The 56,982-nt window shown below is 46.1% G+C and carries 48 protein-coding genes, 5 tRNA genes and 1 rRNA gene (1 of these 54 only partly in view); 32 read left to right on the top strand and 22 right to left on the bottom strand.

All coding sequences use genetic code 11. The features are described from left to right. The first annotated feature begins 9 nt into the window (after positions 1-9). A 5S ribosomal RNA gene (gene rrf, locus R8O70_RS05035) occupies positions 10-126 on the top strand. Positions 127-216: 90 nt separating this feature from the next. Here rrf and ilvY read toward each other — a convergent pair. After that, entirely contained in the window at positions 217-1,107 is an 891-nt protein-coding gene (gene ilvY / locus R8O70_RS05030) for an HTH-type transcriptional activator IlvY (protein WP_005379097.1), read from the bottom strand. A 143-nt stretch (positions 1,108-1,250) separates the two neighbouring features. Here ilvY and ilvC point away from each other — a divergent pair, with 143 nt between their 5' ends. Continuing rightward, positions 1,251-2,735 (top strand): ketol-acid reductoisomerase, encoded by a 1,485-nt coding sequence (ilvC, locus tag R8O70_RS05025; RefSeq protein ID WP_258625063.1) that lies wholly within the window; start codon positions 1,251-1,253, stop codon positions 2,733-2,735. Positions 2,736-3,001: 266 nt separating this feature from the next. Here ilvC and ubiK read toward each other — a convergent pair whose 3' ends face one another. From ubiK to R8O70_RS05005, 4 genes are all read right to left on the bottom strand, one after another. Then, positions 3,002-3,253: a ubiquinone biosynthesis accessory factor UbiK gene (gene ubiK, locus R8O70_RS05020; protein ID WP_005379099.1), complete on the bottom strand. Its 252-nt coding sequence runs from the start codon at positions 3,251-3,253 to the stop codon at positions 3,002-3,004. 131 nt (positions 3,254-3,384) lie between these two features. Continuing rightward, entirely contained in the window at positions 3,385-6,507 is a 3,123-nt protein-coding gene (gene vmeD / locus R8O70_RS05015) for a multidrug efflux RND transporter permease subunit VmeD (protein ID WP_033907400.1), read from the bottom strand. A 12-nt stretch (positions 6,508-6,519) separates the two neighbouring features. Then, complete coding sequence (locus R8O70_RS05010; protein WP_053349778.1) at positions 6,520-7,623, bottom strand: efflux RND transporter periplasmic adaptor subunit; 1,104 nt, start codon at positions 7,621-7,623, stop codon at positions 6,520-6,522. A gap of 18 nt (positions 7,624-7,641) precedes the next feature. Then, positions 7,642-8,223 (bottom strand): TetR/AcrR family transcriptional regulator, encoded by a 582-nt coding sequence (locus R8O70_RS05005; RefSeq protein ID WP_005384254.1) that lies wholly within the window; start codon positions 8,221-8,223, stop codon positions 7,642-7,644. 170 nt (positions 8,224-8,393) lie between these two features. Between R8O70_RS05005 and rep the strand changes: the two genes are divergently transcribed. Continuing rightward, positions 8,394-10,409, top strand: a complete 2,016-nt coding sequence (gene rep / locus R8O70_RS05000) for a DNA helicase Rep (RefSeq protein ID WP_318184067.1) — start codon at positions 8,394-8,396, stop codon at positions 10,407-10,409. A gap of 73 nt (positions 10,410-10,482) precedes the next feature. Here rep and R8O70_RS04995 read toward each other — a convergent pair whose 3' ends face one another. Continuing rightward, entirely contained in the window at positions 10,483-10,896 is a 414-nt protein-coding gene (locus R8O70_RS04995; RefSeq protein ID WP_005384252.1) for a c-type cytochrome, read from the bottom strand. A gap of 335 nt (positions 10,897-11,231) precedes the next feature. Between R8O70_RS04995 and R8O70_RS04990 the strand changes: the two genes are divergently transcribed. The 5 genes from R8O70_RS04990 (at position 11,232) to R8O70_RS04970 (ending at position 11,828) form a co-directional block, all read left to right on the top strand. Then, a tRNA-Arg gene (locus tag R8O70_RS04990) sits at positions 11,232-11,308 on the top strand. 33 nt (positions 11,309-11,341) lie between these two features. Continuing rightward, positions 11,342-11,417, top strand: a tRNA-His gene (locus tag R8O70_RS04985). A gap of 69 nt (positions 11,418-11,486) precedes the next feature. Continuing rightward, a tRNA-Pro gene (locus tag R8O70_RS04980) sits at positions 11,487-11,563 on the top strand. Positions 11,564-11,611: 48 nt separating this feature from the next. Next, positions 11,612-11,687: transfer RNA gene (locus R8O70_RS04975), tRNA-His, on the top strand. A gap of 64 nt (positions 11,688-11,751) precedes the next feature. Then, positions 11,752-11,828 (top strand) — tRNA-Pro (locus tag R8O70_RS04970). Positions 11,829-12,023: 195 nt separating this feature from the next. Here the strand turns inward: R8O70_RS04970 and R8O70_RS04965 are convergent. Next, positions 12,024-12,749, bottom strand: a complete 726-nt coding sequence (locus tag R8O70_RS04965; protein WP_005379107.1) for an HAD family hydrolase — start codon at positions 12,747-12,749, stop codon at positions 12,024-12,026. 661 nt (positions 12,750-13,410) lie between these two features. On the opposite strand from R8O70_RS04965, the gene R8O70_RS04960 reads away from it, so the two are divergent. The 5 genes from R8O70_RS04960 to R8O70_RS04940 all read left to right on the top strand — a co-directional run bounded on the left by R8O70_RS04960 (position 13,411) and on the right by R8O70_RS04940 (position 20,027). Beyond that, positions 13,411-15,126 carry a dipeptide ABC transporter ATP-binding protein gene (locus tag R8O70_RS04960; RefSeq protein ID WP_005379108.1) on the top strand — a complete coding sequence of 572 codons (1,716 nt, stop codon included), beginning with the start codon at positions 13,411-13,413 and terminating at the stop codon, positions 15,124-15,126. 92 nt (positions 15,127-15,218) lie between these two features. Further along, complete coding sequence (locus tag R8O70_RS04955; RefSeq protein ID WP_005379109.1) at positions 15,219-16,772, top strand: ABC transporter substrate-binding protein; 1,554 nt, start codon at positions 15,219-15,221, stop codon at positions 16,770-16,772. A gap of 147 nt (positions 16,773-16,919) precedes the next feature. After that, the gene (locus R8O70_RS04950) at positions 16,920-17,897 is read left to right on the top strand and encodes an ABC transporter permease (RefSeq protein ID WP_005379110.1); all 978 of its coding nucleotides are present in this window, start codon (positions 16,920-16,922) and stop codon (positions 17,895-17,897) included. Positions 17,898-17,899: 2 nt separating this feature from the next. Next, a complete protein-coding gene (locus R8O70_RS04945) occupies positions 17,900-18,850 on the top strand; it encodes an ABC transporter permease (protein WP_005384239.1) in 951 nt (316 codons plus the stop codon). Between the two features lie 157 nt (positions 18,851-19,007). After that, positions 19,008-20,027, top strand: coding sequence for an SPOR domain-containing protein (locus R8O70_RS04940; protein WP_005379113.1), 1,020 nt, complete (start codon positions 19,008-19,010; stop codon positions 20,025-20,027). Positions 20,028-20,102: 75 nt separating this feature from the next. On the opposite strand, the gene R8O70_RS04935 is transcribed toward R8O70_RS04940, so the two are convergent. From R8O70_RS04935 to R8O70_RS04910, 6 genes are all read right to left on the bottom strand, one after another. After that, complete coding sequence (locus R8O70_RS04935) at positions 20,103-20,246, bottom strand: hypothetical protein (protein ID WP_012841245.1); 144 nt, start codon at positions 20,244-20,246, stop codon at positions 20,103-20,105. After that, on the bottom strand, positions 20,236-22,557 hold the full coding sequence (locus tag R8O70_RS04930; RefSeq protein ID WP_170890710.1) for an acid phosphatase: 2,322 nt from the start codon (positions 22,555-22,557) through the stop codon (positions 20,236-20,238). The genes R8O70_RS04935 and R8O70_RS04930 overlap by 11 nt, the downstream gene beginning before the upstream one ends. Positions 22,558-22,819: 262 nt before the next feature. Continuing rightward, complete coding sequence (locus R8O70_RS04925) at positions 22,820-24,388, bottom strand: hypothetical protein (protein ID WP_042523865.1); 1,569 nt, start codon at positions 24,386-24,388, stop codon at positions 22,820-22,822. Positions 24,389-24,390: 2 nt separating this feature from the next. Beyond that, positions 24,391-24,963: a sigma-70 family RNA polymerase sigma factor gene (locus R8O70_RS04920; RefSeq protein ID WP_005379118.1), complete on the bottom strand. Its 573-nt coding sequence runs from the start codon at positions 24,961-24,963 to the stop codon at positions 24,391-24,393. Between the two features lie 2 nt (positions 24,964-24,965). Next, the gene (locus R8O70_RS04915; protein ID WP_042523863.1) at positions 24,966-26,438 is read right to left on the bottom strand and encodes a hypothetical protein; all 1,473 of its coding nucleotides are present in this window, start codon (positions 26,436-26,438) and stop codon (positions 24,966-24,968) included. A gap of 13 nt (positions 26,439-26,451) precedes the next feature. Beyond that, positions 26,452-27,804, bottom strand: a complete 1,353-nt coding sequence (locus tag R8O70_RS04910; protein ID WP_005384231.1) for a serine/threonine-protein kinase — start codon at positions 27,802-27,804, stop codon at positions 26,452-26,454. Between the two features lie 219 nt (positions 27,805-28,023). Between R8O70_RS04910 and R8O70_RS04905 the strand changes: the two genes are divergently transcribed. The 4 genes from R8O70_RS04905 (at position 28,024) to R8O70_RS04890 (ending at position 31,022) form a co-directional block, all read left to right on the top strand. After that, positions 28,024-29,031: a substrate-binding domain-containing protein gene (locus tag R8O70_RS04905; RefSeq protein WP_005379123.1), complete on the top strand. Its 1,008-nt coding sequence runs from the start codon at positions 28,024-28,026 to the stop codon at positions 29,029-29,031. A 55-nt stretch (positions 29,032-29,086) separates the two neighbouring features. Next, the gene (locus R8O70_RS04900) at positions 29,087-30,022 is read left to right on the top strand and encodes a LysR family transcriptional regulator (protein ID WP_005379132.1); all 936 of its coding nucleotides are present in this window, start codon (positions 29,087-29,089) and stop codon (positions 30,020-30,022) included. 269 nt (positions 30,023-30,291) lie between these two features. Continuing rightward, a complete protein-coding gene (locus tag R8O70_RS04895; protein WP_017821127.1) occupies positions 30,292-30,696 on the top strand; it encodes an SMR family transporter in 405 nt (134 codons plus the stop codon). Continuing rightward, on the top strand, positions 30,693-31,022 hold the full coding sequence (locus tag R8O70_RS04890; RefSeq protein WP_005478614.1) for an SMR family transporter: 330 nt from the start codon (positions 30,693-30,695) through the stop codon (positions 31,020-31,022). The genes R8O70_RS04895 and R8O70_RS04890 overlap by 4 nt, the downstream gene beginning before the upstream one ends. Positions 31,023-32,201: 1,179 nt before the next feature. Here the strand turns inward: R8O70_RS04890 and edd are convergent. Further along, the gene (gene edd / locus R8O70_RS04885; RefSeq protein WP_318184066.1) at positions 32,202-33,998 is read right to left on the bottom strand and encodes a phosphogluconate dehydratase; all 1,797 of its coding nucleotides are present in this window, start codon (positions 33,996-33,998) and stop codon (positions 32,202-32,204) included. Next, positions 33,998-34,522, bottom strand: coding sequence for a gluconokinase (locus R8O70_RS04880; RefSeq protein ID WP_005379140.1), 525 nt, complete (start codon positions 34,520-34,522; stop codon positions 33,998-34,000). Before R8O70_RS04880 ends, edd begins: the two co-directional genes overlap by 1 nt. 153 nt (positions 34,523-34,675) lie before the next feature. Here R8O70_RS04880 and R8O70_RS04875 point away from each other — a divergent pair, with 153 nt between their 5' ends. Together R8O70_RS04875 and R8O70_RS04870 are read left to right on the top strand one after the other, a co-directional pair. Continuing rightward, positions 34,676-36,052, top strand: a complete 1,377-nt coding sequence (locus R8O70_RS04875; RefSeq protein ID WP_012841240.1) for a GntP family permease — start codon at positions 34,676-34,678, stop codon at positions 36,050-36,052. A gap of 9 nt (positions 36,053-36,061) precedes the next feature. Further along, a complete protein-coding gene (locus R8O70_RS04870) occupies positions 36,062-36,673 on the top strand; it encodes a bifunctional 4-hydroxy-2-oxoglutarate aldolase/2-dehydro-3-deoxy-phosphogluconate aldolase (protein WP_005394384.1) in 612 nt (203 codons plus the stop codon). Between the two features lie 103 nt (positions 36,674-36,776). Here the strand turns inward: R8O70_RS04870 and xapA are convergent, their stop codons facing one another. Further along, a complete protein-coding gene (gene xapA / locus R8O70_RS04865; RefSeq protein WP_318184064.1) occupies positions 36,777-37,601 on the bottom strand; it encodes a xanthosine phosphorylase in 825 nt (274 codons plus the stop codon). Positions 37,602-37,722: 121 nt separating this feature from the next. Here xapA and R8O70_RS04860 point away from each other — a divergent pair, with 121 nt between their 5' ends. Next, a complete protein-coding gene (locus R8O70_RS04860) occupies positions 37,723-38,628 on the top strand; it encodes a LysR family transcriptional regulator (RefSeq protein ID WP_162497013.1) in 906 nt (301 codons plus the stop codon). 81 nt (positions 38,629-38,709) lie between these two features. Here the strand turns inward: R8O70_RS04860 and gorA are convergent, their stop codons facing one another. After that, on the bottom strand, positions 38,710-40,065 hold the full coding sequence (gene gorA / locus R8O70_RS04855; protein ID WP_031818769.1) for a glutathione-disulfide reductase: 1,356 nt from the start codon (positions 40,063-40,065) through the stop codon (positions 38,710-38,712). A gap of 259 nt (positions 40,066-40,324) precedes the next feature. Then, positions 40,325-41,164, bottom strand: a complete 840-nt coding sequence (locus tag R8O70_RS04850) for a 23S rRNA (adenine(2030)-N(6))-methyltransferase RlmJ (protein ID WP_005379158.1) — start codon at positions 41,162-41,164, stop codon at positions 40,325-40,327. 424 nt (positions 41,165-41,588) lie between these two features. Between R8O70_RS04850 and prlC the strand changes: the two genes are divergently transcribed. Further along, on the top strand, positions 41,589-43,631 hold the full coding sequence (gene prlC, locus R8O70_RS04845) for an oligopeptidase A (RefSeq protein WP_238974891.1): 2,043 nt from the start codon (positions 41,589-41,591) through the stop codon (positions 43,629-43,631). A 66-nt stretch (positions 43,632-43,697) separates the two neighbouring features. Here the strand turns inward: prlC and asnC are convergent, their stop codons facing one another. Further along, the gene (asnC, locus tag R8O70_RS04840) at positions 43,698-44,162 is read right to left on the bottom strand and encodes a transcriptional regulator AsnC (protein WP_005389595.1); all 465 of its coding nucleotides are present in this window, start codon (positions 44,160-44,162) and stop codon (positions 43,698-43,700) included. A 113-nt stretch (positions 44,163-44,275) separates the two neighbouring features. On the opposite strand from asnC, the gene R8O70_RS04835 reads away from it, so the two are divergent. The 3 genes from R8O70_RS04835 (at position 44,276) to R8O70_RS04825 (ending at position 49,029) form a co-directional block, all read left to right on the top strand. Continuing rightward, positions 44,276-47,401, top strand: coding sequence for an EAL domain-containing protein (locus R8O70_RS04835; protein ID WP_318184063.1), 3,126 nt, complete (start codon positions 44,276-44,278; stop codon positions 47,399-47,401). A gap of 89 nt (positions 47,402-47,490) precedes the next feature. Continuing rightward, positions 47,491-48,270: a class I SAM-dependent methyltransferase gene (locus R8O70_RS04830; RefSeq protein ID WP_053349765.1), complete on the top strand. Its 780-nt coding sequence runs from the start codon at positions 47,491-47,493 to the stop codon at positions 48,268-48,270. Positions 48,271-48,456: 186 nt separating this feature from the next. Continuing rightward, positions 48,457-49,029, top strand: coding sequence for a hypothetical protein (locus tag R8O70_RS04825; protein ID WP_017821113.1), 573 nt, complete (start codon positions 48,457-48,459; stop codon positions 49,027-49,029). A gap of 69 nt (positions 49,030-49,098) precedes the next feature. On the opposite strand, the gene R8O70_RS04820 is transcribed toward R8O70_RS04825, so the two are convergent. Continuing rightward, positions 49,099-49,977 (bottom strand): carboxylate/amino acid/amine transporter, encoded by an 879-nt coding sequence (locus R8O70_RS04820; RefSeq protein ID WP_017635030.1) that lies wholly within the window; start codon positions 49,975-49,977, stop codon positions 49,099-49,101. Between the two features lie 64 nt (positions 49,978-50,041). Next, the gene (uspA, locus tag R8O70_RS04815; protein WP_005379165.1) at positions 50,042-50,467 is read right to left on the bottom strand and encodes a universal stress protein UspA; all 426 of its coding nucleotides are present in this window, start codon (positions 50,465-50,467) and stop codon (positions 50,042-50,044) included. A 282-nt stretch (positions 50,468-50,749) separates the two neighbouring features. Between uspA and ftnA the strand changes: the two genes are divergently transcribed. The 3 genes from ftnA (at position 50,750) to R8O70_RS04800 (ending at position 53,066) form a co-directional block, all read left to right on the top strand. Next, positions 50,750-51,277 carry a non-heme ferritin gene (ftnA, locus tag R8O70_RS04810; RefSeq protein WP_005379167.1) on the top strand — a complete coding sequence of 176 codons (528 nt, stop codon included), beginning with the start codon at positions 50,750-50,752 and terminating at the stop codon, positions 51,275-51,277. Between the two features lie 91 nt (positions 51,278-51,368). Next, on the top strand, positions 51,369-51,692 hold the full coding sequence (gene uspB / locus R8O70_RS04805; RefSeq protein ID WP_005379169.1) for a universal stress protein UspB: 324 nt from the start codon (positions 51,369-51,371) through the stop codon (positions 51,690-51,692). A 180-nt stretch (positions 51,693-51,872) separates the two neighbouring features. Beyond that, positions 51,873-53,066, top strand: a complete 1,194-nt coding sequence (locus tag R8O70_RS04800; RefSeq protein WP_149192280.1) for an NAD(P)/FAD-dependent oxidoreductase — start codon at positions 51,873-51,875, stop codon at positions 53,064-53,066. A gap of 93 nt (positions 53,067-53,159) precedes the next feature. Here the strand turns inward: R8O70_RS04800 and R8O70_RS04795 are convergent, their stop codons facing one another. Then, a complete protein-coding gene (locus R8O70_RS04795; RefSeq protein ID WP_258477647.1) occupies positions 53,160-54,503 on the bottom strand; it encodes a sigma-54 interaction domain-containing protein in 1,344 nt (447 codons plus the stop codon). 436 nt (positions 54,504-54,939) lie between these two features. On the opposite strand from R8O70_RS04795, the gene R8O70_RS04790 reads away from it, so the two are divergent. From R8O70_RS04790 to R8O70_RS04770, 5 genes are all read left to right on the top strand, one after another. Further along, positions 54,940-55,491 (top strand): BON domain-containing protein, encoded by a 552-nt coding sequence (locus R8O70_RS04790; protein WP_005379174.1) that lies wholly within the window; start codon positions 54,940-54,942, stop codon positions 55,489-55,491. A gap of 45 nt (positions 55,492-55,536) precedes the next feature. Next, entirely contained in the window at positions 55,537-55,713 is a 177-nt protein-coding gene (locus R8O70_RS04785; protein WP_005379177.1) for a DUF1328 family protein, read from the top strand. An 8-nt stretch (positions 55,714-55,721) separates the two neighbouring features. Continuing rightward, a complete protein-coding gene (locus R8O70_RS04780) occupies positions 55,722-55,919 on the top strand; it encodes a hypothetical protein (RefSeq protein WP_005379178.1) in 198 nt (65 codons plus the stop codon). Positions 55,920-56,022: 103 nt separating this feature from the next. After that, positions 56,023-56,454, top strand: a complete 432-nt coding sequence (locus tag R8O70_RS04775) for a hemerythrin domain-containing protein (RefSeq protein WP_005379185.1) — start codon at positions 56,023-56,025, stop codon at positions 56,452-56,454. Between the two features lie 144 nt (positions 56,455-56,598). Continuing rightward, a protein-coding gene (locus tag R8O70_RS04770) for a diacylglycerol kinase family protein (protein WP_062730778.1) crosses the window boundary here: on the top strand, positions 56,599-56,982 show its 5' portion. 1,281 nt of this gene lie beyond the right edge of the window; the window shows 384 of its 1,665 coding nt (coding positions 1-384); the start codon lies at positions 56,599-56,601; its stop codon lies beyond the right edge, outside the window.

The following is a 56,982-nucleotide window of genomic DNA, read 5'->3' as shown; positions in this document are numbered from 1 at the left end:
AAGAATTTGCTTGGCGACCATAGCGTTTTGGACCCACCTGATTTCCATGCCGAACTCAGAAGTGAAACGAAATAGCGCCGATGGTAGTGTGGGGCTTCCCCATGTGAGAGTAGGACATCGCCAGGCTTTAGTTTTAAGAAGCCCGCTCGAAAGAGCGGGCTTTTTTGCATCTATAGAGTTTTAAAATTAGCTCACTTTATACCAAAAAGTGTTCATCTAAGGTGCGATATACTTGCTCTCTGCAACCTTCCAAAAGGCTTTAACAAGCGGATTCTCCAGCTGAGTTTTGTTGCAGCAAACACCAAGTTTAAAAGGTTTAATTGGTAAGACTTTTAAACGATTTATCTTTTCTCTTACTGGACTGTTGTTGATTACAACATCAGGTGCGATACCTACTCCACATCCCAATGCAACCATACTTACGATGGCTTCATGTCCGGAGGTTTGTGCGTAGATCTTTGGCTTTATTTTCATTTGTTTGAGCCAAGTATTGGCCCTGTCCCTTGCCGTTCCTGCTTCTGGGAGTATGAATGGAATGACCGACCAGTCTGGTTTTTCTTTTTGTAGCTCTTCAGCAAACGCACTAACCCCAACAGGTACGATGACAGAAAGTGGGATTTCACTGATCGTTTCAAATGCGATTTTATTTGGCATCTGTTCTGACTTGGCTGATATGGCAATATCGGCTTCATCTGCTAGTATTTTGTCGATCGCTTGAGCTGGATCGCCGGTTGATAGTTTGAATTCAATGAAAGGGTTCTGAATACGAAAGTCAGATATTAGCTCCGGAAGATGGCTGTAGCTTGCAGTAACAGAACAAAAGAGACGGATTTCTCCTTTCAATTCATCCTCGGTTCCCTTCAGATGACTCTGATACTGCTGCCATTCGCCAAGAATCTTTAAGGCGACTGGGACTAGCTTTTTACCTTGGATAGTTAAATCAACGCTACGGTTGTCGCGTAAAAACAATTGTTGGCTGGTTTCCTCCTCTAATTTTTGTATCTGTCGGCTTAAGGCTGAAGGGCTAATATGCATTGCCGCTGCGGTCTTGGCGAAACTTTTACTCTCACAGAGATGAATGAAAAGTTGCAGGCTTTTGATATTCATTAAATTTTCATTTCCATGTTGCATAAATTGCAATAACTAATTGTGAATATATCACTTTAAGCAATCTCATGTCTGTTTTAGTATAAAGTTATTCGGTAAGGCAATTACTGACCTCAATGGAAGAATCTCAAAGGAGCACCCAGATGGCTAATTATTTCAATACCCTAAACTTGCGCGAGCAGTTGGACCAATTAGGTCGTTGTCGTTTTATGGACCGCAGTGAGTTCGCTTCAGAAGCGGATTATCTGAAAGGTAAGAAAGTAGTCATTGTAGGTTGTGGTGCTCAAGGTCTTAACCAAGGTCTGAACATGCGCGACTCTGGTCTAGACGTTGCTTATGCGCTTCGCCAAGCCGCGATTGATGAGCAACGCCAGTCATTCAAAAACGCAAAAGAGAACGGTTTTGAGGTAGGTAGCTACGAAACGCTAATTCCACAAGCTGATCTAGTAGTAAACCTTACTCCAGATAAGCAGCACACAAACGTTGTTGAGACGGTAATGCCGTTAATGAAAGAAGGCGCAGCACTAGGTTACTCTCACGGTTTCAACGTTGTTGAAGAAGGCATGCAAATCCGTAAAGACCTAACGGTAGTAATGGTTGCACCTAAATGTCCAGGTACGGAAGTTCGTGAAGAATACAAGCGCGGTTTCGGTGTACCGACTCTTATCGCTGTTCACCCAGAGAACGACCCAAAAGGTGAAGGTTGGGATATCGCGAAAGCTTGGGCTGCAGCAACAGGTGGTCACCGTGCAGGCTGTCTAGAGTCTTCTTTTGTTGCTGAGGTGAAATCTGACCTAATGGGTGAGCAAACTATCCTTTGTGGCATGCTACAGGCTGGCTCTATCGTATGTTACGAGAAGATGATTGCTGATGGTATCGATCCTGGCTACGCTGGTAAGCTTCTTCAATACGGTTGGGAAACCATCACTGAAGCACTGAAGTTTGGTGGTATCACTCACATGATGGATCGCCTAACTAACCCTGCAAAAGTGAAAGCATTTGAGCTTTCTGAAGAGCTAAAAGAACTGATGCGTCCGCTATACAACAAGCACATGGATGACATCATCACCGGTCACTTCTCTAGCACTATGATGGCTGACTGGGCAAACGACGATGCAAATCTACTAGGCTGGCGTGCAGAAACAGGTGAAACTGCTTTCGAAAACTACCCAGAAACTGACGTAGAAATCTCTGAGCAAGAGTACTTCGATAACGGTATCTTGATGGTTGCTATGGTTCGTGCAGGTGTTGAGCTAGCATTCGAAGCGATGACGGCATCTGGCATCATCGATGAGTCTGCTTACTACGAGTCTCTACACGAGCTGCCACTTATCGCAAACACTATCGCACGTAAGCGTTTATACGAGATGAACGTGGTTATCTCAGACACTGCGGAATACGGTAACTACCTGTTCGCTAACGTAGCAACGCCGCTTCTACGTGAGAAGTTTATGCCAGCCGTAAATACTGACGTAATTGGTAAAGGTTTAGGTGAAACGTCTAACCAAGTGGATAACGCGACTCTTATCGCTGTGAATGAAACAATCCGTAACCACCCTGTAGAGTACATCGGTGAAGAGCTGCGTGGTTACATGACTGATATGAAGCGTATCGCGGTGGGCGGCTAAATGACTCCATTTCGGTGTCGAAGGTGCTCGTTTACTATCGTAAAGTCCGCGCCTTCTCCTAGAAATGAAACCTTAATACAGCGTAATTTACTTAGTCTCAAGTAACGCAGTAGATAAACTCCAGGCAGACTGGAGTGATAAATACAAAATAAAACACAACATCTAATCAAAAGGCTTGGTCGCCGTTGACCAAGCCTTTTTGTTTTTAGCCGATTTATCTGCGCGCCGATAAGAAAAACGCTCCTTTGTGAGGAGCGCTTTGATACTTATTTTTCAGCAAGCTTTTCTTCAAGTTGCGCCAACTTCTGTTCCATTTCTGTTAGCTTTTGACGTGTACGTAGTAAAACTTGAGTTTGAACATCAAACTCTTCGCGACTTACAACATCTAGCTTGTTTAGCTGGCCTTGGATTACTTGACGAACTTTCTGATCGACATCAGAGCCCAATTCTTTTACAGGTTGAGGCATTGAGTCGTGAATCTGTTTAGCAATTTGCTCTAATTTCTTTGGGTCAAACATAGTGGCTAAAACTCCTTTTGATTTGTCCTCATTTTAAGTAAATGATACGTGAAAGTCGCCACTTAGATGGCAAAAAAGAGAGCGGCAATAAAAAAGGCCACCGAAGTGACCTTTTTGAATGCCTTAATAGCTTATCTGTTATCCGCTAATTCACGATGAGCTGCTTTCGCTTCGTCAACTCGCGCTAACTTCTCCAAGTCTTTGTCTTCAACAAATACTGGCAGAGGTTTGTGTTTTTCAGCTAGGTAGCTGTAAATCACAGGTAGTACGAATAGTGTGAACAGTGTACCGATTGCAAGGCCAGCAACGATGACGATACCGATACTGAAACGTTGCGCGGCACCTGCACCTGTTGCGTACATCAGTGGGATCAGACCTGCGATCATCGCTGCAGTGGTCATTAGGATAGGGCGAAGACGCACTTTCGCAGCTTCCATCACCGCATCAATACGAGACAGTTTATTATGTAACTGCTCTTCTTTGGCGACTTCACAGATCAAGATACCGTGCTTGGTTATTAGGCCGACCAGCGTGATCAAACCAACCTGCGAGTAGATGTTCATCGAGGCCGTACCCCAGGCCAATGCGATCAAGGCACCACATATTGCCAGAGGTACAGATACCATGATGACAATAGGATCGCGGAGTGATTCAAATTGAATCGCCAGAACGAGGAAGATGATCGCAAGTGCAAGACCGAAGGTTGCATACAAGGCACTACCTTCCGTTACAAACTGACGAGATTCGCCCATGTAATCATGGTTATACCCTGCAGGCAGTTTGGTTTGTGCAATATTTTCAAACCAATTAACTGCATCCCCCATCGAAACGCCAGGGCCTGTAACAGCACCCACAGTTGCTGAGTTTAGCTGGTTGAAGTGTGGCAAAGAGCGAGGCTCAGCCACCACATCAATGGTAATCAGACTACCTAATGGAACCGCTTTACCATCCACAGAGCGTACATAGTAGTTCTTCATCGATTCTGGGTTTAGACGCCATTTACGCTCAACCTGAGGAATTACCTCATAAGAGCGGCCATTTAGGTCGATACGGTTTACATAACCATCTGCCATCATGGTGCTGAGGGTGATACCAATGTCTTGCATAGTCACACCGTAGGCACCTGCTTTGTCTTTATCGATCTTGATCTTCATCGTTGCAGAATCATATTTCAGATCCAGATCGGAATAGACAAACATTGGACTGCTTGCTACTTCCGACAGAATGTCATTTGCAACGGTAAACAAACTTTCAAAGTTGTTTGGCGTTGTAATTACGAACTGTACAGGAAGGCCTGAACCAGCACCTGGTAGCTCCGGCATTTCGTAGGCAGCGATAGACATTCCCGGAATGCTCGAAACAAGCCCACCAACACGCTGTTTGATTTCTGCTTGGCTCGCTTCTCGTTCGCCCCATGGTTTGAGTGTAGCTAAACCAAACGCTTGATTAGAATCCGGTACACCGTTAAATACCTGAGCGTATTCCACTTCTGGTTGATCAGAGAGAATCTTATTCACATCATCCATGGTGTTTTGGATGTAGTCCAAATTCGAATTTGATGGTGCGGTCCCTATGAGTACTACAACACCTTTATCTTCAGATGGAGCTAGCTCGCTAGGAATAAACTTGAATAGGACTGGTAAACTTGCGAATACAATTATCGCAAACACGATCACCACTGGTCGGCTAGCCATTATTGCTTTTAACATGCTTGCGTAGCGATTAGTCATGCCATCAAGTACATGGTGAACTTTTTGCTCAAACTTGCTCGGCTTCTCGTTTGCCTTAAGCATCTTTGAACACATCATTGGTGAGAGTGTTAAAGCGATGATGCCGGATACGAATACTGAACCTGCCAGTGTCAAAGCGAACTCTTTGAACAATGAGCCGGTGATACCACCCATCAATGCGATCGGTGCGTACACTGCACCTAGCGTCAATGTCATCGCGATAACTGGAACCGCAATTTCACGTGTACCAATGATTGCAGCTCGGAATGGTGACTCCCCTTCTTTGATGTGACGGTCAACGTTTTCTAGTACAACGATCGCGTCATCCACCACCAGACCGATTGCAAGCACCATCGCCAGTAGCGTCATCAAGTTCCAAGAGAAACCCATTGCCTGCATCACCATTGCCACACCAATCAATGAAAGTGGAATAGTTACGATAGGAATGATTACCGCACGGAATGAACCTAGGAACAGTGTGATAACCACAAGTACGATTACTGCTGCTTCAAGAATCGTTTTGACTACTTCGTGAATTGACTCGTTGATCGCAATCGTAGAGTCGTACATCACGTTCATTTTGATGTTACTTGGTAGGTTGCGCTCAAGCTGAGGCAACAGTTCAAGTACGTCTGCTGCAATGTTGATTGGGTTAGCGCTTGGTGCCGCGTTGATCGCCGCAACCACAGCTTCTTGACCATTGGCACTTGCGCGGTAAACGTCGTGACTCTTCTCGAGCGTTACTTTAGCGATATCACCTAGGCGGATCACATCCCCTTCACCAGTTTTCACGACCAGTGCTTCAAGTTCAGCAACGTTTGACACCTGAGTATCTGCGCTACCGTTATAAAGCACGAACTCACCTGTCGCTTGACCGGTTGCAGATTGGTAGTTGTTGGCGTTAAGAACGCTCATCACATCGGTTGCGGTCAGCTTCAAAGCGCCCATTTTGGCAGGATCTAACCATACGCGCAGTGCGTACTTCATACCACCATACAGGTCAACTTTGGACACACCGTTTACAGTGAACAACTGCGGGTTGATTACACGCTCGAGGTAGTCTGTGATCTGGCTTGAAGATAACTCGTCACTCGTAAAGCCGATGTACAGTACCGCCGTTGTCGAACCTGTCGACATGGTTACGGTTGGATCTTCGGCTTCTTTTGGAAGCTGAGAACGTACTGAGTTCGTTTTCGCTAAGATATCAGCCAATGCTGCATTCGGGTCAGTATTCAACTTCATGTTGACAGTAATGGTTGATTTACCTAGTACCGATTGCGAAGTCATGTAATCAATATTATCGGCTTGCGCTACCGCTTGCTCCAATGGCTGAGTAATAAAGCCTTGGATCAAGTTGGCACTTGCACCGTAGTAACTGGTTGTCACGGTGACCACCGTATTCGTCATTTCAGGGTACTCACGAACTTGCATTTTGAACACCGCTTGCAAACCAAGCAATGCAATCAAAAAGCTGATCGATACCGCTAAAACTGGACGTTTTATAAAAACATCTGTAAAGCGCATGATGCCTCCAACTTAAAGCATTGGTGTTTCAGCAGGTGGGGTAGTTGCATCGCTTTCGACAATGCTTACTTTCGCATGGTTACTCAAACGGACTTGACCCGATGTCACTACCACATCACCTGGCTTCACGCCTTCTAGAATGTGTGCGATATCTTTAGAGCGTTCGCCAACTTTTACCACATGCTGCTTAACGCGTTTTTCGCCATCTTCTTCTGTTACGATGTAAACATTGTCGCCATATAGCGTAAATGTGATCGCGGTTTGAGGTAGAGTGACCTGATTTTCTAACTTAGGCAGAATGATGTTTGCACGCGCGAACATACCACTACGCAGTTTGCCGTCACTGTTAGGGATATCCGCTTGAACTTGAATCAAACCACTTTGTACGTTTACAGCTGGTTCAATCGCAGAAATAGACCCTTTGAAAGGTTGGTCTGGATAAGCGTCAACAAAGATATCCACTTCTTGGTCGATATTGATACGTGAAATATCGGTTTGCGGCACGGTAAAGCGTAAACGCATCACGCTGGTGTCTTCCAGGCGAACAATATCGGTACCCGCTTGTAGGTACTGACCTAGGTACACGTTACGAATACCTACTACACCATCAAATGGCGCTTTGATTTCGCGTCGGTCGATGGTCGCTTTCAAGCTTTCAATGTCCGCTTTTAAGGAGAAGTAGTTCGCTTCTGCTTCGTCATACGCTTCTTTAGAAATAGAGCCTTTTTTAAATAGCCCTTGGTAGCGTTTGTATTTCGCTTCTGCTGCTGGCAACTTGGCTTGCGAGCTCTTTAAATTCGCTTTCTCAACGTCAGAGTCAAGCAGTACTAGTGGCTGACCTGCTTTGACTTGAGTACCGGAATCAAATGCGATTTTATCGATAACACCGCTCGTTTCGTTCGCTACCGTCACGCCTTGATTTGGCTCGATAAAACCAATTGCCTCGATGACTGGTACCCAATCCACCGCTTGCACTTCAGTTACGGTTACTGGGAATGCTGGTTCAGGGCGATTGGCAAACTGCTCCATTTTGTCTTTGATATCAATTAGTCTGTATGTAACAACGCTACCAAAAAGTAATAAAACAATTGATAGCATCAAAATCCACTTTTTCATTCTATTAAGAACTCCAAGTTAGTGTTTAATAATTGCATCCCAACTGGCTTCAATAGCGGCCTCTAATGCCGTCTTATCCAGTTGATAAAATCCCAAAGCGTGTTTCCGAGCAAGTGCAACACTTGCCTCAAAACTTAATCCAGAAAGTACTTCGTTATCGAGAAGCTTGAATACTCCCTCGTCTTTACCCTGATTAAAAAGAAGATCTACTTGGGCAAACATTTGTCTCTCAAGTTCCCGAGCTTTGCTACTATTTGAACAGGGTAAAGATTCATATTGGACTCGGTTGCTGATCGCACTTAAGTTCGAGCTCGCTAGATTCCAAATATTGAGCCACATGGTTCGATAACGCTGTTTTAAAGGCATCTCTTCACTAACACCTAGTTGCACCGCAGTAGCAACACGCTTAGCAACATTAAGGCGTAGTTCCTCTAAAAGATGTTCTTTATCTGAGAAATAACGGTAAATCGTCCCTGCTGCGACACCTGCCTCATTGGCGAGCTTTTGCATGGAAAGCCCTTGAAAGCCAGATTCAGCAATGAGTTGTTCAGCAGCGACTAAGATTTGTTCTCGTTTATCTACAGCAGGGTTATCCTTCATAATGTCACCCTTTAGTGAATGAACGTTCATTCATTATAGCTTAAATACCCGCCATTTATGCAACAGAATATTGCACTTAATTGGTGTAAAAATTACAAGAAATCAGCATAGCTTTCACGAGGCCACCCCTTTATCATAGGCGCCACATTCATCACCCGCAGAGAATTTCTATGAAGCTGAACCCTAGTCAAGATGAAGCCGTGAAATACGTGTCTGGTCCATGCCTAGTGCTAGCTGGTGCTGGCTCGGGCAAAACTCGTGTTATTACCAATAAAATCGCTTATCTGGTTCAGCAATGTGGTTACAAAGCGCGTAACATTGCGGCGGTGACGTTTACCAACAAAGCGGCACGTGAAATGAAGGAGCGTGTAGGTCAAACGTTAGGGAAAGGTGAGTCTAAAGGTTTGATGGTATCAACATTCCACACTTTAGGATTGAACATCATCAAGCGTGAGTACAAGCATTTAGGGTTGAAAGCGGGCTTCTCACTGTTTGATGACCAAGACCAGCTAGCGCTGCTCAAAGAGCTTACTGAAAAGCAGCTTGATGGTGATAAAGATCTGCTACGTCAGCTTCTGAGTTGTATTTCCAACTGGAAAAACGACATGTTGACGCCAGAGCAAGCCAAAGCGCGTGCGCAAGGTGAACAGCAACAATTGTTTGCGTTCTGTTTTGATATGTACCAAAAGCAAATGAAAGCCTATAACGCGCTCGATTTTGATGACCTAATTTTGATGCCCGTTTTACTCTTACGTAATCATGAAGATGTTCGTCAGCGTTGGCAGAATCGTATCCGTTACCTACTGGTTGACGAGTATCAAGATACCAACACGAGTCAGTATGAGCTGGTCAAATTAATTGTCGGAGAACGTGGGCGATTGACTGTTGTAGGGGATGACGATCAGTCTATTTATTCATGGCGTGGTGCGAAACCTCAGAACCTCGTGTTGCTGGGTGAAGATTATCCGAATTTGCGTTTGATTAAGCTAGAGCAAAACTACCGTTCAACGAGTCGAATCCTGCGTGCGGCCAACATTTTGATAGCTAACAACCCTCACGTCTATGAGAAGTCCTTGTTCTCTGAAATTCCTGACGGTGAAAAACTCAAAGTGTTGTTGGCTAAAAATGAAGAGCACGAAGCGGAGCGAGTAACGGGTGAACTAATTGCGCATAAGTTCCTAAACCGTACCGAATATAAAGATTATGCGATTCTATATCGTGGTAACCACCAATCACGTTTGATTGAAAAGTCTCTGATGCAAAACCGCGTACCGTATAAAGTTTCTGGCGGCACCTCGTTTTTTGCGCGCGCAGAGATTAAAGACATCATGGCGTATTTGCGCGTTTTGGTTAATCCGGATGACGACAATGCATTTTTGCGCATTGTGAATACTCCACGACGTGAAATTGGCCCAGTAACGTTAGAGAAGTTAGGCAGTTATGCCAATATGCGAGGGAAGAGCCTGTTTGAATCGAGCTTTGAAATGGGGCTCGAACAGCACCTAACGGGACGTGGTCTAGAAAACTTGCGTCGTTTCACCCAATGGCTAGTGGCGATTGCTGATCAAGCTGAGCGTGGTGATACCGTCGAAGCGGTTCGTTCGCTAGTTCGTGATATCCATTATGAAGATTGGCTATACGAAACTTCAGCAAGTCCAAAAGCCGCTGAAATGCGAATGAAGAACGTTTCTGACCTTTATTCATGGATAGTGGCGGACCTAGAGGGTGACAACTACGATCAAGAAGAGAAAACGTTAAAAGAAGTCGTTCAACGTTTGACCTTGCGTGACATGATGGAGCGCGGTGAAGAAGATGAAGACAGTGATGCAGTACAACTGATGACCTTGCACGCCTCAAAAGGCCTTGAGTTCCCATATGTATACTTAATTGGGTCCGAAGAAGGTATTTTACCGCACCAAACCAGTATTGATGAAGATAACGTGGAAGAAGAACGTCGCCTGATGTACGTTGGTATTACTCGCGCGCAACGTGAACTGACTTTCACTATGTGCAAAGAGCGTCGACAGTTCGGCGAGTTGATCAAACCGACTCAAAGCCGCTTTTTGGATGAGTTACCATTTGATGACGTTGAATGGGAAGTAAACAAAAAGCCAGTATCAGCGGAAGAACGTATGGCGAAAGGTCAAGCACACATTGCCAATATTCGAGCAATGTTTAAGAAGTAAAGTAACCTTGTTCTCACTGATTAAAAACAAAAAGGCTTGCCAACTGGCAAGCCTTTTTCGTTGATGTCTTTACTTATAGACCTTCAATCATGTGGTCAATTGCTGCGATGATTTCATCGTCAGAACAGTCCATACAGGTTCCTTTGGCTGGCATCGCATTGAAGCCTTCTAATGCGTGCTTCACTAACGTATCTTTGCCTTGTGCAATACGCGGTGCCCAATCATCGGCATTACCTGTTTTAGGTGCGCCGTTTACACCAGATGCGTGACAAGCAATACAAAAAGTACCATAAACTGTGGCGCCATCACGTGGACCGGTTGGTTCTTCTTTCACTGGCTCAGAACCCGCTAGATAAACATCACCGACAGGTTGGATGCGTTCTGCGATCGCATCGTATTCAGTTTGGCTGATGTCAGAAGCTAAAGCTGCCGTAGAAAACGTTAAGGCAGCGAACAAAACGCTAATCATTTGTCGAGACATATCCATTAAACCCACTTCACATTCCCGAGGTAAGTGACTTACCTATTTATATAGTTAGAGTATTAATGCCGAGCAGAGAAATCATTAAATTCCACTGAATGGCATAGAATGATTAGACAACTTGGTTGCAGCTGTTAAATCAATGTAAATAATGGGTGATTATATCCCGATAACTTGTTGCAATAAACAACAAGTTATCCATGACAGGGCGTGAATCACATCAAAAATCCACTTTAACGGAAGATAACTGTCGAAAAAGAGACCAAACGATAAAAAAAGTAAAAAAAGTACTAGACGGCATAGTGTGATATCCGTATTATTCCACTCCGCCGATAGGGCATGCGCCCGTAGCTCAGTTGGATAGAGCGTTGGCCTCCGGAGCCAAAGGTCGAAGGTTCGAATCCTTTCGGGCGTACCATTGCCTCGGAGGATACATCGGTAAAAATCAGTGGTGGCTATAGCTCAGTTGGTAGAGCCCCGGATTGTGATTCCGGTTGTCGCGAGTTCAAGTCTCGTTAGCCACCCCATTCTTTCTTTTTTAGATTGAATGCGGTAGCATTGCTCCCAATCTTGATTCAATCAAGATAAAACATCGTCGGTGAATAGCGCAGCTTGGTAGCGCATCTGGTTTGGGACCAGAGGGTCGGGGGTTCGAATCCCTCTTCACCGACCACTATTTAGTTTATGGCTCTAATAGAGCGGTAAACAGCAAAAATTGATGGTGGCTATAGCTCAGTTGGTAGAGCCCTGGATTGTGATTCCGGTGGTCGCGAGTTCGAATCTCGTTAGCCACCCCATTAATTAAGGTGACTTCTTAGTTGAAGTGTCCTGTCTGATTTGAGAAAATCAGTAAATACAGTTCGGTGAATAGCGCAGCTTGGTAGCGCATCTGGTTTGGGACCAGAGGGTCGGGGGTTCGAATCCCTCTTCACCGACCACTATTTAAAGCCTCAGTCGAAAGACTGGGGCTTTTTTACATCTCTCCTGAAAAGAATCGGCATTCCATTTCAATTTTCCCCAAAAGTGTACAGCTCTAGGGGCTTTTGACCACCTATGATCTAAATGCTTTTCGAGCTGACAAAATAAACCCCAGAGCAGTGTCTGGGGTTTTGTAGTTTTCTAATCCGCTGCTTTTATTGGGCGAGTGTTTTAAGGATTTCTTTCAGTTCTACCGTTTCTTGGATTTCAAAACTTGGCGTTATATCCGTTGAGTTGCTTGCGCCTGTCGCATTCACCCATACACTCAAAATGCCCATATTGTTAGCGCCAGCAATGTCAGCAGGTAAAGAGTCGCCCACGTGTAGAGCCTCTTCTGGTTTTACTTCGACCAAGTCGAGCGCTTTTTGGAAAATACTTGTAGCAGGTTTCTCTTCTGGCTCTTCTCCTCCCACAATAATATGGTCCACCCAGTTGCTCATTTGTGTCGCGTTTAATTTAGGGTGTTGAGAAAAAATCGGACCGTTAGTGATCACGACGAGTTTGTAATGTTGACGAAGGTCGCTGAGCATTTCTTTTACACCAGGGAAGAAGGTGAACGCGCCCATACGTGCAGAGTCAAAGTAGTCTTGAGCTTGTTGAGCCTCTTTTGCAGTGATGCTGACGCCTTGCTCCGCCAAGATGTTTTGGATCAGGCCACAACGGAAGGCATTTTCATCGGGTAGCAGAGCCACAAGGTGAGGGAACTCAGCATTCAGCTTTTTGTATACACCCTGTAAGTAGCGCTGCAAAAACGCTTTTGGCTCGGTAACTTGTGGGTAGGTCTTATGAATCCAAGTTGTAAACGCTTGTCCTGCAACTTTATCGGCTTGTGACGTTGCACATAAAGTCTCGTCCATATCAAAAAAAATCGCTTTAAGCACAGGGGCTCCTTTTATTTACGGCTTGGCTTTGACACTGTTCATCTATTATCCCACTCTCAATTGTGTCGTAAAGGGTTAAAACCGGCGAGTTTTCTTATAACGTACGAATGAGGATAGCGGTACTTTCCTTTGCTTAGTCAATAAACCGCTTAAGTGGCGCATAATCTGCGTTGGAGCAGGATTTGTGTGGTTTTGCTGTTTTGTTCACGTTTTGACCTATCCTTTCTCTTCCTAAGTTTGGCTTTTTGTATTTGCCGACTATTTTATTAATAGTTTTTTATGTTGAAAAAACACTTTTTGCATATGATATTGTTTGTTAAATGTTAATAAATGCACATGAATAATATGGTTAATGATCTTGTTTAGCTCATGTTTACTTTTAGAGCATTTTTCTAGTTTTATTGGTGCATGACGCACAAAAATAGTGTGATATGAAAATGGTTAAATACTTGTTAATGCATTTTTATTCGCTAATTGTGCGTTTATTTAATGTTTTTTCGGCGGAATATACTTTAATTGTTGCTTTTTTGTGTGATTTTTGCCAAATTATTTCCGCATTAAGATTTCAGAGTATTATTCTGAATTTGAACGGATTCATTCAGGTGATGAATGGTGCCTTTGGCATGATTCGATACCACAGACAAGGCAGTAGAGGTCTGAAATGTCACTATTAGAAGTGAAAAACCTTCGTATTGAATACCCATCCCGACACGGCGTTCACGCTGCCGTGAAGTCACTTTCTTTTCATATTGAACGTGGTGAAATCGTGGGTGTTGTTGGCGAATCAGGTGCGGGTAAATCCACCGTTGGTAACGCCGTTATTGATTTGCTTAGCCCTCCAGGTCGCGTTGCTAGCGGCGATGTTTTCTTGGATGGAGAAAAAATTTCTGGCCTATCACCAGAAGCGATGCGTAAGGTTCGCGGCTCGAAAATAGGTTTTATTTTCCAAGATCCGATGACCTCGCTCAATCCACTTTTTACTGTTGAGCAACAGCTGAAAGAGACGATCCACGCCAACATGAAGGTCTCTGATGAAGAGGCGTATCAGCGCGCGCTTTCTCTTATGCAGCAGGTTGGTATTCCTCAACCAGAAAACCGCTTAAAGCAGTACCCGCACCAATTCTCTGGTGGTATGCGTCAGCGTGTTGTCATTGCCATTGCTTTGGCTGGTGAGCCTGATCTCATCATTGCGGACGAACCAACTACGGCGTTAGACGTTTCTATCCAAGACCAAATCCTCAACTTGATCCGCGAGCTGTGTATCAAGAACAATGTCGGCTGTATGTTGGTTACTCACGATATGGGTGTCGTCTCCAACGTCACCGATCGCGTGGCGGTAATGTATCGTGGTGACTTGGTGGAGTTTGGACCAACAGCCAAAGTATTGGGCGATCCTGATCACTCTTATACTCGCAGTCTAATTTCAGCGGTACCACGTTCAGACAGAAAGCTAGATCGTTTCCCGTTAGTAAGCTATATCGAAGAAGCGGCGGAAATGGAGCCACTCGATATCAAGAACCACTGGTTAGGACAAAGCCAAGATGAGCGTGAGTACACTGGCCCGCTTTTGGACGTGAAGAACGTCAATCTTCGCTTTGTGACCAAAGACTCTTTGTTCGAGAGCCGCCGAGAATACGTGCAAGCATCTAATAATGTGAGCTTTGAAGTGCACGAAGGCGAAACCTTTGGTTTGGTGGGCGAGTCTGGTTCAGGTAAATCGACCATTGCACGTGTGATTGCTGGTTTATACCAACCTAACTCTGGTCAGGTGAAATTCGAGGGCATTGACCTGACCGCTTTAACCTCTGAGAAAGAGCGCCGCCCGATGCGTCGTCAAATGCAGATGGTGTTCCAAAACCCATATACTTCAATGAACCCTCGTATGAAGGTATTCGATATTATTGCTGAGCCAATCCGTTTCCATAAATTGACGAAAAACGAGTCGGAAACTCGCCAAATCGTGAATGACCTATTGGATCATGTTGGTTTGGGTCGAATGGCTGGGCTTAAGTACCCTCATGAATTCTCCGGTGGTCAGCGTCAGCGTATTTCTATTGCGCGTGCGTTGGCGACTCGTCCTCGACTTTTGATTTGTGATGAACCGACCTCAGCACTGGACGTATCGGTACAGGCACAAATTCTAAACTTGCTGAAAGATCTGCAAAGTGAGCTGAACTTGACTATGTTGTTTATCAGCCACGATTTACCTGTTATTCGTCAGATGTGTGACCGAGTAGGTGTGATGCAAATGGGTACACTTTTAGAAGTGGCACCAACAGAACAGTTATTCACGGCACCTCAACACGAATACAGCAAAAAATTGATTTCTCTGATGCCGGAGTTTACAGGCTTGCGAGAAGAGATCGAAACGGCATAAACCAAGCAATTCGCTTGGCTAACCTTTAGTCATAACAAAGACGCAAACACAACAACAAGGGATCCGTATCCCCGCATGAAGGAGTTATGCAAATGAAAACCATGAAAAGCAAATTAGCAGTGGCGCTAATGGCTGCGGGCCTAAGCTTTAACGCAATGGCAGCAGATATCAAAGTTGGCTATGCAGCTGACCCAGTATCGCTTGACCCACATGAGCAGCTATCAGGTGGCACACTGCAAATGTCACACATGGTATTTGATCCGTTGGTTCGCTTTACTCAAAAAATGGATTTCGAGCCTCGCCTAGCAGAAAGCTGGGAACGTATTAACGATACGACTGTTCGTTTCAAACTGCGTGAAGGTGTGAAATTCCATTCTGGCAATACTCTAACGGCTGACGACGTCGTGTGGACGTTCCAGCGTTTACAAAGCTCTCCTGACTTTAAAAACATCTTCGACCCGTACGAAAAAATCGTCAAAGTTGACGACAACACGTTCGATCTTGTAACTAAAGGTCCTTACCCACTAGTGCTGCAAACCGCAACGTACATTTTCCCAATGGACAGCAAGTTCTACACGGGCAAAACTGCGGACGGCAAAGACAAGTCTGAGCTAGTGAAGCACGGTAACTCATTTGCATCGACTAACGTATCTGGCACGGGTCCATTCATTGTGACTTCACGTGAGCAGGGCGTAAAAGTGGAATTTGAACGCTTTAAAGATTACTGGGACAAAGAGTCGAAAGGTAACGTTGATAAGCTAACGCTTGTGCCAATTAAAGAAGACGCAACTCGTGTAGCAGCGCTGCTTTCTGGCGGTGTTGACATGATTCACCCTGTAGCGCCAAACGACCACAAACGCGTTGAAGATGCTGACGGCATCGACCTAGTTACGCTACCTGGTACTCGTATCATCACGTTCCAACTAAACCAAAACAGCAACGAAGCATTGAAAGACGTTCGCGTTCGCCAAGCGATTGTTCACGCAATCAATAACGAAGGTATCGTGAAGAAAATCATGAAAGGCTTCGCAACGGCCGCTGGTCAGCAAAGCCCGGCAGGTTACGTGGGTCACGATGACAAACTGGTTCCTCGCTACGATCTGAAGAAAGCGAAAGAGCTGATGAAAGAAGCGGGTTACGAAAATGGCCTGACGCTAACGATGATCGCACCAAACAACCGTTACGTGAATGATGCGAAAGTAGCACAAGCGGCGGCGGCAATGTTGTCTAAGATCGGTATCAAGGTTGATCTGAAGACCATGCCAAAAGCGCAGTACTGGCCTGAGTTCGACAAGTGTGCGGCAGACATGCTGATGATCGGTTGGCACTCAGATACAGAAGACTCAGCGAACTTCAACGAGTTCCTAACGATGACTCGTAACGAAGAAACCGGTCGTGGTCAGTACAACTGTGGTTACTACTCAAACCCAGAAATGGACAAAGTGGTTGAAGCTGCGAACGTAGAGACGGACCCTGCGAAACGTGCAGAAATGCTGAAGGGCGTAGAAGCGACACTATACAACGACGCAGCATTCGTACCGCTACACTGGCAAAGTGAAGCATGGGGCGCGAAGTCTAACGTGAAAGCGGCAGATATCGTTAACCCAATGGTAATGCCTTACTTCGGTGACCTAGTGGTTGAATAATCACGGTTAGTCTACTTTGAGGAGGGATGGATTTCCCTCCTCAACTTAAAGCACTCGACTCAATTTTGTTTCAGTCGGATTGAGTTGGTTATTTAGACTGAATTTTCTCTCTAATTTAGAGATCTATGGATAGTTAAGGGGCAAGGAATGTTTTCGTTTCTGGTCAAGCGCCTGTTTCAGGCACTGATAGTGATGTTTGTGATCAGTTTGGTGGCGTTTGCCATTCAGGACAACCTGGGTGATCCGCTGCGTGAGCTTGTAGGTCAGTCGGTTTCGGAATCGGAGCGTCAAGCGCTACGCGACGACTTAGGCCTGAACGATCCCTTTATCACAAAGTATACGCGCTTTGTGGGTAATGCACTGCAAGGTGATTTGGGTACCTCATATTTTTTCAAGCGACCTGCGGTTGAGGTGATTCTCGACAAGCTGGTGGCTACATTAGAGCTCGTGTTTGGCGCGACGCTTATCATCATTGTTTTCTCTATTCCGCTTGGGGTGTACTCTGCGATTCATCCTAAGAGTGTTTTTACCAAATTTGTCATGGCGATGAGCAGTGTCGGTATCTCGATTCCGGTGTTCTTAACCGCAATCATGCTGATGTATGTCTTCTCCATAGAACTCGGTTGGCTGCCTTCCTACGGGCGGGGCGAGACCGCTAATGTGCTCGGTTGGGAATCTGGCTTCTTTACCATTGATGGTATCAAGCACCTCATCCTACCTTGTATTGCGCTAGCGTCTATCATGTTGCCGTTGTTCATCCGCTTGGTGCGTTCAGAAATGCTGGAAGTTCTGAGTTCGGAATACATTAAGTTCGCCAAAGCAAAAGGTTTGAACTTACAAAAGATTTATTACCAACATGCACTTAAGAACACCATGCTACCAGTATTGACAGTAGGTGGTGTGCAGATTGGTACCATGGTGGCCTACACCATTCTTACTGAAACCGTGTTCCAATGGCCGGGCACTGGCTTCCTTTTCCTAGAGGCAATCAACCGTGTAGATACACCGCTGATCACTGCCTACGTTATCTTTGTTGGTCTGATCTTCGTGGTAACCAATACCATCGTTGACTTGCTGTACGGCATCATCAACCCAACTGTGAACCTAACTGGAAAAGGAGCTTAATCATGAGCCAATCAAATTTAACACCAGCTCCTGCTCCATCAGCGTGGCAGCGTTTCAAAGAGTCAGATTTTCTGTATTACTTCAAACGCGACAAAGTGGCGATGGCGAGTTTTACCGTCTTTATGATGTTCTTAGTATTGGCATTGGCTGCACCGATTCTTGCGCCAACAGACCCGTACGATCTGACGTCTATCGACATCATGGATTCTGAGTTGCCACCTTCGTGGATGGAAGATGGCGATGAGCGTTTTGTTCTTGGTACTGATGAGCAAGGCCGTGATATTTTATCGACCATTCTTTACGGTTCTCGTTTGTCTTTGACGATCGGCTTTTTAGCCGTCGGTCTTCAGTTGATTCTGGGTATCATCATTGGTTTGTCGGCGGGTTACTTCGGTGGTCGTATCGATAGCTTCTTGATGCGCTTTGCGGATGTTCAACTATCGTTCTCGACCATGATGGTGGCGATCATCGTCTCTGCAATCTTTAAAGCCAGCTTTGGCAGTGATTTTTACAGCCAATATGCGGTGGTCATGCTGGTGGTGATCATCGGTGTGGCAGAATGGCCGCAATACGCACGGACTATTCGTGCCTCGGTATTGGCAGAGAAGAAGAAAGAATACGTCGAAGCGGCGCGTGTGATGGGCTTTAAAGCTCCGCGAATCATGTTCCGTCACATTCTGCCAAACTGTCTATCGCCAATCTTGGTTATCTCGACGGTACAGGTAGCGAACGCGATCATGTCGGAAGCGGCGCTGTCATTCCTAGGTTTGGGTCTGCCAGTCGATCAGCCGTCACTGGGTGCGCTAATCAGCATCGGCTTTAACTACATCTTCTCTGGTGCATGGTGGATTACTGCTTTCCCTGGCATCGTGCTAGTAACATTGGTTTTGGTTATCAACCTGTTGGGCGACTGGCTACGTGATGTATTCAACCCGAAACTGTACAAAGGATAAGAATTTTCCCACCAAGCGTTGTAAATTCACTTAATTCCTTCCTAAACTGAGAGCCGGATGCAAATTCCGGCTCTTTTTTTGCTAGTTATTCTTTGTTCACATTTTTTTGGCGCTTTTCCGCCATGATGACCTTACCCACTAATTTAGAGTGAAGTGTATGGAAATGAAGAAGGCCCAACGCCCATCTAACGTCTTCCAAGCAAGCCTGGCTTTGGGTTTGTTGCTGGTATGCGCCCAGTTTTCTAATCCAGTTGAGGCGGAGGAGTTCCTTTGCCAAGCCACTCAAGCCAGCGAGAAAGAATTACCGATGCTTGAGAAAACGTGCCCAATTGGTAACGGAGTATGGGGAAAGAAAGTGCCGCAGGGGGGCAACTACCTTTACTGGATTCAATGCGGATTGCTACCCAAGCCTATGTCTCTCGCGAAAGCTAAGCCTCTCTATAGTAAAATCACGACCGACGTATGGATGAAGCCTGAATCCAAAGGCTATCGCTGTTTGATTGGACCTTACAAGGCATTGTCTGATGCGAGGGATGACTTACGAGGAGTCAAAACCTTGTCGAATTACAAAGAGGCGTTCATCCGAGTGGTTGGGAAAGGGACGAAACAACCAGTAACACCACCTACACCTAAATCTACTGTATCGTCGAAATCAGCCGCATCTTCGGTTAAGCCAACACCGACGGTGACCCCGAAACCCGCGCCAGTTCCTGCTGTGCGAGCTGATACCGACGCCTTTAAAGCGCGGGCAGAGAAGCCAGATACCAAGGCAAAAAGTTCACGTGATAGCTCTTCGTCTACGCCTGTTGCTAAGACCAAAGCGAAGCCAATTGTCACTGGAAATGATGACATTGAAGTTCGGTTGAGAACTTCAGTACAGGGCAAAACGTACGTGGTCCCATATTTACTCGATCACCATAATCAGTTTTACATGGAACATGGTAAGCCGTGGAACCGCCTCAACTACGAAAACTCGCACAAAGTATGTCAGCAACTGGGTATGAACTTAGCTAACCCTGCAGAGTTTAAAGCGCTGAGGGCGTCTGGGGTGATGGAAAAAAATCAATGGCCACTGCAACTGCCGTATTGGGGCAAAGATAAGAAAGGTTTGTTCGCCGATCGTGAGCCCAATCAGCTCACCGGGACCTCATTATTGAACGTGGTGTGCGTGAAATAACGACTCAGATATTGTGGTCAAAATATAGAAGAAAGCCCCGAGTTCGGGGCTTTTTTGCGGTCTCAAATATTATCGCTATTTGAGTGGCGTTTCTTTGTGACAGTTAGAGCAGATATACACTTCTTTGATGCCGACCAATCGTTCCCAAAGTGTTCTGCGTCTTCTGCGCAAATGCACGCTATCACAGCAAGGGTTAACGATGGTTGCTTTAGTCATCATCACCAGGCTCCAAAATCGGTAGTGAACTCGCGATGCTTGTCATGGCTTCTTTGCTGTTAGAGTACAGACCATATTCCGGTGCGGATTCATGACCGTTTTGTTCTTTACTCCAACGAATACCAATATAAAAGTCACCAAAATCGCGGTTGATGTAACGATGACGAGTTTTGTAATCTGACTCTGAGCCTGTTTCTTCTAGAATCAGCAGTTCACGGTCTTCATCATTCTGGATTTCCCAATTACCTGGAGTTTGGAATCCTGTTGGCATGAACGAAGTGTAGTTGTAAGTATCAGTGTCGTATTCGTACGCACCTGACGAGTATTTCAGGACTGTGTCGTCGCCTGTGCCATTACTTTCTACCATCAAGTCATGCTCTAACGTGCCGTGTTTGATGTGTTCTGCAACCGAAAGTGATTCTGCAAATGGGGTATTGCTTGAGTCCATCCAGAACAGCTCATCATCTGAGATTTTAACGATCATTTGAGTGCCGTTATGCTCGGTTTTGTGCTGGTACAACATTTCATACTCGTCGCCGTAGCTGTTGTATAGCTTACCGTCTTTCAGCTCAACGTCGTTACAGTCTTTATTGTTGTATTCCGTGTAACCAGTTTGTTGGTCCAGATCGGCAAGAATGGCGTAAGCATCGTGTTCCCATGTGTCTTTTAGGAAGTCACTGATGTTCGCTTTGTACTCTTGATTCATCTCATCGTGGTTTGAACCCCAGCAGAATAGTAGGCCTTCAGAATCTTGCATCAACATGGCGTAGCCAATTTCACCATCTTTCTGTGCAAAGCTACCCATTTTCCATTCTTGACCGTTGAAGTGCTCGTGAGTGAAGCCCAAAGTCGGTACTACTGGTGGTGGCGTGACGCCTTCGATAACCGTTGGCATGCTGAGCGCAATTTGTACCGCGGTATGGCCATCTGTTGCGCTAATCGCAAGTACTGCTCCAGCTTCACCTGCTTTTGTTGGTGTGCCTTTAATGGTGATAATTGCATTACCATCCTCAGATACTGTTAGACCTTCAATGTCTACATAGTCCGCTGAGTAGTCGGTAATTTGACCGTCTTTATCTTGGAACAAACCAGAAATATCGAGTGTTTGTTCAAACACTTCACCTTGTTGTAGGTACCAACCATCAACGATGGACTGCAGACGCGCTTGTTCTGTTTCTACAACCATTGGTGGTAAGTTTGCCGATTCGATTTCGAACTGAAATACGGTGCTTACCGTACCCAAAACCTTACCTGACGAATCAATGTCTTGCGCCGTTAGAACAATCTCAAAATCACCAGCTTTCTCTACGATTGCTGTTGGATGTAGAACAATCAGGTTGCCAGTTTGCACAACTTCAATGCCTGTGCCTGCAAAGTTGTGCGTCAGTTTGGTTGTCACAAGGTTTTGGTCTTTGTCTGCAAATAGACCTTCAATGTCTAGCTCTAAGCCATCAAAGTCCACGCCTTGTACGATTTTTGGTAGTTTTTCTAGCTTATCTTTAGCTGCCTTTTCGACGATTTTGTTTACGGTTAGCTTGTTATTAACTGCCGTTTCAGGTGCTAAGGTGTCGCTGTCTGGGGTCGCGTCAGTGATGATTGGACGTAGATTTGGGTCATTGATGTTTTCGCCAGATGCAACAAGACGTTCCACTTCTTGGTTTGCCGCTTGAGCAAACTCCGTGGCTTTTTTCTCGTAGTTCGTTGGGTTTTGTGCTTTCGAGTCGGTCAGAATCTGAGCGGTTTTATGTAGTTCGGCGTTTTTTGTCGCACCTTCAACAAAATCACTGTACAGATCAATTGGTGCTTCTTCTGAGCCTCCTAGCGCTTGGTTTACTTTCGCTTTCGCATCTTCTTCACTAATGGCTGGATCTTTTGCCATTTCAATCGCCACAAGATCCGTGATAGGTGAAATCACGTTTGACGATGTTGGTGCACGGAATACGATTTCGTGCGCCATAGCTTGGCCTGGATGATCCATATCTACCGTGTATTTGCCAGCGTACTCTTTCGCATCCAAGGCGATGAGCTGTTTCTGCTTTGAACCGTTTGGTGTGATGGTCTGTAGCGCTAGAGTGCTTTCTGGTTTTGCATCCAATTTCAGTTGACCTTTCTCATCGGTCAGACCAAGGAATGTTTCTTGAGTGTCCCATTGGCCGTTGTTGTTCGTATCTTCAAAAACAACGGCATGCTTGAAGTAGCCGTCAAAACCTGTGATCACAACGCCGTCGTTAGCACTGTTTGAACCACCATCTGAACCGCCACAGCCTGTAAGAGCGATAGCCACTGACGCTGCTAGTAAACTCACCTTATTCATTATTTATTTGTCCTTGTTTCGTTTCCGAATGAGAAAGTCGCTTTTTTTATTCTTTTTTTCTTTATATCTCACTAGTGAGATATAAGAGAGTGGTGTCTTTTTAATGACTATTGAGCTTAGGTTCAAGACACGAAAATCCGCACAAAACCCGTAAAATTTATTTCTATTTTTTGTCTATGATGGAAAATTTATAATTTGATCACGGTTCCAGTTTTATTTTGGAAATGATTGTTTTGTTAAAATAACCACCTGTAAAAAAGGTTTATTGGGTGTCGCTAAGGACAGGGGCGTGATAAATCATGTTGATCTTAAATTCCTCAACGCGATCAGCGAGCTCAGGTTTTGGACGTAAAATGTAGCTATACACCTCGCCATCAAGTAGCTCGTCGTAAGGGGAATAGTTAAGATCAAACGATAACGATTGTTGTCCAGTAGCGGGGGTGCTGATGAACTCGTGGCAATCAATTTGGTAAGTCGGATCGTCTGGGTTAGGGTCTGATATGATGTCGATTTGATAGTCTCCTTGACCAGCAATGACATGGCTGTGATACCAAATGGCGACATCGCTACAATACAGGTTAGGACCATAAGTGTGTAAATTGAAATCGGATTCGATGCTTTCACCATGAGGACCAATGACTTGAGTACCATAGTGATAAATATAATTGCCAACTTCAGCAACCAGATACCCCCCACTTGGGAGAGGTAGCAAATAATCAAAAAAGGAGATTTGATGCAGATATCGTCCTGTCGGTGCATTGATGCGCTTTTCCATGGACTGCTTGTTCTTTTGCATGGTATAGCTTTCGAATTGTTTACCATCAAACACGGTGGTGAAGTAGTTCCGAGTATCTTCATGAACCTGAGATGGGTATTCTTTTTTGATGGTCCAAATTTGGCGTACACCTTGGACATAAACGATCAACGAGTCATCACTGATTTTGTACTTGCCCACTTTTTTCAAGTCTCCCTTTTCAGGACACTGGCGTTTGTTGTGTGAGGCGGCATAACTTACTTCGCCCCCCTCAAACTGAAAGGCCTCGCAATACACCACTTCATACGCGTACGCGATACCGGCAAGATTTTGTGTCGTCTCTAGGCGATAAACTACATCGCCAACTAACGGATGTTCTGTGTCATTTTGATCGGGTGTGATAACGGGTAACTCAAAGCGCGTTGTGACCCATGCATGATCGCTATTACCGTGATAATCATCGCGCGCTGCTACCGCCAAATATGTGGTGGTTTTTATTTCCTCAGGCGCTCCTTGTACCATCATTTGTCCTTGGTTGAGGACTCTTAACCCATTGGCGTTTTCAAGCCAAATCTGAGTGGTGAGGAGATCGCCATCTGGGTCTTCAAAAAGCTGGTTAAGGTTGAGCGAATAACTCACCGGAGAGTTTTGTTTCAGCTCCCAAGCATAAATAATGGTTTGTAGCTGCTGTTCCACAGTGAGGTTGATGATGGGTTTATTATTCTCTGATGGGTCCTCTTGTGGTCGGCTGTTCTTATCACCCAATGCTGACTCGTAAAACGTGTTGTCTTCTGTGGTATGAAATGGATTCGTAACAGGGCCAGGTTGTCCTAAAAGGGCGGAGTTAAATGCGTCATCTCCCGTCTTTTTAGGAGTGCGATCCAACGCAGAACCTGTCAACGCTTGCTTTACTTCAACTAAAGATGTGCGCTCATATTGACGATGTGCTTGCTGGGTTGACTTGTCGGCGTTGTCTGACGAGTCTTTCACAGATGCCAAATTGTGTTTGTTTGAAATGAAGTAAATACCGAACAAACCGACGCATACTGCGCCGATTATCCAAAGCTTTTTGTTCATGATTACGTGTGCGCCATTCGTGATTGTAGCCAACTGCGAGAGAACTTGAGGTCTTTCTCTATCAGGCTTGCGCTGCACTCGAGTAGCTCACTGATTTCTTGGTTTTTCATGCCCATTAAATACTTGAGTTTGAGTGCGCTCGATTGGCGTGGATAGCGGCTACTGAAACTATCCAGAGCTTTATCCATGATAATCAATTGCTCGAAACGATCTTCTTCATCTCTCATCAATGTAATGTGTTGACGCTTTTGTGCTTGGTGCGAGCGTGCGTTGTCGATCAAGATTTGACGCATCACTTTGGCGGCCATCAAAAAGAAATCGCGCTTTGTTTCAATTTCACTCATGTCGCAGTTGGACATTTTCAGGTAAGCATCATGAATTAATGCCGTGGTGCTGTTGACGCTGTCTGCCAGTACTTTGTTGTCGGTGCCGTACTTTTCTGCATTTCGTTCACGCTCGTGCTGGGCGATCTTACGCAACTGTAAATAAGCAAACTGATAGAGCTCGCTCTCAGCTCGTTTATCACCAGATTGCCATTGTTGAATGATTTGTGTCAGTGCTACTGCTGTTGCCATGGTTATACATCCTCGCTCACTTTGACAAATTCAGAAATGGTGTGGGTTTCAATGCGATCGGAACCGTCTTGGTTGCGCAGAACATTTTGTTGATAGCGATATAAAATGCCTTGCTCCCAAGTTGCACCAGCTGGCAAGTATTCCCAGGTGGTGTAATTGATTTCAGATGGGGTTGTTGACCAACGTACCATGACGTTCATTTGCGCGAGTTCGGCTTTGGGGGCGCTATTGTTGACCCACCACATGTCGGCAAATTCGCGGGTAACATCTTGGGTGTACAGGCTTGTATCGGTTGGGCAGGTGTCCGTATTTTGCGGCAGTCGCATGACTTGTTGATGGCGCATCAATAGGCACGATTGTGTCATGGACTGTTGGTGGTATTCGGTTTGCTGCCACACACCGAGGTAGTCAATATCGTGTTCGCTAGTATTTGGATACGTAAACCAGAGCATTTCTGTGCGGTTATTGTGTTGGATGTTTTTTTTACGCCCGAGACCTTGTACTTTTTCCATCAATAACTCGGTGCTCGGATCAAAATTGAGGGCAACGGAGCGGTACTTCCAGTCACCTTCATCATCGAAGTCTTCGAGAGAGAAGCCATTCAAGTCGTTGCGGGTGCACCCTGTGATTGAACAACCAACGATATTAAACCAATCCGCAAACTTGCTTATCGGTTCGACGACATCTTCCGTGATAGGGCGCTTCATCGAGAGGAAGCAGCCTTGAAAATGGTCGCCAATGCTTGGGTGTTCAATCAATGAGTCTTTGGTGATAGTGAATCGAGTTTCACCAATAGGAGGACGATATTTGGGATGATGCTGATAGCGTAGATCGTAAGCACAAGCGCGGCCTTGCCAATCCTTCTTTTTGATGACGATGTTTTTGAACGTCATGTCGCGAGGTTCAAAAATGATCTCATCAGAGGAAAAGTTTTTTTCAATGTACTGCTGGCTTTCGTTTAGGTGCTCAATCGCCTCATTGACAGATACCCAATCGAGATTGAGGTAGCGTTTAGCGTCATCCAGGTAATTGAGATCAAGGCCTTTGAGCTGGCTTTGAAAGTGAGGATCAGAAAGCACACGGTTTGCTAGGACAATTTCCTCACGATTCTCAGGCGTGCTGTCGAGAGAAAGCAGCAGACGCGTCATATTGATGCTGCGGCTAGGTTTGGTTGTCGCCATCGTCGGCGTCAGCACTTCTTGGCTTGATAAGGTCGTCAGCAGATAACCTTTATCATCGTTACCAAGGAAGAAGCTAATTACATCACCGGGTTGGTAATGAAATGCACCTTGCTGAGTGACGCCAGTGATATTGGAACTGGTTTTGTAATACAGGCCAGTCACTGGGGCGTCGATAAAGTAGCCTTGCTTCAAGGTTGAAGCTGGTGGGTGTGAAGTGGCAACTGAAACGTCTGCTGCCAACGTGGACGTAGCCGTCAATGCAGACAGCCAAAATACCACTGAACGTGTATACATCTTGTTTTAAGCCTTATTGGTTGGTGCTGTCCTTAGACGCACAATTTGGCTGACAACTCATTGGTGTAGTTAGGTGCTTCTCTGGCACCGGTGTCATCATCGCCAACAACATTTTTTGTTTTATATGTTTGGGGATATCTGGGTTAGAGAGTATCCGCCTTCGTGTTAACTCCATCATGGAGTTCACTGAGAGATGTTCGACATTTTGCCCCTTCGCGTGGAAGATGAGGCGAGTCATTTCGTACATCATATCTTCTGCAATCTTCTTCTCTTGTTGCAGCTGGATATTCTTTTGCATCATGGCGCTGCCAAATAACACACCAGAGAGCACAATGATGCCTGACAATACCGAAGCAAGGGGACGTCGCTGTACCAAGCGAAAGGCGCTATACAATGGCCAGTTTTTTTTCTGCTCGATTGGGCGGCGTTCGATAATTCGTTCGATATCAATGCGCAATGCTCTAGCATCGGTATATCGCATTTGAGTGGCAGGACGCGTTGCGCGTCTTATCACCCAGTAAACATCAGACCAAATTGTTGGTGATGGAAACATCAAAGCGAGAATTTTGCCCAAGGAGTACACGTCGCTTTGCTCTGTTAGAACCTGTCCTGCTTGCTGCTCTGGGCTGGCAAAATTTTGGCTAAAAGCAATCAGCGCTGAGGGTGAGTCTTCTCGGTTGGAGTGCGCTTTTTGAGTCAAGTTGAAGTCAAGCAGCTTGGGACGCTTGCTACGATCAATCAGTATATTTTCTGGTTTTAGATCGGCATGCAAAACCTGGTGTTGGTGGGCGTGCTCCATCGCCTGACAGATCTGCTTAAACAGCAGCAGCTTCTCCGTTTTTTCTAGCTTATTTTCAGATAGGTACTCATCTAAAGTTTGACCAAACACCCGCTCCATCACGATGTAAACCGAATCTTGATGGAGACCGCCGTCAAACACTTTCGCGATGTAAGGATGGTTTAGACGCGCGAGAAGTTGAGCTTCATCGAAGAGTGCGCGTTGCCCTAACACATTACTCAAATTGCTTTGAATAAACTTGATAGCCAGATCTTGCTCGAACGTTTCATCTGCACGTAGAGCTGCGTATACGACACCCATGCCACCACGCCCCAACTCATGAGTTAGGCGGTACTTACTGATGATTTCTCCGCTTAGATCGACGTCTTGGTTCGTTGCCTGATGAGCACCAAAATAAAGTAACTGCGTTAGTTGTTCTTCCGGTGTCTCGTTGGCTAAAAGAGGAACGAGTTGTCGATACAGCTCAGGTTGACTTCGTTGCAATGCTTGGAGGTATTGCTGCTTTTGGGAGTCGTCCAGATCAAGCAGGTGGTAGTAAATCTGGGTTTCGCTAGAGCCTAACTGCACTGTGACTAATGTCTTATTCTTTTAGGTACGGCATTTTATAAGAACTTTGATATAAATGTCATTTATTTATTCGGTTTTGATTCACAATCCATGAAACGCAATTTGATGGCTAATGGAGTAATAACGTCATGATTTTGCGAATTATTTTCACTGAGCTTGTCGGCAGAGAGTCTATTCGTCATAATGTTACTTGTAACATTACTGATAAATCACATATTTATGGCTCAACAGAATAAGAAAACGCGTACGACATTGCAGGATGTCGCAGACCAGGTTGGTGTCACGAAGATGACCGTTTCACGCTATATGCGTAACCCTGAGTCGGTGGCAGAAAAGACTCGGGCTAAGATTGCGACTGCGATTGAAGAGATGGGTTACATCGAAAACCGTGCACCGGCGATGTTGTCAAAGTCCTCCAGTAAAGCCATTGGTATTTTACTGCCGTCTTTGTCCAACCAAATTTTTGCTTCCTTTGTTCAGGGCATAGAGATGGTGACCAAAGCCAATGGCTATGAGACGCTTTTAGCGCATTTTAGCTACGATGAGCTTGAAGAAGAGCGCAAGATCGCGTCATTACTCTCTTATCAAGTCGATGGACTTATTCTAACTGAAAGCCATCACACGCCGCGTACATTACAGATGATCAAAAATGCGGGCATTCCGGTGGTCGAAACCATGGAACTGCCATCGGAGCCGATTGATATGGCGGTTGGACTCGATCATGAAGATGCGTCGTACACCGTGGTTAAGCAGATGCTAGATACGGGGAAGCGTACAATCGTCTATTTTGGCGCGCGTCTGGATACGCGAACCAAATTGCGGATGCAAGGTTACGATCGCGCGATGACAGAAGCAGGGCTAGAACCCAAACATGTATTAACTGGTGATCATTCTAGTTTTTCTTTAGCGCATGATTTGCTCGAACGCGCACTGGAAATGCACCCAACGCTCGATGGGGTGTTCTGTACCAACGATGACATCGCAATTGGCACCATGCTGAGTGCGCAGCAACGTGGCATTCAAGTTCCACAGCAATTGGCAGTGGCGGGCTATAACGCGCTGGATATCGGTCAAACCATCAGCCCGAAACTGACCAGCGTTGATACGCCGCGTTTCCAAATTGGTGTAAAGAGCGCAGAGCTATTAATTGCGCGCCTGAAAGGCGAAACACAAGAAGAAAAAGTCTTCGATATGGGTTATCAGATCACGTCGGGAGAGAGTGTTTAACTAATTGTTAACTGCTCTTTGTATTCGCTCATCAATGGTATTGGTAGGTTAGGGTATGGCACATCAGCTGGATGCATTGGATCTCAACTTAATGCGTTTATTAAAAGCTGTGGTGGAAAACCGCAGCATCAAGCTGGCCGCAATGCAGCTTGGCATTTCTCAACCGAGCGCCAGCCGCGGCGTGATGAAGTTGAAGCAAGTGTTTGATGACCCGCTTTTTGTGCGTAAAGCACATGGGGTAGAGCCATCACCCATGGCGATTCGTCTCGCCGCCGAGTTCGACAATATGGTTGCACCACTGGAAAAAGTGGTGCAAGAATTTGAAGTGTTCGACCCACTGCAATACCAAGGGCAGATTGCGATTGTAACTGACCCTTATTTGATGGATGAGCAAGGGCAGCGACTGCTCACTGGTTGTCATCGAGCCTTTCCCAAAGCGCACTTTGCCTTTTCCAGCTGGAATACTTACTCGCACGATGAAATGTTAGAAGGTGAGCACGATTACTGCATTCTTGACCAAGAGACCGAGCTGTCGAAAGACATTTACATGCGCCCGTTATTCGTTGAAAAACGAGTGATTTTGGCGCGCAAAAACCACCCAACGTTGTCGAAAGTCAGCAATGATTGGGACACGGTGTCCAAACTACCACTCGTCTCTTTGCCTGCGCCTGCGTCATATAAACCGCTTTGTACCGTGGAGTCCGAGTATCGACGCATGGGTTATGAGCCAGTAGTGTTACTGAAGTCCTATAATTTGCGTTTGGCTTGCCAAATGTTGCAAGAAACCGACGCGATTATGTATGCCAGTCAAAGCTCGGCATTGTTGATGCCAGAACTCGCCTCTTACGCAATGCCACCCGTTAATCGTGAGTTTAGCCAGTTTGTTGTCTCTGGCGGTTTCCTTCAAACCAACCGCAACCATCCTTTGCACAGACACCTACATAAAGTGGTGCGACAAACCCTCAATACGCCGCTGATTTTTACGCAGTGACGTCACCTTATGGCATCGGCTGAATGAGAGAGTAGATGCTTTAACCTTATCAATATTGTGTGATTACATAGACAACTTACTTCTTAAGATATTCAAAAATGAATATCTCAATTACCTGTCTCTTTTTCCTACCCAGCGCTAATCTTATCTCAAATAGTCAGGAGAAGTGGCTCATTTTTATCTTTTTAACTTTTTGAATGTCGATACAGGTACGCGACATTCACCATTCTCCGTTATGCATTTTTTTAATTTCTGATGGAGGATTAATCATGCTAGTTGCACGTCTATTTTTATTGCTCGCCATCGTTGCCGAAGTAGCTGGCACCAGCACTATGTCTCTTATCGGACAAGGGCACGGGTGGTGGGGCTACATCGTAATGTATGTGCTGATCGCAATCTCTTACTACTTTCTTGCGTTTGCCGCGAAGAAAATATCTATCGGTGTGGCATACGCTGTCTGGGAAGGGTTAGGTATCTCGTTGATCACCGTGGTGTCGATCATCGCCTTTGATGCCAACTTAAACCATCAAGAGTTGTTTGGTTTGATGTTAGCCGTTGTTGGCATTGTGTGTGTGACCTTAGGGGAATCACATGGTCAACCTAACGCCAAGAAAAATGCCGATAAATCGGCAAAAGAACGTTCATTTTCTACTAGTACAAGGTGCGAATCATGAGTCAATTTTTTACGATGTCATTTGGATTTGTCGTGATGGCTGCCTTGGTCGATATCATGGCCAATATGGCGCTGACACGCTCAAAAGGTTTTAAATATAAAGGCTGGGGCATTGCGGCGATTGTGTTGGTACTGACAGCATTCACGCTGTTGGCACAAGCGGTGAAAGAGATCGACTTAGCCATTGCTTATGCCTCTTGGGGTGCGATCGGTATCTTGGGTACCGCAGTAGGTGGAGCCTTGCTGTTTAAGCAGAAACTCAAACCAATCGGCTGGTTTGGTATCTTTGTGGTGATTGCTGCCGTCGTGGTGATGAAGACCGCTTGATGTAATTTACTGAATGCTAGATATCGTCATTCTGAGCAGCAAGAGACGAGCAAGGTTCCTGATCTTGCTTAGTCTCGTCGGAATGACGGATTCATTCGTTTAAAAAGAACCGAGGCCAATCCTAAAGCTTGCCATTCTGAACTGCGAGGGACGGTCGTGATTCAGAATCTACCAACAAAAAGTGCTGTAGCAGAGGGGTTTTCTCTGGATTCACAGCACCTTGATATTAGATTCCTGATCTTGCTGAGGCTCGTCGGAATGACGGATTCATTCGTTTTTTAGAAAGAACCGAGGCCAACTCCAAAGCTTGCCATTCTGAATAGCGAGGGACGAGTGTGATTCAGAATCTACCAACACAAAAAGTGTTTCGGCAGAGGGGATTTTCTCTGGCTTCACAACACGTTGATAGTAGATTCCTGATATTGCTTAGGCTCGTCGGAATGACGGATTCATTCGTTTTTAGAAAGAGCAGTGGTCAATCCCAACGCTCGTCATTCTGAACAGCGAGGGACGAGCGTGATTCAGAATCTACCAACAAAAAGTGCTGTGGAAGAGGGGTTTTCTCTAGCTTCACAACACGTTGATAGTAGATTCCTGAGCTCGCCTAGGCTCGTCGGAATGACGGACTCATTCATTTTTAAAAAGAACCGAGGCCAACTCCAAAGCTTGCCATTCTGAATAGCGAGGGACGAGTGTGATTCAGAATCTACCAACACAAAAAGTGTTTCGGCAGAGGGGATTTTCTCTGGCTTCACAACACGTTGATATTAGATTCCTGATATTGCTTAGGCTCGTCGGAATGACGGATTCATTCGTTTTTAGAAAGAGCAGTGGCCAATCCCAAAAACTCGTCATTCTGAACAGCGAGGGACGAGTGTGATTCAGAATCTACCAACAAAAAGTGCTGTGGCAGAGGAGTTTTCTCTGGCTTCACGCATTTTGCTATTAGATTCCTGATCTCGCTTAGGCTCGTCGGAATGACGGATTCATTCGTTTTTTAGAAAGAACTGAGGCTAATCCCAAAGCTCGTCATTCTGAACAGCGAGGGACGAGCGTGATTCAGAATCTACCAACAAAAAGTGCAGTGGCAGAGGAGTTTTCTCTATCTTCACAACACGTTGATAGTAGATTCCTGATCTCGCCTAGGCTCGTCGGAATGACGAGGTCTTTCTTCTCGCCTTAAACAATGAAGCTTGCGCCTTCTTCTGCGCTAGAGACGTTTTGGCGGATCACGCTAAACAAGCCTCGTCCCCAGGTTTGTTGGGTAGATTCGGTGTCGAAATGAATCAACTCGCGACCAGTGGTATCGCTTAAGTTGTTCAGTTCGCCCGTTTGGCAATCAAGGCGAATCAAATCACCGTTGCGCACCAAACCAATCGCGCCACCACGAATGGCTTCTGGAGAAACATGAATCGCAGACGGAATTTTACCTGACGCGCCAGATAAACGACCGTCAGTAACCAACGCCACTTTAAAGCCCGCTTTTTGCACGTTACCTAAAATTGGCATCAGCTTGTGCAGTTCAGGCATGCCGTTTGCCGCTGGGCCGTTGTGTGTGACTACAACGATGCAATCTTTGTTCAGCTCACCACGTTTGTACGCGGCTTCCACTTCATGTTGGCATTGGAATACGATCGCTGGTGCCACAATCACGCGTTGCTCTTCTTTCACCGCAGACACTTTCACCACGGCTTTGCCTAAGTTGCCAGTCAGTACGCGAGTGCCGCCAGTATTTTGGAATGTGGCGTCTGGTTTGGCGATCACGTCACCGTCTTGGCTGCCTTGGCACGATGTCCAGGTCAGTTGGCCATCGACAAGGCTCGGTAGCGTCATTTGGTCTTCAAATTCACCAAACACGGGTTTCACATCGCGATGCAAAAGCTCGGATTGGTTCAAGCGGTGCAATAACGCGGGCACGCCCCCCGCGTCTTGGAACGCGTTCATATCGGCTGGGCCGTTCGGGTAAACGCGAGCTAACAAAGGAACCACATCCGACAGATCGCTGATGTCTTGCCACGTGAGCAAGATGCCAGCAGCACGCGCCACGGCGATCATATGAATGGTGTGATTGGTACTGCCGCCAGATGCGAGTAGAGCGATGATGCCGTTGACCAAGCTCTTTTCTGTGACCACTTCTGCCAACGGACGGAAGTGTGCAGAACCCGCCGTCATTGAGGCGATTTTCAGAGCCGCGTGATCGGTTAACGCTTTACGCAGTTGGGTATGGGGATGGATGAATGCCGAACCTGGCAGCATTAAGCCCATGGCTTCGAACACCAACTGGTTGGTGTTGGCTGTGCCGTAAAACGTACACGTCCCCGCAGAGTGGTAAGCGCGACACTCCATATCCAGCAGAGCGTCTTTGCCGACTTCACCCGCTGCGTATTTTTGGCGCACGTCGACTTTCTCTTCGTTGCTGATGCCCGTAGCCATCAGACCCGCTGGTACAAACGCAGTCGGCAGGTGCGCGTAAGACAGTGCGCCCATCAGTTGCCCCGGGGCGATTTTGTCACAGATGCCAAGCAGTAATGTGGCATCAAAGACATTGTGACTCAAAGACAACGCCGTTGATTGCGCAATTAAGTCACGTGAAAACAGCGACATATCCATGCCTGCTTGACCTTGAGTCACCCCATCGCACATCGCTGGCACACAACCTGCGACTTGCGCCGTATGGCCGTAGTCCGCCAGCACTTTTTTGATTTGTGCTGGGTAGTCTTGGTACGGCTGGTGGGCGCTCAACATGTCGTTGTAGGCGCTGATCAGCGCGACATTGGCATGAGTAAAATCGAGAATATTTTTCTTTTCAGAAGAGCAAGAAGCGGCGACTGCATGGGCTAAGTTACCACAAGATAAACCAACGCGGCCTTTGCCAGCTTCGGCTTGCACTTCGGTGCGAGCAAGAAAGGCAGCGCGCGCTTCGCGGCTGCGCTCGGTCAAGCGTTGTGTGACCTCAATAACAACAGAGTGAGTCATTACGCCACCTCGATCGCTTGCATTTTGATTAGCTCAGCGGCAGAGCGTTCCACCACGTCGCTGATGTCTCCGTCGATACTGACGATCAGAGTTTGAGGCTCGTTGTCTGGGCGCTCTAGTGTCTCGAATTGGCTCTTCACCATGTTTTCTTTCATGAAGTGGCCTTTGCGCATACGCATGCGATTAAGGATCAACTCCCTATCGCCATCAAGGAACAGGAAGGTCACGTTGTTGTTGCCTTCGCGGATCTGATCGCGGTAAATCTTTTTCAGTGCTGAACAGACAATAATGCCGTGTTCGTTTTTGCTTTCTAGGCTGTACGCCGCATCACGAATGCGTTCTAGCCATGGCTTGCGATCATCATCGTTCAGAGGCTGGCCCGATGCCATTTTCTGAATGTTCGCTCGTGGATGAAGATCATCACCATCAATGAATTTACGCCCTAGCTTTTTCGCTAGATGCTCACCAATTGTGCTTTTACCACTAGCACAAACGCCCATAACGATGACACTACTACCAGCCATAACTTATCCTCATAACCAAATTTGCGCGTGATCTCAATTTTTGAATTCACTTTAAAATATGGGTTTATCTTATTCATGTTATCGGTAACATGTTACCGGTAACTGAAATAAATGTGAACCATAACACAAACAATAATTCTTAAAGGTGAACCTATGGAGCAATTAACCCAAGCCCCAGATCCTACGTTCCTACTGACGATTGCAGGCCTTGCCATTGCAGCGTTACTCGTTCTGATCATTAAACTGAAAGTCCATGCTTTTGCTTCCCTTACTATGGTGAGTTTAGGTACGGCAATCGCCACTGGCGTTCCTTCAGAGAAAGTCGTATCGACCATGATGGGCGGCTTCGGCGGCACGCTGGCTTCCGTGGCATTGCTGGTTGGTCTTGGTGCGATGATCGGTAAAATTCTTGAAGTGACTGGCGGTGCGAAAGTGCTGGCAGACACTTTGATTGGTCGCTTTGGTAAAGAGCGCGCACCATTTGCTTTGGGCGTCGCTTCATTACTGTTTGGCTTCCCAATCTTCTTCGATGCTGGCCTTGTAGTGATGATGCCAATCATCCTAAGTGTGGCGGCTCGTTTTGGTGGCTCACCAATTAAATACGCGTTGCCTGCAGCTGGTGCTTTTGCGGTTATGCACGCGTTTGTTCCACCACACCCAGGTCCGGTTGCAGCGGCAGAATTCCTTGGCGCAAACATCGGTCTGCTATTGGTGGTGGGTATTTTGGTTGCTATTCCAACTTGGTACCTTGGCGCTTACCTATTTGGTTTGTACGCGGGCAAAAAATTCGATATCCCACTATCTAAAGCCTTCTTTAATGGCGAAGCGATGGTGGATGAGCGCAACGCACCAAAATTTGGCACGGTTATGACCATCCTTGTGCTGCCAGTCCTGCTAATCTGTTTGGATACGGTATTGAACACACTGGCGGTTGCGGGTGTGATTGATGGCAAAACGGCACTGGTTGAGTTCCTACGCATGCTAGGTAAAACCCCAGTTGCGTTACTGATCACTTTGATTGTCTGTCTGGCTGTGTTTGCCAAAGACTACGGCATGGCAAAACTAGAAAAATTATGTGGTGAGTCATTGGCTCCTATCTGTGGTGTTATCCTAGTAACGGGTGCAGGTGGCATGTTTGGCGGCGTACTGCGCTCAAGCGGTATTGGTGATGCACTGGCTGACGTTCTTACAGACACAGGTATGCCTGTGATTGTGGCGGCGTTTGTGATTTCAACCTGTCTGCGTGTTGCTCAAGGCTCGGCAACCGTAGCGCTAACCACCACGGCGGCTCTTATCGCGCCGGTTGTGGCAGCATCAACAGGTTTGAGTGAACTCGACCTTTGCTTTATCGTAATCGCGATTGCGGGTGGTGCAACGGTACTGTCTCACTTCAATGACTCTGGTTTCTGGTTGGTATCTCGTCTGCTTGAGATGGATGAGAAAACCACATTAAAAACTTGGACGGTAATGGAAACGTTACTTGGCGGTATCGCGTTTATTATCGTCGCAACATTAAGCTTTATTCTTTAGAGGTTCCCCATGACAACACTTGAACAACGATTAAGAGAAATCAAAATCGTCCCAGTTATCGCAATCAACGACGTAGCACACGCTCTGCCACTGGCAAAAGTGTTGGTAGAAAACGGTTTACCATGTGCGGAAGTGACATTCCGCACCGAAGCGGCGGCGGAGTCGATTCGCATCATGCGTGAAGCGTACCCAGAATTGTTGATTGGCGCGGGCACCGTTCTGACCACAGAACAAGTGGATATCGCGATCGAAGCAGGCGTGGACTTTATCGTTAGCCCAGGCTTCAACCCAACCACAGTGAAATACTGTCAGCAACGTGGTGTGACTATCGTACCGGGTGTAAACAACCCAAGCTTGGTTGAGCAAGCGATGGAAATGGGTCTGCGTACGTTGAAGTTCTTCCCTGCTGAGCCATCAGGCGGCGTAAACATGCTGAAAGCACTCACGGCGGTTTACCCAGTGGAATTCATGCCAACAGGTGGCGTAAGCCCATCCAACGTGGAAGATTACCTAGCGCTGAAATCGGTTGTGGCTTGTGGCGGTACTTGGATGGTGCCAACCGCAATGATGGACAACGGCGATTGGGAAGGCATTGCTGAATTGGTTCGCGCAGTTAAGTAAAACGCACAAACGGCTCCGAAATACCCCGAACGTTAGAAAAAGTGATACAAAAAAGGGTCATCAAGTTACTTGATGACCCTTTTGCTTTTGGAATGAAACGGCTTTAGAAGTGATGCTTCATAAAGCGCTTAATAAAGCGAATGAAATCTGCTTCGGCTAGCTTCGCGCACTTCAATGTTTGGGCGTGAGACAATTCTACATCTCCCAAGCCTTCTGCCATGTTGGTGATCGCACACACTGCCAATACGGGTAAGCCGCAATGCGCCGCAGAAATCACTTCTGGCACGACCGACATGCCCACCACATCACCACCGATGATTTGCATCATGCGGATTTCGGCTGTGGTCTCAAAGTTGGGGCCTGTGTAAGAGACAAACACGCCTTCATTCAGGTGAATGCCATTGGCTTTGCCGACTTCAAACGCTTCTGCGCGCAGGTCTTTGTCGTACGCATTGGCGAGGCTGAAGAACCTCGGGCCGTACTCTTCATCATTCGGACCGATCATTGGCGATTCAGGCATGGTATTGATGTGGTCATGAAATACCACCAGAGAACCGACGTCGATGCGTTCAGGGCGAAGTGAGCCTGCCGCGTTGGTGACGAGCAGAAACTCACAGCCCAGCTTTTTAAAGGTGCGCACGGGCGTGGTCATGACCTTCATTGAGCCGTGTTCGTAGTAGTGACCGCGACCTTTCATGCACACTACGTCTACGCCACCCATGGTACCAAGTACCAACTCACCAGAGTGGCCTTGCACGGTGCTAACCGGAAAGCCTTCGAGCTCTTCGTATGGAATGACCACTTTGTCTTGTAGTTCATCTGCCAATACGCCCAAGCCAGAGCCTAAAATAAACGCCGCTTTAGGTTGGAAGTTTGGTTTGCGTTCGCGAATGGTTTGTAGCGCACCGATTACTGGATCGTGATTCATGTTAGTCACCTTCTGGTTGTGTGTTGATTCTATTGTGTGACTTTCTGCGCTGGTTATCTTTGCTTTATTCGCTACTATCATCCTTAAAAAGAGGATGATGAAATTCGCTAGGACTCAATGCATGAAGTCAGAACCATTTGAGCGCGTGACGCTGAAGATGCTGCGTTACTTTTACGAGGTCGCACAAACCAAGCATTTCACTAAGGCCGCCGAGAACCTCAATATCACCAATTCGCCGTTGAGCAATCGCATCAAAGAGTTGGAAGAAGTGCTTAACGTCAAACTGTTTGAGCGTGATTCAAGAAACGTCATGCTGACGGAGGCCGGGCGATTGTTGGAGTCCAAATGCCAACTGATTTTTCAGACCTTGGATGTCTCGCTCAATCAAGTGCAGCAAGTGGGGTTGAACCAGAGAAACATCTTGCGAGTTGGTGTGGTAAGTAGCGCATTTTGGGGTGGATTTGATCGTCTGTTACAGCGTTTCCATGCTGAGCATGACACTTATCACGCCGACATTTTTGACCTCAACCCAGAGACGCAAAAGAAGCATCTGAGCGAGAAGAAAATTGATGTGGGCATTGTGCGTTTTGCCGATGCACTCAACATTTATCCGTATCAGTCGGTATCTTTGGGTAAAGATGTGTTTGTGGTGGCGGTGTCGGAGCAACATGAGTTAGCCAGCAAATCTTTGCTGCGGCTCCAAGATTTAAAGACGTGTGAGTTTGCGTTTATGAGCTTGGCGAATTCTGCCTCGGCAAACTTCATCATCAATGCCTGTCTGCAAGAAGGCTTTTCACCCCATCTTGGCAAACAAGTGGTGGAGCCAAGCACCTTGATGGCGTATGTGGCAAACAGCAATACCGTGACGTTGGTGCCGTCGACGTTTTCTCAGCATCATTGGCATGGGATTCGTTTTATCAAGCTGAAAGAGTCACTGCGTGCAGACTTGTGTCTGATTCATGACGGTAAGCAGGAGAGTGCTATCAAAGCCGAGTTTATTCGCACGTTATTGGAGAATGCGAGTTAAGCATGGTCTAACAAAAAAAGGTCATCCTAAGATGACCTTTTCAAATGATTCGCTGAAATCAGCAATGCGATTAGCGCGCAATTAACGCATCGTTACGAACTCTTCTGAGCCCGTTGGGTGGATAGCCACAACAGAGTCGAAGTCTGCTTTGGTTGCGCCCATCTTCATTGCTACGCCGAAGCCTTGGATCATTTCATCTACCGTGAAACCGATGCCGTGTAGGCCAACAACCGTTTCTTCTTCGCCCGCACATACAAGCTTCATCTTACATGGTTGACGGTGCTTAGTAACAGCGGTGTACATCGCAGTAAAGCCAGATGTGTAGACTTTGATGTTGTCTTTGCCGTACTTCTCTTCTGCTTCTTGCGTTGTTAGACCGATAGTGCCGATTGGTGGGTGGCTAAATACCACAGTTGGTACCAAATCGTAGTCCATCTTCGCGTTTGGTTTGTTGTTGAAAAGACGCTCAGAAAGTTGACGACCCGCTTTCACTGCTACTGGTGTTAGTTCGATACCGCCTTCCATGATGTCACCCACACAGTAGATGCCTTTCACGTTCGTTTCTTGGTATTCGTCTACCTTGATGTAGCCTTTTTCGTTCGTTGCAACGCCAGTTGACGCTAGGTTGATTGCGTCAGTTGCTGGGTGACGACCGATTGCCCAAATCAGTTGGTCAACGTTTTGGCTCTCACCGTTTTCTAGGTGCAGAGTTAGGCTGCCATCGGCTTCTTTTACCACTTCTTTTGGTACAGAATGGGTGTGCAGTGTTGGGCCTTCTGCGTCCATTACTTCAACCAACGTATCGATGATCATTGGATCGAAGCTACGTAGTGGTGACTCTTTACGTACGAACAGGTGCGTTTCTGTACCTAGCGCGTGCAGTACGCCAGCAATTTCAACTGCGATGTAGCCTGCGCCCACAACCGCAACGCGTTTTGGTTGCTCTGCTAGGTCGAAGAAGCCGTTTGAATCGATGCCGTATTCAGCGCCTGGAATGTTTGGAATAGTAGGACGACCACCAACCGCGATCAGGATGTGATCTGCTGTGTAGTGTTCACCGTTTACTTCGACAGTTTTTTCGTCAACAAACTTAGCAAAGCCTTTAATCACGTTTACTTTGTTGTTGCCAAGAACGCGATCGTAAGATTGGTGAATACGACCGATGTATGCCTGACGGCTCTCAACCAGTTTGCTCCAGTCGAAACCTTTCACGTCGACATCAAAACCGTAATCTTCTGCGTACAGGTTCATTGCTTCTGCGATTTGCGCGCCATGCCACATTACTTTTTTCGGTACACAACCTACGTTGACACAGGTACCGCCAAGGTCTTGAGCTTCGATTAGCGCAACTTTCGCGCCGTACATCGCCGCACGGTTTGCAGATGCGATGCCGCCACTGCCGCCACCGATACAGATATAGTCAAAATGAGTCGCCATTACTTTCTCCAAGAGCTTATAAATTTTATCTGGTACATAGATAGATTGGGATGACCTTGTCCGAACTCAATGCCACCGTTATCCCACTATCATAAATCGAATTCGACTAATTCCTAAATGGGAAAAAGCGACAATACTTATGACAAATAGCGATGAGAGGCACAAAAAGAAGAATAAGCACGACTGGAGGGAGAAGGTGAGAGCATAAAAAAGCGCAACGAGAATATCGTTGCGCTTGAAGATATCGGTACTGAAGTGCTTACTCTGGCACAATCCAGTCCACTTTCCAGTGGCCAGTTGCTGGTGCGATCGCGTCTTGCAGGAATGGCAGAATCTCTTTCATCTGGCTTTCCAGTTTCCACGGTGGGTTAATCACAATCATGCCGGATGCCGTCATGCCGCGCTCGTTGGTATCTGGTGCAACACCTAACTCGATTTGCAGAATTTTACGAATGCCCAGTGCTTCCAAGCCTTCGATCATATCTTCGATGTCGTGGCGGTTTACCACTGGGTACCAAATCGCGTAGATACCGGTTGCCCAACGTTTATGGCTCTGATGAATCGCTCGCACCACATCGCGGTACTCTTTCGCGAGTTCGTATGGTGGGTCAATCAGCACCAAGCCACGACGCTCTTGTGGCGGTAAGCTTGCTTTGAGGCGTTGGAATCCGTCTTCTTTGAAGATGCTCACTTGGCGATCACGATGGAATTCTTGCTCTAACAATGGGTGATCGGCCGGGTGCAACTCGGTCAGCACCATGCGATCTTGTGGGCGGATTTGCGCGCGCGCCACACGTGGTGAGCCTGGGTAGTAACGCAGCTTCTCGCCATTGTTGAGCACTTTAATGGCATCGATGTAGCTTTTGATGTCTTCAGGAATGCTTGGGTTATCCCAAATACGTGCGATGCCTTGTTTGTATTCGCCCGTTTTTTCAGACCATTCGTGAGTCAGATCGTAACGGCCCACACCCGAGTGGGTATCGTGATAAACGAATGGTTTATCTTTTTGTTTCAGCGCATCAAGAATGAGGCTTTGAACGATGTGTTTGACCACGTCGGCATGGTTGCCAGCGTGGAAGCTGTGGCGGTAACTTAACAAATTAAACTCTCGAAACACTCTTTGGCTGAGTGTGGTCTGTGATTTTCGCGATATGGCGGTATTATACTCAAGTAACTTAAAGAAGTAGAACTTCGATTCAAATCAGTATCACTGATAGGGATTCGCTATTGAAATTTCTTTAAGTCACCCATACTTAGTATGAGTAAACAAATTGAACCTAAGTGGGATTGTGCCGCTCCAATAGAGTGCCAAACCGAACTTAGGCATAACAAGACTCAAGGACAGAGTAAGCGCTCTTTGACCCATTCGGTCATTGCTGCATCGAGAAAGGGAACGGAAATCCCCCCATCCATGTTGTCGGCTTGCCTGTGCATTGAGTTCGCCTACTGTTTTGCAAACACCAATAGGTGCTTTGCAAATGCGAATAGGCAAATACAGAGCCAAAACACAAAAGGAATTATTCATGTCTAATCCACTTCTTACGTTTACGGATCTTCCTCCGTTTTCGCAAATCAAACCAGAACACATTAAACCTGCAGTGGAGCAGGCGATTGCGGATTGTCGTGCCAAGATTGACGAGGTACTAAAAGACAACGCAAACCCAAGCTGGACCAGTGTGATCGCGCCAATTGAAGAAGCGGATGACCGCTTGAGCCGCATTTGGTCACCAGTGGGTCACATGAACTCAGTAGTGAACAGCGAAGCGCTACGCGAGGCTTACGAAAGTTGCCTACCAATTTTGTCAGAGTACGGCACTTGGGTTGGTCAGCACAAAGGGTTGTACGAAGCGTACAAAACCATCAAAGCGAGCGAAGAATTTGCAACGTTAACTCGTGCCCAGCAGAAAACCATCACTGATGCACTGCGTGATTTCGAGTTATCAGGCATTGGTTTGCCATCCGATGAGCAGCACCGTTACGGCGAGATCAGCAAACGTATGTCTGAGCTGAGCTCTAAATTCTCTAACAATGTGCTGGATGCCACCATGGGTTGGACCAAGCACATCACAGACGAGAAAGACCTAGCAGGTATGCCAGAATCGGCGCTGGCAGCAGCGAAAGCTGCCGCAGAAGCAAAAGAGTTAGATGGTTACCTCATTACGCTAGATATCCCATCTTACCTACCTGTCATGACGTACTGCGATAACCAAGAGTTGCGTAAAGAAGTGTACGAAGCGTACGTGACGCGCGCTTCTGATCGAGGTCCAAACGCAGGCAAATGGGATAATTCAGAAATCATTACTGAGCAGCTAAAACTGCGCCATGAAATTTCACGTATGCTAGGTTTCAATACTTACAGTGAAAAGTCGTTAGCAACAAAGATGGCTGAAACGCCGGATCAAGTGCTGGGCTTCCTGAATGACCTAGCGACACGTGCGAAACCGCAAGGTGAACGTGAAGTCGAAGAGTTACGTCAGTTTGCGAAAAGTGAGTTTGGTGTTGAAGAGCTGAACGTTTGGGATATCGCTTACTACAGCGAGAAACAAAAGCAGCACCTGTTCCAAATTTCGGATGAAGAACTGCGCCCATACTTCCCAGAGTCAAAAGTCGTGAGCGGTCTGTTTGAAGTGCTAAACCGCGTGTTTGGCATGACCGTTACTGAGCGCGAAGGCGTAGACACTTGGCATGAGTCCGTGCGCTTTTTCGATATCTTTGATGCTGAAGGCACACTCCGTGGCAGCTTCTACCTAGATCTCTACGCTCGTGAACACAAACGTGGCGGCGCGTGGATGGATGATTGTCGTGGTCGTCGCGTTACGCTATCTGGCGAGCTGCAAACGCCGGTTGCGTATCTAACGTGTAACTTCAACCGTCCAGTGGGCGACAAACCAGCACTGTTCACGCACGATGAAGTCGTGACGCTATTCCATGAGTTTGGTCATGGAATCCACCACATGTTGACGCAAGTTGATACAGGTGCTGTTTCAGGTATTAATGGCGTGCCTTGGGATGCGGTTGAGCTACCAAGTCAGTTCCTAGAAAACTGGTGTTGGGAAGAGGATGCGCTGGCGTTCATTTCTGGTCACTATGAGACAGATGAGCCGCTACCTAAAGCGATGCTAGACAAAATGCTCGCAGCGAAAAACTTCCAATCTGCGATGGGTATTTTGCGTCAGCTAGAATTCGGCTTGTTCGACTTCACGCTTCACACCGAATATGACCCTGAAGTGGGTGCGCGTGTACTGGAAACTCTGGCGAAAGTGAAAGAGAAAGTCGCGGTAGTTCCTGCGGTTGAGTGGGCGCGTTTCTCACACAGCTTCGGCCATATTTTTGCTGGTGGCTACAGTGCGGGTTACTACAGCTACCTATGGGCTGAAGTGCTGTCGTCAGACGCGTATTCTCGCTTTGAAGAAGAAGGCATCTTCAACAAAGAGACGGGCCTAAGCTTCCTGAACAACATTCTAGAAATGGGGGGCAGTGAAGAGCCAATGGAGCTGTTCAAGCGCTTCCGTGGCCGCGAGCCACAAATCGATGCACTGTTGCGCCATTCGGGTATTGCGGCGTAAATTGAGCAAAAAACATCAAGGCCAACCGTTCAGTTGGCCTTTTTTGTACATTTTTTATAAAAAATTTTACGGATTTACGTTGCGGTTGATCGGGTTCTGCAACGATATCAATGTCTCTGTGGACTGAACCTCATCAATGGCTTGCAGCTTGTCGATCAGTACAAATTGCAGCTCTTCAATCGATTTGCACATCAATTTGACGAATATGTTATACGCGCCCGTGGTGTAGTAAGCTTCAACGACTTCGTCGAGCGCGTTGAGTTTTTCTAACGCGGAGTGGTAATCACGAGCTGCATTGAGGTTAATACCAATAAAGCAGCACACATCGTAGCCAAGCTTTTTGGTATTGATGATCACCTCCGTTCCTTCGATGATGTCAGCCGACTTCATCTTCTCGATACGCACATGGATAGTGGCAGGGCTGACATCGAACTGCTTTGCCATTTCTGCGTAGGGCGTTCTGGCGTCAGCCATCAGTGTTTTTAATATTGCGCGGTCAAGGTCGTCGAGTTTCGGCAGGCTCGCATTCATACTATGATTTCCGTTAGGGATAGAGTTTTACCTCCCTTTTATACTCATAGCGGATAGGATTCACAAGGTTTGGCAGGAGTAACTGCGGGTTAACTCCGAGCTATGGAGATAATGTGCAGCGTTTTCTGGTTATTGCCGCGCTATGTTGGAGCGCGTTTGCTACGGCCTCAGATCCGAAGGTGTTGGTCGTGCACTCCTATCATCAGGGTTTTTTCTGGACGGACTCCATACAGCGAGGCATCGAGCAACAGCTGGGCGATCGAGCGTTGGACATGCGTGTGCTTTATCTAGACTCGAAACGTAACCAGAGTGAGCAGTTTTTTGCACAACTAAAATCCTTATATCTTACGAAATTACGCAAAGAGCGATTCGATGCCATTTTAGTGAGCGATAACAATGCGCTTGAACTCATGCAGCGTTTAGCCCCAATCATCAAAGACACCCCAGTTATATTTAACGGCATTAATAACTACCATCCTTCTTTACATCGTTCTCTGAATGCAACCGGAGTCATGGAAGATGTCGATTTGGAAGCGAATCTCGCTCTTATTGAGCGCTTACATCCGAACTACACACAAGTTCTCATCGTCAGTGACCACTCGGTGACCGGTGAGGTGTTGCGTTATCAAATCGACAATTTTGTCCTCAAGTTCCCGCAATATCGAGACAAAATCGTACAAGTTGTCCCAGACAGTATCATCGATCTAAAACAACAAGTCGCAAAACTGAGTTCCGATAAAGTCGTCTTGTTCTGGACCTATTACCGAGATAAACAAGGTATGGTTGGCAGCGAGCGTGACTGGGTTGGTGTCAACAAAGTCTCAAACGCGCCGCTGTTTATGGTGCATGACATTGGTTTGGGTCATGGCGCAGTTGGAGGGGTTATTCAAAGTGGTTATCGGCATGGTATTGAGAGTGCAGAGATGCTTGAATTCGTTTTGGATAACCCTGATCAGCCTCTGCCTGCCGTGAAAAAAAGTGATTCTGAAATAAAGCTCGATTACCAAGCGGTAGCGCGTTGGGGATTGGGGGCTGAACAAGAGGTTTCTGCGGTATTTTTTAATAAGCCAATGAAGCTTTCTGAACGTTTTGCCAAGGAAATTCGCCTGTTTGGTAGTCTGTTTGTGGTGATGTCGGTGGTCATTTTGCTGATGGGTTATTATTTACAGCGGATGCGTCGCAGTGAGAGCGCTGCGCGAGAAAGCCAGGCTATTCTAGAATCGATTTTCGATCAGAGCATGCAGTATATGGGCATTTTGGATGCCAACGGTGTGCTTAAATCGGGCAACGATCACCTTCAATCCTTACTTTATCACCAAGGACTGCGTTTAGACCGACCACTTTGGTTTCATCCCAACTGGAGTGAGAAAGCCCAAGCGCTGCTAGAGGAGTATTTCCATGCGCCTCACCATCAAGTGTCGACGTTTGAAGCTGAAATTTGGAGTAAAGAACACGGCTCCTTGGTATTAGAAGTTTCGCTCAAGCCTTTTTCTCAGCAAGTAGGGAATCATAAGCAATACTTGTTTGAAGCGCGCGATATTACCAGTCGTAAATTGATGGAAGACAAGCTCTACCAACGTGAGTCAACCCTACGCAACTATTATGAGCAGCAGCCCGTGATGATGGTGACGCTTGATAGTAATAACCGAATTCAAGAAGTGAATCGATTTGCTCAACTACTTCTTGGCTACAAACCGATGGACATGCTCGGACATCGCCTGAGGGAGTTCTATTTTGATGACAAAGTGCTGTTCCCTCGCCAAGTGTTATTGCAACCCAACCAGCAAGTGCATGGTGTTTGGCGACGTGAAGTCGAGTATCGTCATGCAAATGGTCATCGTGTTTGGGTGCGCGAGAATATTCGTCCGCTGAGTGAATCTGAGCAACTGCTGATTGTGGGCGAAGATATTACCGAAACCAAACTGCTCTCCGAGAAATTGGAATACCAAGCTCGCTATGACTTACTGACGGGGACTTACAACAGAAACCATTTTGAACTAGAGCTTAAGACCGCACTGTGCGAAGTGGACAGCCATCGTCGAGTCCACGCCATGCTGTACCTCGACTTAGATCAACTAAAAGTCCTCAATGATACGGTTGGGCATGATGCAGGTGATGCGGCGATTCAATTCTGCGCCAGTATGCTGGAAGGCGTTCTGCCGTACAATTCCATCTTGGCTCGAATGGGAGGCGATGAGTTTGCGGTGTTACTCAAAGACTGTGACGAATATGGCGCCATCAATATTGCCAAACTGATCATCTCGACACTAAGCGAACACCTCTTTATTTGGGAAGACACACGCCTGTTCATCAGTTGCTCAATTGGTATCCGTATCATCGATCATACCGCTGATACGCCACAAATGGTGCACGCTCAAGCAGACTCTGCTTGTCACGCCGCTAAAGAGCAAGGCCGTAACCGCTATAATCTATTCAGCTTAGATAACGAAGAGTTGCAGCGTCGTCAGATGGAAATGCAGAGCGTCAATTTGGTGCATGAGGCATTGTCGAATCAACGTTTAGAACTGTTTGCTCAACCGATAAAAAGCTTACAAAAGCACGAGACTCAAATGTATTTTGAGATTTTGGTGCGTATTCGCAATGGGTACGGTGATTATGTTTCTCCTGCGCTGTTTATCCCTGCTTCCGAGCGCTACAACATTGCCCATTGGATTGATAAGCAGGTTATTACTCAAACACTAGAGTGGTTTGAACAGCGTCCTGAGGTGGTTGAACAGCTTGGTCGCTGTTCGATAAACCTTTCAGGTCAATCTATGGGGAATCAAGAGTTTATTGACTTCTTATTGGAGCGATTGGAAAGTTCGACTCTGCCGTGTGAAAAAATCTGCTTAGAAATCACCGAGACAGCGGCGATGAGCAATCTGGATCAAGCCATTGAGTTGTTTACCAAGCTAAAGGCTCTGGGTTGCATGATTGCATTGGATGATTTCGGATCTGGATTGTCTTCATTTGGTTACTTAAAGAAACTTCCTGTCGATATCGTGAAAATTGATGGTCTTTTCGTGCAAGATATCAACGTAAATGAAATGGACCGCGTGATGGTTCGTTCAATCAATGACTTGGCGAAGCAACTAGGCAAAGTGACGGTGGCGGAGTTTGTCGAAAATGACCAGGTCATGCAGCATTTGATAGACCTCGGTGTGGACTACGGCCAAGGCTACGGTATTGGCCATCCTAAGCCGCTTTCTGAGATAGTGGAGCAACTGACGGCTGTATAACCTCTGCGTAGCAAGCTCAACCTAGCATTAATAGGTAACTTAGGTATACACTCAGCGCCAGTTACCTCGATTTTTATTGGAGCCTCCTTTTGCAACTGCAATTGATCTGTGAAAACCCGTCTCAACAATCTCATCTTGATGAACTCGCTGCGCGTTGGCAGCTTTCTCACACTGACGATAGCGATTTTGCTTTGGTGCTAACCACCGAGCGTTTGGAGCTACGTAAAGTGGATGAGCCAAAGCTGGGTGCAATCTTTGTGGATTTGATTGGTGGTGCGGTCGGTCATCGTCGCAAGTTCGGTGGTGGTAAAGGCCAGGCAATTGCGAAAGCGGCGGGTTTGAACAAAGGGGCAACGCCAACCGTGTTAGACGGCACGGCAGGCCTTGGTCGTGATGCGTTTGTGCTCGCCTCGCTAGGTTGTAAAGTGCAGATGGTCGAGCGTCATCCAGTCGTAGCCGCTTTGTTAGATGATGGCTTGGCTCGAGCGAAACAAGACTCAGAAATCGGCACCTGGGTATCTGAGCGCATGTCGCTAATCCATGCTTCTAGCCATGATGCGTTGGAACAATTGGCGCAAGATAAAGACTTTGTCCAGCCAGATGTGGTGTATCTTGACCCGATGTATCCGCACCCAGAAAATAAAAAGAAGTCGGCGCTCGTGAAAAAAGAAATGCGCGTTTTCCAATCGTTGGTTGGCGCCGATTTGGACGCCGATGGCCTACTAGAACCAGCCATGGCGTTAGCCACAAAGCGTGTAGTAGTTAAACGCCCAGACTATGCTAACTGGCTGAACGAGAAAAAACCGACCATGGCGATTGAAACGAAAAAAAATCGCTTCGATGTCTATGTTAAAGCATCGATGGCATAACTTCCTGACGGCTCAACTTTTCTTGTCACAGTACGGTGTATCGTGCTGTGACTCAGCTTCTCTTTCCTCGTCTCTATTGATAGTTTTCTCTTGCTAATTCCCTTTCCTGACTGTATATCTAACTAAGAATTATTATTATTTCACTTGTTGTGATGCGGTCGATAACTGGGAAGCTGGAGTAGTAGAATGGCTAAACGTTTATGTAAAATGAGTCGCAAACAGATCGCGGCAGAACTTGGTGATATCCATCGTTTAGTTGTCGCACCAAAATTCGTTTGTCGTTCTTGCGCACGCTCTTCATCGGCCAAAGATACCCTTTGTAAGCCAGCCGCAATTCCTCCACAAAAATGCCAAGACAAGCCATTGAGTGAGCAACAAGCATGTGGCTTATTGGTTGAAGCTCTGCCATCACAAGCGATTCCAGTGACCACTAAACAAAGCAACGAAAAAGCCGCGATTGTGAAGCGTGTTGTTGAGCGCGTGAAAGAGAAAAAACAAGCCGAAAAATCTCCGGAGCCAGTAAGAGCCGACGCATCAGTATGGTTTGATTTAGCGGATAAAAAATCGCTCAAGAAAGCGAAAAAAGCACTGAAAAAGCACTATAAGCAGCAAAAGAAGTTGCTAAAAGTGGCGAAAAAACAACAAAAGTTACTTAAGCGTCAGCGTAAACTGGAAGCGCGTAATGCGAAACTAGAAGTGTTGCTGCCAACGCCACCTAATGCTTTGATGAACGCAATCTCACAAGCCAAAGTGCATTAATCAAATAAAAAAACGCTCTCCAGTCGGAGAGCGTTTTTTATTGTCGAAATGTTTATAGGATTAGCTGCGTTACTTATTGGCGTAGCTCATCTCTACGCGCTTTTTCACCCAGGTTTCGTTAATCCATAGGGATAGCATGATGATCGCACCGCCAATGGCGAGTCGCATGACATCAACATCGCGGTTCCAAATCACAATGTTTACAATCAAGCCCGCCGGAACCAATGCATTGTTCATTACTGCCAGTGCACCTGCGTTCACCATAGTCGCGCCTTTGTTCCAAGCAAAGTAACCAAAACCAGAAGCAATCAACCCAAGGTATGTCAGAATGCCCCATTGTGTTGCAGTGGTAGGTAGTTTGTCGAGGTTACCCATGAGCGCGAAAGCCACGGTTGCTACACAAAGTGCACCTAAGTAGAAGTAGCCAAACACGGTGTGTTGTGGCAAATCGACGGGTTCACTCTCCATGATATATTTGTAGCCCACCTGACCGATGGCAAAGCAGAGGTTTGCTCCTTGTACGACCAAAAAGCCCAGTAGGAAATCTTCATTAATGCCTGCAAATTTAATCCAGGCGGCACCAAATACGGCTATTGCTGCGGTAACTAAGTACCAAGGTGAAAAGCGACCTTTCAAGAAGTCATAGATTAGCGTGACGTAAATGGGTGTGAATACGGTGAACAGCAATACTTCTGGCACGGAAAGGAGCAAAAAAGATTGGTAGTAGAAGCAATACATCAAACCGAGCTGGAAGCCACCGACGGTCATCAGTTTCGCGATCAGGGGTTTGCTAACGCCACGGAATTTCAAAAAGGGAATGAAAACCAGGCTCGCCAGTGCCACGCGCATGAACACCGAGAACCAAGAATCAACCTGACCGGCGAGGTAAACGCCGATCAGGCTAAATGAGAATGCCCAAAGTAGGGTAACTGCGGATAGATAAGCCATGGATGAGAATCTTTATCAACAACAAATGTGCCCGCAGTCTAACCAAGTTTTATCGTTGCGCCAATCAGTCTTTTAGCGGTACGACCAGCATATCGACTGGTGAGCAGTTAATAAGCTGTCGAGTCGAAGATAGAATCTTGCTCCAGAAATCTTGGTGATGACCACAAACCACCAAATCGATACTGTAGTCTTGAATAGTATCGCACAGCTCATTACTCAAATCGCCACTACCGACTAAAGTATGGGCAATTGGGTATTGCGCATATTCTGCGAAGTTTGCCAATTGTGTGCGCGATGCTTCCATTGCTTGATGTTGCGCTTCTGCCATATTGATATCGATAAGCCCGGTGTAGAGTTCTGCGTAGTTCACGTCGATGTGAATAAAAGAGACTTTCGCATCCAGAGGTTTAGCCAGTGATACGGCTTTCTTAATCAACACTTTACTGTCGTCTGAAAGGTCGACTGCCACAAGTATGTGTTTGTAACTCATATTGCTATCTCCTTGTAAGGTCATAGTTTTAGATTAGCACCAACCCCAAAAAAAATTTGCTGAAGTGATCTCATATCGGTGCCGTAGGTACAAAGTCTTGTCTCAGTAATCATGTTATAGTGGCGTTATACCCAAGTGACTTTGATATGCTGAAACAAGCGTAGTGTTACTGACTAGAGTTGAAGTGAAACTTCGCCGTGTCTGCCAGACCAAGCTATTCTCGCAGCGTCACTTATTTCGAGGTTACTTGGGTATATTGCATGCACAATAATAGGAGTTAACATGCTGTCTCAAACTATGGTCGAACAATTGAATGAGCAAATTAACCTAGAATTTTTCTCATCCAATCTATACTTACAAATGAGTGCTTGGTGTGAAGACAAAGGTTTTGAAGGTGCGGCTGAATTTTTACGCGCTCACGCCGTAGAAGAAATGGAGCACATGCAACGCCTATTCACTTACGTGAGTGAAACTGGCTCAATGCCAATCTTAGGCGCTATTGATGCGCCAAAGCATGACTTTGCGAGCCTAGGTGACGTTTTTCGCGAGACATTTGAACATGAGCAAATGATCACGGAAAAAATCAACAAACTGGCGCACGTTGCATTTACTAGCCAAGACTACTCAACGTTTAACTTCCTACAGTGGTACGTGTCAGAACAGCACGAAGAAGAGAAGTTGTTTAAAGGGATTTTAGATAAGATCGAACTGGTAGGTGAAGACGGTAAAGCGTTGTTCTTCATTGACAAAGATCTAGCACAAATGGCGAAAGAAGGTTCATCTTCAATCATGGATGCTCCAGCTGCGTAAACGCGTTTTGGGACGTTGTAAGTAGCGGGTAAAGACGAAGTGTTGATCGTCTTTTTCTCTTGAGCATTGTTGAAGATGTAGGGAGGAAAAGATGATCAGTGGAGACACAATCTTATTTGCGCTAATGGTGGTAACTGGAGTTAATATGGTCCGGTATCTCACCGCTCTTCGTTCTCTAATTTATATCATGCGTGAAGCGCACCCGCTGTTATATCAGCAAGTTGATGGTAATGGTTTTTTTACCACTCATGGAAATGTCACCAAGCAGGTGCGGTTGTATCACTACATTAAAAGTAAAGAATATCATCATCACCACGATGAAATTTTTACTGGTAAGTGTGAAAGAGTGCGTGAACTGTTTGTTCTATCGACCGCGTTGCTCGGCGTGACGCTACTTGCAGCCTTCATTCTCTAAGAGTCAATAATCTAGATAGTTGTTCTGTCTGAGATTTTACGGACATACAGAGCGCTTAGAGTTTAAGCGCTTTTCCCTTTCGGTATTTGTCGGTAGAATGTCGCGCCTAGAAAGCAAGGATGTGCAATGTGCACATCCTTTTTTATTTTGATTCGATACCAATCAGTCTAAGAGCTACCGATGAGTAAGAAATTTGATGTTGTTGTAATTGGCGCAGGCGCAGCAGGTTTAATGTGTGCTGCAGAAGCAGGCAAGCGAGGCCGCCGTGTTTTGGTGCTCGACCATGCTAAAAAGCCAGGACGTAAAATCCTTATCTCGGGCGGTGGTCGTTGTAACTTCACTAACTACGACGTTTCAGCTAATCACTATTTGTGTCAAAACCCGCACTTTGTTAAGTCGGCGCTCTCCCAATACACTAACTGGGATTTCATCTCGATGGTGTGTAAACATGGCATTGAGTTCGAAGAGCGTGATCACGGCCAGTTGTTTTGTGTCGATGCATTTACGGCCAAAGATATCGTGAAGATGTTGTTAGCTGAGTGTGACATGCCGAACATCGAGCAGCGTTACCAATGCGATGTTCATTCGATTGAAAAAATTGATGAAGGCTTTCGTTTGCATGCTGGCACTGAGATTGTCGAATGTGAGTCTTTAGTTATCGCAACAGGTGGCTTGTCGATGCCAAAACTGGGAGCGACACCATTTGGTTATAAAGTCGCGGAACAATTTGGTCTTCGAGTTATCCCAACCACGGCAGGGCTTGTACCATTTACTCTGCATAAAGAAGACAAAGAAGACTTTGCTGAGTTATCTGGTATCGCGGTACCTGTGGAAATTACGGCTGAAGATGGCACCATGTTCAAAGAAGCCCTGTTGTTCACACATCGTGGGTTATCTGGTCCAGCAGTGTTACAGATTTCTTCATTCTGGCGGGCCGGACAAAAGGTGTTGATCAATCTTGTGCCAAACGATGATGTTGCTGAGTTATTAGAACGTAGTCGTGAGAAGCATCCAAATCAGTCACTCAAGAATACGCTTGCCAAAGTGCTGCCTAAGCGTCTGGTTGAAGTCTTAATTGAACGTAAAGAGCTAGTCGATAAACCGCTAAAACAGTTCAATCAAAAGGAGCTTGCGGCGATTGTGGAGCGTCTAGAGCATTGGGATATCGCCCCGAATGGCACCGAAGGCTACCGAACTGCGGAAGTGACACTCGGCGGTGTCGATACTGATCACTTATCCTCGAAAACCATGGAATGCAAAGACATTAAAGGGCTTTATTTTATTGGTGAAGTGATGGATGTGACTGGTTGGCTAGGGGGCTACAATTTTCAGTGGTGCTGGTCGAGCGGCTTTGTTGCGGGGCAGTGGGTTTAATCAAACACCAAACGCAGCCTAACTGCATAAAAGATAAGATACAAAAAGAGCACTGAATAAAAGTCAGTGCTCTTTTTGTATTCCCATAGCGAGTTACTCGTCTTGATACTTTTCGAGTTTGTTATAGAGCGTTTTCACGCTAATGCCTAACTCCTGCGCTGATTCCGTTTTATTACCTTGATTCTCTTCAAGGGTATTGAGAATGGCGGCTTTTTCTAGCTCTTCTAGCGAAACGCCCGCCGGAACAAGGTCTTCGATACTGGTGCCTGTTTCCAATGGTGGTGTGTCGAAGATAAGATGTTCATCTCGGATGGTGTCATCAGCCAAAATGAATGCACGCTCGATCGTGTGTTTGAGCTCACGGACATTACCTGGCCAGTCGTGTGCAGCGATTTTTTGGATCGCAGAGTCAAGAATCGTTTTGGTTTTTGCCTCATTGGCGTTGCGGTGCGCAATAAAGTGCTTGGCCAGACCTACGATATCACCGCCTCGTTCTCGCAGTGGCGGTATCGTTAATGGGAAATGCGATAAGCGGAAAAACAGATCTTCACGCAGGAACTGCTCCTCAATGGCGATTTTAGGATCACGGTTTGTAGCAGCAATGATGCGAGTATTAGCGATATGAACCGTATTACTGCCAACTGGGCGATACTCTCCGGTTTCTAGCACCCGCAATAGCTTCACTTGATGCTCGATAGGCATCTCGGTGATTTCATCTAAAAATAGGGTGCCGCCCTCTGCCTGCTTAAATACACCTTGGTGAGTTTTATTTGCTCCGGTAAAAGCGCCTTTCTCATGGCCAAACAGTTCACTATCAACCAATTCAGGGCTAATGGCACCACAGTTAATCGCTATAAAGGGCTGTTGTTTACGCTCACTCGCTAAGTGGATGGTCTGCGCCACCAGTTCTTTGCCTGATCCACTTTCACCGACAATAAGGACGTTGGCTTCTGTTTTAGCAACGCGCCTGATCATACGATAGAGCTGATGCATCGGAGAGGAAGAGCCGACCAAAAGACCAAATTGGTCAAGATCGCTGGTGGACACTTTACGCCCTTGATCTTGTTTGTGTTGATAGTACTGGCTGACTTCGCCCAGGGTGTCCGTCAGAATGGCAATATCAACGGGCTTTCTGTAGTGAAAAATAGCACCCAAGTTCATCAGCTTATCCAAGTTCTCGTTTGGAGCGCCTGAGCTAATGATGATCAAGTCCATATCGTAGATGTCTTCGATATTAGAAAGACGTTGATAATCTGCACTAGTAAAGTGGGCGACTTCAACAATCGCAACTTCCGGTTTGAGTTGTAGGAAATCTTCAATCCATTGGTCTGCGGCATCGATGTCATGCAGACGAAATTTGTTCAGTTCCTGGCAAGAAGCGATGGCATTTTTAAGTGATGGATCTTGTATTCTTAGAAACAGGCTTGGCATCGACATAGAAATGTCCTCTTTACTATGACAGAAACAATGTACGTGGATTATTCTCACTTCACAAGACAAAATATTGTCAGCATAGATTTAAGGATTTGTTCGGTATTTTTATGTTGTTAGCCCCTTTTTGATATATATCGGTGAGAGCCATCAGTAGATATTTCCTTTTGTTCAGATTTTTATTTTTAAAATAATAATTTTGCTATTAATTGATTCTGGAGAAATAGCCTTTCTGTTTTATCAGGTTATTTAGGCACAAGTGACGGAGGCTTTATCACCGATTAAAAATTACATTTTTTACGTGTAAATAATTCATGCTTATACTTTATTGCTCATCTCATTTTTACCTCTTTCCTTTATTAGTCACTTAAAAACAATGAGTTATAAAGTTGGCACATGGTTTGCTCCTAGGGAAGTGCAACGTCAATAAAGGAGAATTACCATGAATAACATCGCAGCTAAAATTGTACTTACGTCAGTTCTTGCTACTTCATCTACAGCAGTCTTAGCGAGTGATAAATGGGAAAAAGAATCCATGGACGCTTGGCTAGATGGTAAAGCTGAAACCACACTACTGCTAAACAGCAATCTCAACTCTTTTGATATCAATACCGATGTTGAGAATCAGGTCGTTACCCTTTCTGGTTCGGTAAACAATGATCTTGAAAAATCACTTGCCGAAGAGCTTGTTACTGGTCTTGATGGTGTGAAAAAAGTAAACAACGAATTGTCAGTAGTGAATGAAGGCAAGAAAGAAACTGATTCAGAAGCTTTAGCTACACTGACCGATTCTAAAATCACGACTATAGTTAAAACGCGCCTACTAATGGATACCAATGTGAGTGGTACGGATATTGATGTAACGACAGAACGCAAAACGGTAACGTTGGCAGGTAAAGTTAATTCAGATGCGGAGCATGATCTTGCAATTTCAATTGCAAATAACACCAATGACGTAAATAAGGTGATTGATAAGCTAGAAGTGGTTCAATAATAGCGAGCCGAGTGATTTAACCCACTTTTATTAGGAGGTAACACTATGGTTCGTTGGATGTTTATTTTTCTGGCACTGGCACTAATTTCTGCACTATTAGGCTTTACCGGTATTGCAGGAGCTGCTGCCTCTATCGCGCAAGTGATATTTTACCTATTCCTATTGTCATTAATTGTATCAATAGTGATTGTTCTGCTGGGAAGAAAAAACGTAAATAGATAGGAGATTCCATGCGACTTACGTCATTTATTTACCGTATCGCCGCAGTATTCGGTTTGGTGTTTGCGTTGGCAGCTTGTAGTGAAGAAGGGCCAATGGAACAGGCCGGCAAAAAGATAGATGAAGCCGCCGAAGAAACCCAAAATGCGATTGAAGATGAATGTGAAAACATTAAAGAAAACCTAAACGCTGAAGACCAAGACTGTTAGCCGAATCAGGTTAGGTTTTTACGCATAGCTATGTAAGAGAGGGGCGGTCAATCACCGCCCTTCCTTTTGTCCCAATTGTTTACAATCAGATAAGGAGTCAAAGATGAAAAACATATTTGATGTACTGAAAGAGAGTCATGAAAAGCAACGCCTTTTACTCGATGCTCTGATGGAAACGTCTGGAGATTCCCCCGCTCGTGAAGAGTTTTACCATAACCTTAAAGAGGAACTCGAACAGCACGCAGCGGCAGAAGAGCGGTTTTTCTACGCGCCTTTAATAGATAGCGATAAGACCATTGATCTCACTCGCCATGGCATCGCAGAGCATCATGAAATTGATAAAGTGATTGCACAGCTTGATGCAACCGATATGAGCTCGCCAGCGTGGCTCAACCTAATGAAAACCTTGCGTCACAAAGTGTTGCACCATCTTGAGGAAGAAGAACAGCGTTTCTTCCAGTTAGCCGGCAAGGTAATGACCGATAAGCAGAAAATGAAACTAGCGGATGGTTATGTTGAAGAGATGGCAAGCTAGGTAGAGTGTTGGACCTTTTCGTGCCATTTCGGCACGGGAAGGCACTCAATCAAGGCGTTTACTCAAGTTCATGTATCCAAGCTCAATCCCCCGCGTATTCTAACTTCCACTAAAAAGTGCACTCGCTGAAGGCAAGGAGAGCGAATGTTTATCATCAAATATTATATTCTTGGCGCTCTGATCAGTTTATTGGCCGCTATATATACGCCTCAAATTATCGTTAGTTTGCTGTTCTTGTGGATATCTCTTTCTTTAGCGTTGGTCAGCGTAGCCTACGTATTCGACATTCCCTCTATTTTTAGAAAAAACCAAGATGGCAAGATTGTCAGGTGGATTCGCTGGGCATTCATCCCATTTCTATTGGGGGCTAGAGCGTATAACGCCTGGGAAAGACGGCGTGATACAGTGCCTCCAATCCAAAAAGTCAGCGACAATTTATACCTATCTCGCCGTTTGTTTCAGAGTGACTTAGATTTTCTCGAATCCAATGAAATCTCTTGTATTGTCGATGTCACCGCAGAATTTGCA

Source organism: Vibrio sp. 779(2023) (assembly GCF_033344285.1).
GTDB classification, from domain to species: domain Bacteria; phylum Pseudomonadota; class Gammaproteobacteria; order Enterobacterales; family Vibrionaceae; genus Vibrio; species Vibrio alginolyticus.
Note: the sequence above shows the minus strand (reverse complement) of the source record. Positions and strands in the feature narration are given on the sequence as shown.

Excerpts from the sequence above, each read along its gene's own strand:
- R8O70_RS04940 (WP_005379113.1), top strand. The coding sequence starts at position 19,008 with ATGGAAATGAAGAAGGCCCAACGCCCATCTAACGTCTTCCAAGCAAGC.
- vmeD (WP_033907400.1), bottom strand. The coding sequence starts at position 6,507 with ATGCGCTTTACAGATGTTTTTATAAAACGTCCAGTTTTAGCGGTATCG.
- R8O70_RS04825 (WP_017821113.1), top strand. The coding sequence starts at position 48,457 with ATGGCTAAACGTTTATGTAAAATGAGTCGCAAACAGATCGCGGCAGAA.
- R8O70_RS04995 (WP_005384252.1), bottom strand. The coding sequence starts at position 10,896 with ATGGATATGTCTCGACAAATGATTAGCGTTTTGTTCGCTGCCTTAACG.
- R8O70_RS04945 (WP_005384239.1), top strand. The coding sequence starts at position 17,900 with ATGAGCCAATCAAATTTAACACCAGCTCCTGCTCCATCAGCGTGGCAG.
- prlC (WP_238974891.1), top strand. The coding sequence starts at position 41,589 with ATGTCTAATCCACTTCTTACGTTTACGGATCTTCCTCCGTTTTCGCAA.
- R8O70_RS04870 (WP_005394384.1), top strand. The coding sequence starts at position 36,062 with ATGACAACACTTGAACAACGATTAAGAGAAATCAAAATCGTCCCAGTT.
- R8O70_RS04955 (WP_005379109.1), top strand. The coding sequence starts at position 15,219 with ATGAAAACCATGAAAAGCAAATTAGCAGTGGCGCTAATGGCTGCGGGC.
- R8O70_RS04790 (WP_005379174.1), top strand. The coding sequence starts at position 54,940 with ATGAATAACATCGCAGCTAAAATTGTACTTACGTCAGTTCTTGCTACT.
- R8O70_RS04950 (WP_005379110.1), top strand. The coding sequence starts at position 16,920 with ATGTTTTCGTTTCTGGTCAAGCGCCTGTTTCAGGCACTGATAGTGATG.
- ilvC (WP_258625063.1), top strand. The coding sequence starts at position 1,251 with ATGGCTAATTATTTCAATACCCTAAACTTGCGCGAGCAGTTGGACCAA.
- R8O70_RS04960 (WP_005379108.1), top strand. The coding sequence starts at position 13,411 with ATGTCACTATTAGAAGTGAAAAACCTTCGTATTGAATACCCATCCCGA.
- R8O70_RS04895 (WP_017821127.1), top strand. The coding sequence starts at position 30,292 with ATGCTAGTTGCACGTCTATTTTTATTGCTCGCCATCGTTGCCGAAGTA.
- R8O70_RS04775 (WP_005379185.1), top strand. The coding sequence starts at position 56,023 with ATGAAAAACATATTTGATGTACTGAAAGAGAGTCATGAAAAGCAACGC.
- R8O70_RS04785 (WP_005379177.1), top strand. The coding sequence starts at position 55,537 with ATGGTTCGTTGGATGTTTATTTTTCTGGCACTGGCACTAATTTCTGCA.
- asnC (WP_005389595.1), bottom strand. The coding sequence starts at position 44,162 with ATGAATGCGAGCCTGCCGAAACTCGACGACCTTGACCGCGCAATATTA.
- R8O70_RS04920 (WP_005379118.1), bottom strand. The coding sequence starts at position 24,963 with ATGGCAACAGCAGTAGCACTGACACAAATCATTCAACAATGGCAATCT.
- gorA (WP_031818769.1), bottom strand. The coding sequence starts at position 40,065 with ATGGCGACTCATTTTGACTATATCTGTATCGGTGGCGGCAGTGGCGGC.
- edd (WP_318184066.1), bottom strand. The coding sequence starts at position 33,998 with ATGACTCACTCTGTTGTTATTGAGGTCACACAACGCTTGACCGAGCGC.
- uspB (WP_005379169.1), top strand. The coding sequence starts at position 51,369 with ATGATCAGTGGAGACACAATCTTATTTGCGCTAATGGTGGTAACTGGA.
- R8O70_RS04820 (WP_017635030.1), bottom strand. The coding sequence starts at position 49,977 with ATGGCTTATCTATCCGCAGTTACCCTACTTTGGGCATTCTCATTTAGC.
- R8O70_RS04915 (WP_042523863.1), bottom strand. The coding sequence starts at position 26,438 with ATGTATACACGTTCAGTGGTATTTTGGCTGTCTGCATTGACGGCTACG.
- R8O70_RS05010 (WP_053349778.1), bottom strand. The coding sequence starts at position 7,623 with ATGAAAAAGTGGATTTTGATGCTATCAATTGTTTTATTACTTTTTGGT.
- ftnA (WP_005379167.1), top strand. The coding sequence starts at position 50,750 with ATGCTGTCTCAAACTATGGTCGAACAATTGAATGAGCAAATTAACCTA.
- uspA (WP_005379165.1), bottom strand. The coding sequence starts at position 50,467 with ATGAGTTACAAACACATACTTGTGGCAGTCGACCTTTCAGACGACAGT.
- xapA (WP_318184064.1), bottom strand. The coding sequence starts at position 37,601 with ATGAATCACGATCCAGTAATCGGTGCGCTACAAACCATTCGCGAACGC.
- R8O70_RS04925 (WP_042523865.1), bottom strand. The coding sequence starts at position 24,388 with ATGAACAAAAAGCTTTGGATAATCGGCGCAGTATGCGTCGGTTTGTTC.
- rep (WP_318184067.1), top strand. The coding sequence starts at position 8,394 with ATGAAGCTGAACCCTAGTCAAGATGAAGCCGTGAAATACGTGTCTGGT.
- ilvY (WP_005379097.1), bottom strand. The coding sequence starts at position 1,107 with ATGAATATCAAAAGCCTGCAACTTTTCATTCATCTCTGTGAGAGTAAA.
- R8O70_RS04890 (WP_005478614.1), top strand. The coding sequence starts at position 30,693 with ATGAGTCAATTTTTTACGATGTCATTTGGATTTGTCGTGATGGCTGCC.
- R8O70_RS04875 (WP_012841240.1), top strand. The coding sequence starts at position 34,676 with ATGGAGCAATTAACCCAAGCCCCAGATCCTACGTTCCTACTGACGATT.
- R8O70_RS04860 (WP_162497013.1), top strand. The coding sequence starts at position 37,723 with ATGAAGTCAGAACCATTTGAGCGCGTGACGCTGAAGATGCTGCGTTAC.
- R8O70_RS04795 (WP_258477647.1), bottom strand. The coding sequence starts at position 54,503 with ATGTCGATGCCAAGCCTGTTTCTAAGAATACAAGATCCATCACTTAAA.
- R8O70_RS04900 (WP_005379132.1), top strand. The coding sequence starts at position 29,087 with ATGGCACATCAGCTGGATGCATTGGATCTCAACTTAATGCGTTTATTA.
- R8O70_RS05005 (WP_005384254.1), bottom strand. The coding sequence starts at position 8,223 with ATGAAGGATAACCCTGCTGTAGATAAACGAGAACAAATCTTAGTCGCT.
- R8O70_RS04930 (WP_170890710.1), bottom strand. The coding sequence starts at position 22,557 with ATGAATAAGGTGAGTTTACTAGCAGCGTCAGTGGCTATCGCTCTTACA.
- R8O70_RS04905 (WP_005379123.1), top strand. The coding sequence starts at position 28,024 with ATGGCTCAACAGAATAAGAAAACGCGTACGACATTGCAGGATGTCGCA.
- R8O70_RS04880 (WP_005379140.1), bottom strand. The coding sequence starts at position 34,522 with ATGGCTGGTAGTAGTGTCATCGTTATGGGCGTTTGTGCTAGTGGTAAA.
- R8O70_RS04935 (WP_012841245.1), bottom strand. The coding sequence starts at position 20,246 with ATGATGACTAAAGCAACCATCGTTAACCCTTGCTGTGATAGCGTGCAT.
- ubiK (WP_005379099.1), bottom strand. The coding sequence starts at position 3,253 with ATGTTTGACCCAAAGAAATTAGAGCAAATTGCTAAACAGATTCACGAC.
- R8O70_RS04800 (WP_149192280.1), top strand. The coding sequence starts at position 51,873 with ATGAGTAAGAAATTTGATGTTGTTGTAATTGGCGCAGGCGCAGCAGGT.
- R8O70_RS04780 (WP_005379178.1), top strand. The coding sequence starts at position 55,722 with ATGCGACTTACGTCATTTATTTACCGTATCGCCGCAGTATTCGGTTTG.